General features: G+C 37.7%; 56 protein-coding genes (1 of these 56 running past the window's edge). 11 read left to right on the forward strand and 45 right to left on the reverse strand.

Annotation, left to right across the window (positions count from 1 at the left end; all coding sequences use genetic code 11):
- Positions 1-98: 98 nt before the first annotated feature.
- The gene (locus tag J2S08_RS17730; protein ID WP_307231913.1) at positions 99-485 is read right to left on the reverse strand and encodes a hotdog fold thioesterase; all 387 of its coding nucleotides are present in this window, start codon (positions 483-485) and stop codon (positions 99-101) included.
- 145 nt (positions 486-630) lie between these two features.
- On the opposite strand from J2S08_RS17730, the gene J2S08_RS17735 reads away from it, so the two are divergent.
- Positions 631-990, forward strand: coding sequence for a hypothetical protein (locus J2S08_RS17735; protein WP_307231915.1), 360 nt, complete (start codon positions 631-633; stop codon positions 988-990).
- 160 nt (positions 991-1150) lie between these two features.
- Here the strand turns inward: J2S08_RS17735 and J2S08_RS17740 are convergent, their stop codons facing one another.
- The 7 genes from J2S08_RS17740 to J2S08_RS17775 all read right to left on the reverse strand — a co-directional run bounded on the left by J2S08_RS17740 (position 1151) and on the right by J2S08_RS17775 (position 7188).
- Positions 1151-1366, reverse strand: coding sequence for a hypothetical protein (locus tag J2S08_RS17740; RefSeq protein WP_307231917.1), 216 nt, complete (start codon positions 1364-1366; stop codon positions 1151-1153).
- A 541-nt stretch (positions 1367-1907) separates the two neighbouring features.
- Positions 1908-2036: a hypothetical protein gene (locus J2S08_RS17745; protein WP_307231919.1), complete on the reverse strand. Its 129-nt coding sequence runs from the start codon at positions 2034-2036 to the stop codon at positions 1908-1910.
- Between the two features lie 200 nt (positions 2037-2236).
- Positions 2237-3748 carry a leucyl aminopeptidase gene (locus J2S08_RS17750; protein ID WP_307231921.1) on the reverse strand — a complete coding sequence of 504 codons (1512 nt, stop codon included), beginning with the start codon at positions 3746-3748 and terminating at the stop codon, positions 2237-2239.
- A gap of 385 nt (positions 3749-4133) precedes the next feature.
- The gene (locus J2S08_RS17760) at positions 4134-4844 is read right to left on the reverse strand and encodes a 3D domain-containing protein (RefSeq protein ID WP_307231923.1); all 711 of its coding nucleotides are present in this window, start codon (positions 4842-4844) and stop codon (positions 4134-4136) included.
- Between the two features lie 104 nt (positions 4845-4948).
- Positions 4949-5272 carry a YuiB family protein gene (locus tag J2S08_RS17765; RefSeq protein WP_307231925.1) on the reverse strand — a complete coding sequence of 108 codons (324 nt, stop codon included), beginning with the start codon at positions 5270-5272 and terminating at the stop codon, positions 4949-4951.
- Between the two features lie 83 nt (positions 5273-5355).
- Positions 5356-5841: an NUDIX domain-containing protein gene (locus J2S08_RS17770; RefSeq protein WP_307231928.1), complete on the reverse strand. Its 486-nt coding sequence runs from the start codon at positions 5839-5841 to the stop codon at positions 5356-5358.
- A gap of 129 nt (positions 5842-5970) precedes the next feature.
- A complete protein-coding gene (locus J2S08_RS17775; protein WP_307231930.1) occupies positions 5971-7188 on the reverse strand; it encodes an NAD(P)/FAD-dependent oxidoreductase in 1218 nt (405 codons plus the stop codon).
- 387 nt (positions 7189-7575) lie between these two features.
- Between J2S08_RS17775 and J2S08_RS17780 the strand changes: the two genes are divergently transcribed.
- On the forward strand, positions 7576-8571 hold the full coding sequence (locus tag J2S08_RS17780) for an NAD(P)/FAD-dependent oxidoreductase (RefSeq protein ID WP_307231932.1): 996 nt from the start codon (positions 7576-7578) through the stop codon (positions 8569-8571).
- A gap of 176 nt (positions 8572-8747) precedes the next feature.
- Here J2S08_RS17780 and J2S08_RS17785 read toward each other — a convergent pair whose 3' ends face one another.
- The 3 genes from J2S08_RS17785 to J2S08_RS17795 all read right to left on the reverse strand — a co-directional run bounded on the left by J2S08_RS17785 (position 8748) and on the right by J2S08_RS17795 (position 11818).
- Positions 8748-9110 carry a HesB/IscA family protein gene (locus J2S08_RS17785; protein WP_307231934.1) on the reverse strand — a complete coding sequence of 121 codons (363 nt, stop codon included), beginning with the start codon at positions 9108-9110 and terminating at the stop codon, positions 8748-8750.
- A gap of 271 nt (positions 9111-9381) precedes the next feature.
- Entirely contained in the window at positions 9382-9618 is a 237-nt protein-coding gene (locus J2S08_RS17790; protein WP_307231936.1) for a YuzB family protein, read from the reverse strand.
- 448 nt (positions 9619-10066) lie between these two features.
- Positions 10067-11818, reverse strand: coding sequence for an N-acetylmuramoyl-L-alanine amidase (locus J2S08_RS17795; protein WP_307231938.1), 1752 nt, complete (start codon positions 11816-11818; stop codon positions 10067-10069).
- A 1027-nt stretch (positions 11819-12845) separates the two neighbouring features.
- On the opposite strand from J2S08_RS17795, the gene J2S08_RS17800 reads away from it, so the two are divergent.
- Positions 12846-13913: an NAD(P)/FAD-dependent oxidoreductase gene (locus tag J2S08_RS17800; RefSeq protein WP_307231940.1), complete on the forward strand. Its 1068-nt coding sequence runs from the start codon at positions 12846-12848 to the stop codon at positions 13911-13913.
- Between the two features lie 43 nt (positions 13914-13956).
- Here J2S08_RS17800 and J2S08_RS17805 read toward each other — a convergent pair whose 3' ends face one another.
- Positions 13957-14286 (reverse strand): YuzD family protein, encoded by a 330-nt coding sequence (locus tag J2S08_RS17805; RefSeq protein WP_307231942.1) that lies wholly within the window; start codon positions 14284-14286, stop codon positions 13957-13959.
- A gap of 379 nt (positions 14287-14665) precedes the next feature.
- Between J2S08_RS17805 and J2S08_RS17810 the strand changes: the two genes are divergently transcribed.
- The gene (locus J2S08_RS17810) at positions 14666-14923 is read left to right on the forward strand and encodes a NifU family protein (protein ID WP_307231944.1); all 258 of its coding nucleotides are present in this window, start codon (positions 14666-14668) and stop codon (positions 14921-14923) included.
- 62 nt (positions 14924-14985) lie between these two features.
- Here J2S08_RS17810 and yutH read toward each other — a convergent pair whose 3' ends face one another.
- Positions 14986-15990, reverse strand: a complete 1005-nt coding sequence (gene yutH / locus J2S08_RS17815) for a spore coat putative kinase YutH (protein WP_307231946.1) — start codon at positions 15988-15990, stop codon at positions 14986-14988.
- A gap of 177 nt (positions 15991-16167) precedes the next feature.
- Between yutH and J2S08_RS17820 the strand changes: the two genes are divergently transcribed.
- The gene (locus tag J2S08_RS17820; protein ID WP_370875712.1) at positions 16168-16647 is read left to right on the forward strand and encodes a phosphatidylglycerophosphatase A family protein; all 480 of its coding nucleotides are present in this window, start codon (positions 16168-16170) and stop codon (positions 16645-16647) included.
- 107 nt (positions 16648-16754) lie between these two features.
- Here J2S08_RS17820 and J2S08_RS17825 read toward each other — a convergent pair whose 3' ends face one another.
- Together J2S08_RS17825 and J2S08_RS17830 are read right to left on the reverse strand one after the other, a co-directional pair.
- Entirely contained in the window at positions 16755-17531 is a 777-nt protein-coding gene (locus J2S08_RS17825) for a TIGR01457 family HAD-type hydrolase (protein WP_307231950.1), read from the reverse strand.
- Positions 17528-17983, reverse strand: a complete 456-nt coding sequence (locus tag J2S08_RS17830) for a DUF86 domain-containing protein (protein ID WP_307231952.1) — start codon at positions 17981-17983, stop codon at positions 17528-17530. The genes J2S08_RS17825 and J2S08_RS17830 overlap by 4 nt, the downstream gene beginning before the upstream one ends.
- A 182-nt stretch (positions 17984-18165) precedes the next feature.
- On the opposite strand from J2S08_RS17830, the gene J2S08_RS17835 reads away from it, so the two are divergent.
- Complete coding sequence (locus tag J2S08_RS17835) at positions 18166-18477, forward strand: cytosolic protein (protein WP_307231955.1); 312 nt, start codon at positions 18166-18168, stop codon at positions 18475-18477.
- A gap of 130 nt (positions 18478-18607) precedes the next feature.
- On the opposite strand, the gene J2S08_RS17840 is transcribed toward J2S08_RS17835, so the two are convergent.
- On the reverse strand, positions 18608-18892 hold the full coding sequence (locus tag J2S08_RS17840; RefSeq protein WP_307231957.1) for a YutD family protein: 285 nt from the start codon (positions 18890-18892) through the stop codon (positions 18608-18610).
- Positions 18893-19002: 110 nt separating this feature from the next.
- Between J2S08_RS17840 and J2S08_RS17845 the strand changes: the two genes are divergently transcribed.
- Entirely contained in the window at positions 19003-19683 is a 681-nt protein-coding gene (locus J2S08_RS17845; protein WP_307231959.1) for a YhcN/YlaJ family sporulation lipoprotein, read from the forward strand.
- Between the two features lie 166 nt (positions 19684-19849).
- Here J2S08_RS17845 and lipA read toward each other — a convergent pair whose 3' ends face one another.
- Positions 19850-20767, reverse strand: a complete 918-nt coding sequence (lipA, locus tag J2S08_RS17850; RefSeq protein ID WP_307231961.1) for a lipoyl synthase — start codon at positions 20765-20767, stop codon at positions 19850-19852.
- 424 nt (positions 20768-21191) lie between these two features.
- Between lipA and J2S08_RS17855 the strand changes: the two genes are divergently transcribed.
- Positions 21192-22172: a M23 family metallopeptidase gene (locus J2S08_RS17855; protein ID WP_307231963.1), complete on the forward strand. Its 981-nt coding sequence runs from the start codon at positions 21192-21194 to the stop codon at positions 22170-22172.
- A gap of 59 nt (positions 22173-22231) precedes the next feature.
- Here J2S08_RS17855 and J2S08_RS17860 read toward each other — a convergent pair whose 3' ends face one another.
- The 15 genes from J2S08_RS17860 to J2S08_RS17930 form a co-directional block, all read right to left on the reverse strand.
- The gene (locus tag J2S08_RS17860) at positions 22232-22336 is read right to left on the reverse strand and encodes a methionine/alanine import family NSS transporter small subunit (protein ID WP_307231965.1); all 105 of its coding nucleotides are present in this window, start codon (positions 22334-22336) and stop codon (positions 22232-22234) included.
- Positions 22336-23853 carry a sodium-dependent transporter gene (locus tag J2S08_RS17865; protein WP_307231967.1) on the reverse strand — a complete coding sequence of 506 codons (1518 nt, stop codon included), beginning with the start codon at positions 23851-23853 and terminating at the stop codon, positions 22336-22338. Before J2S08_RS17865 ends, J2S08_RS17860 begins: the two co-directional genes overlap by 1 nt.
- Before the next feature lie 238 nt (positions 23854-24091).
- Complete coding sequence (yunB, locus tag J2S08_RS17870) at positions 24092-24862, reverse strand: sporulation protein YunB (protein WP_307231969.1); 771 nt, start codon at positions 24860-24862, stop codon at positions 24092-24094.
- 485 nt (positions 24863-25347) lie between these two features.
- Entirely contained in the window at positions 25348-25653 is a 306-nt protein-coding gene (locus tag J2S08_RS17875) for a YunC family protein (protein ID WP_307231972.1), read from the reverse strand.
- Positions 25654-25818: 165 nt separating this feature from the next.
- A complete protein-coding gene (locus J2S08_RS17880; protein ID WP_307231974.1) occupies positions 25819-27189 on the reverse strand; it encodes a bifunctional metallophosphatase/5'-nucleotidase in 1371 nt (456 codons plus the stop codon).
- A gap of 25 nt (positions 27190-27214) precedes the next feature.
- Positions 27215-28039, reverse strand: a complete 825-nt coding sequence (locus J2S08_RS17885) for a sulfite exporter TauE/SafE family protein (protein ID WP_307231976.1) — start codon at positions 28037-28039, stop codon at positions 27215-27217.
- 31 nt (positions 28040-28070) lie between these two features.
- Positions 28071-28916, reverse strand: a complete 846-nt coding sequence (locus tag J2S08_RS17890) for a DUF72 domain-containing protein (protein ID WP_307231977.1) — start codon at positions 28914-28916, stop codon at positions 28071-28073.
- Positions 28917-29136: 220 nt separating this feature from the next.
- Positions 29137-31089, reverse strand: a complete 1953-nt coding sequence (locus tag J2S08_RS17895) for a DNRLRE domain-containing protein (protein ID WP_307231979.1) — start codon at positions 31087-31089, stop codon at positions 29137-29139.
- An 18-nt stretch (positions 31090-31107) separates the two neighbouring features.
- Positions 31108-32427 (reverse strand): hypothetical protein, encoded by a 1320-nt coding sequence (locus J2S08_RS17900; RefSeq protein ID WP_307231981.1) that lies wholly within the window; start codon positions 32425-32427, stop codon positions 31108-31110.
- The gene (locus J2S08_RS17905) at positions 32427-34091 is read right to left on the reverse strand and encodes a hypothetical protein (RefSeq protein ID WP_307231983.1); all 1665 of its coding nucleotides are present in this window, start codon (positions 34089-34091) and stop codon (positions 32427-32429) included. The genes J2S08_RS17900 and J2S08_RS17905 overlap by 1 nt, the downstream gene beginning before the upstream one ends.
- A gap of 12 nt (positions 34092-34103) precedes the next feature.
- Positions 34104-36611 carry an SPRY domain-containing protein gene (locus J2S08_RS17910; protein WP_307231985.1) on the reverse strand — a complete coding sequence of 836 codons (2508 nt, stop codon included), beginning with the start codon at positions 36609-36611 and terminating at the stop codon, positions 34104-34106.
- Between the two features lie 5 nt (positions 36612-36616).
- A complete protein-coding gene (locus J2S08_RS17915; RefSeq protein WP_307231987.1) occupies positions 36617-37315 on the reverse strand; it encodes a hypothetical protein in 699 nt (232 codons plus the stop codon).
- A 12-nt stretch (positions 37316-37327) separates the two neighbouring features.
- The gene (locus J2S08_RS17920) at positions 37328-37942 is read right to left on the reverse strand and encodes a hypothetical protein (protein WP_307231989.1); all 615 of its coding nucleotides are present in this window, start codon (positions 37940-37942) and stop codon (positions 37328-37330) included.
- Between the two features lie 44 nt (positions 37943-37986).
- Positions 37987-38523, reverse strand: coding sequence for a hypothetical protein (locus J2S08_RS17925; RefSeq protein ID WP_307231991.1), 537 nt, complete (start codon positions 38521-38523; stop codon positions 37987-37989).
- Between the two features lie 145 nt (positions 38524-38668).
- Complete coding sequence (locus J2S08_RS17930; RefSeq protein ID WP_307231993.1) at positions 38669-39079, reverse strand: hypothetical protein; 411 nt, start codon at positions 39077-39079, stop codon at positions 38669-38671.
- A gap of 1398 nt (positions 39080-40477) precedes the next feature.
- On the opposite strand from J2S08_RS17930, the gene J2S08_RS17935 reads away from it, so the two are divergent.
- Positions 40478-41080: a protein kinase gene (locus J2S08_RS17935; RefSeq protein ID WP_307231995.1), complete on the forward strand. Its 603-nt coding sequence runs from the start codon at positions 40478-40480 to the stop codon at positions 41078-41080.
- Positions 41081-41447: 367 nt separating this feature from the next.
- On the opposite strand, the gene J2S08_RS17940 is transcribed toward J2S08_RS17935, so the two are convergent.
- Positions 41448-41780 carry an NUDIX hydrolase gene (locus J2S08_RS17940; RefSeq protein WP_307231997.1) on the reverse strand — a complete coding sequence of 111 codons (333 nt, stop codon included), beginning with the start codon at positions 41778-41780 and terminating at the stop codon, positions 41448-41450.
- Positions 41781-42334: 554 nt separating this feature from the next.
- On the opposite strand from J2S08_RS17940, the gene ahpC reads away from it, so the two are divergent.
- Positions 42335-42898: an alkyl hydroperoxide reductase subunit C gene (ahpC, locus tag J2S08_RS17945; RefSeq protein WP_307231999.1), complete on the forward strand. Its 564-nt coding sequence runs from the start codon at positions 42335-42337 to the stop codon at positions 42896-42898.
- Positions 42899-42910: 12 nt separating this feature from the next.
- Positions 42911-44440: an alkyl hydroperoxide reductase subunit F gene (gene ahpF, locus J2S08_RS17950; RefSeq protein WP_307232001.1), complete on the forward strand. Its 1530-nt coding sequence runs from the start codon at positions 42911-42913 to the stop codon at positions 44438-44440.
- A 443-nt stretch (positions 44441-44883) separates the two neighbouring features.
- Here the strand turns inward: ahpF and ggt are convergent, their stop codons facing one another.
- The 12 genes from ggt to J2S08_RS18010 all read right to left on the reverse strand — a co-directional run.
- On the reverse strand, positions 44884-46569 hold the full coding sequence (ggt, locus tag J2S08_RS17955) for a gamma-glutamyltransferase (RefSeq protein ID WP_370875713.1): 1686 nt from the start codon (positions 46567-46569) through the stop codon (positions 44884-44886).
- A gap of 1237 nt (positions 46570-47806) precedes the next feature.
- The gene (gene sufB / locus J2S08_RS17960) at positions 47807-49204 is read right to left on the reverse strand and encodes a Fe-S cluster assembly protein SufB (RefSeq protein ID WP_307232004.1); all 1398 of its coding nucleotides are present in this window, start codon (positions 49202-49204) and stop codon (positions 47807-47809) included.
- Between the two features lie 204 nt (positions 49205-49408).
- Positions 49409-49852: a Fe-S cluster assembly sulfur transfer protein SufU gene (gene sufU, locus J2S08_RS17965; RefSeq protein ID WP_307232006.1), complete on the reverse strand. Its 444-nt coding sequence runs from the start codon at positions 49850-49852 to the stop codon at positions 49409-49411.
- A complete protein-coding gene (locus J2S08_RS17970) occupies positions 49842-51071 on the reverse strand; it encodes a cysteine desulfurase (RefSeq protein WP_307232009.1) in 1230 nt (409 codons plus the stop codon). Before J2S08_RS17970 ends, sufU begins: the two co-directional genes overlap by 11 nt.
- Positions 51071-52381 (reverse strand): Fe-S cluster assembly protein SufD, encoded by a 1311-nt coding sequence (gene sufD / locus J2S08_RS17975; RefSeq protein ID WP_307232011.1) that lies wholly within the window; start codon positions 52379-52381, stop codon positions 51071-51073. Before sufD ends, J2S08_RS17970 begins: the two co-directional genes overlap by 1 nt.
- A gap of 17 nt (positions 52382-52398) precedes the next feature.
- A complete protein-coding gene (gene sufC / locus J2S08_RS17980; RefSeq protein ID WP_307232013.1) occupies positions 52399-53190 on the reverse strand; it encodes a Fe-S cluster assembly ATPase SufC in 792 nt (263 codons plus the stop codon).
- A gap of 465 nt (positions 53191-53655) precedes the next feature.
- The gene (locus J2S08_RS17985) at positions 53656-54069 is read right to left on the reverse strand and encodes a hypothetical protein (RefSeq protein ID WP_307232014.1); all 414 of its coding nucleotides are present in this window, start codon (positions 54067-54069) and stop codon (positions 53656-53658) included.
- 305 nt (positions 54070-54374) lie between these two features.
- Positions 54375-55358: a helix-turn-helix transcriptional regulator gene (locus J2S08_RS17990; protein ID WP_307232016.1), complete on the reverse strand. Its 984-nt coding sequence runs from the start codon at positions 55356-55358 to the stop codon at positions 54375-54377.
- Between the two features lie 162 nt (positions 55359-55520).
- Positions 55521-55667 (reverse strand): hypothetical protein, encoded by a 147-nt coding sequence (locus J2S08_RS17995; RefSeq protein WP_307232018.1) that lies wholly within the window; start codon positions 55665-55667, stop codon positions 55521-55523.
- A 219-nt stretch (positions 55668-55886) separates the two neighbouring features.
- On the reverse strand, positions 55887-56753 hold the full coding sequence (locus tag J2S08_RS18000; protein WP_307232020.1) for a MetQ/NlpA family ABC transporter substrate-binding protein: 867 nt from the start codon (positions 56751-56753) through the stop codon (positions 55887-55889).
- A gap of 24 nt (positions 56754-56777) precedes the next feature.
- Positions 56778-57446 carry a methionine ABC transporter permease gene (locus tag J2S08_RS18005; protein WP_307232022.1) on the reverse strand — a complete coding sequence of 223 codons (669 nt, stop codon included), beginning with the start codon at positions 57444-57446 and terminating at the stop codon, positions 56778-56780.
- Positions 57439-57671, reverse strand: the 3' end of a protein-coding gene (locus J2S08_RS18010; protein ID WP_307232024.1) for a methionine ABC transporter ATP-binding protein. It continues 796 nt past the right edge of the window; 233 of the gene's 1029 nt are visible here — the last part of the coding sequence; the start codon falls outside the window, past its right edge; its stop codon occupies positions 57439-57441. Before J2S08_RS18010 ends, J2S08_RS18005 begins: the two co-directional genes overlap by 8 nt.

Genomic DNA, 57671 nt, shown 5'->3' on the forward strand with positions numbered 1-57671 from the left:
TTAATGCAAAAGTTATCAAAGCCGGTGAAATTTTACTCGTCGTAAAATTTCACCGGCTTTTTCATGTCAGAGGTGGGTTTTGTCCCAACCTCTTCAATCTACTTTTTTTTCGGAACGACTGCTACCGTACATCGCGACATGCAAATAAGCTGCCCTTCTTCATCAACGATATCAATCGTCCAAACCATTGTGCTTTTTCCATGATGGACGACCTCAGCCGTTGCCGTAACAACGCCGTCTCGTTTCGAACGGATATGATTTGCATTTATCTCTAAACCGAAGCAAATTTCTTTCTCATTATCGATTAAGGCTGCTGCTCCAATACTAGCAACTGTTTCTGCTAATGCAACAGATGCCCCTCCATGTAAATATCCAAACGGCTGCCGAGTTTTATTATTGACGGGCATTGTTGCAATGACCTTTCCTTCCCCTATCTCTATAAATTCGATTTCAAGTGCTTCCATTAAAGTATTGTGAAATTCCATTTTTCCATCACTCCTTATTATATGATTATTCAAGATGCCGCTTACAAAATCCTTTATTCGGGTGATTATTTAGCTTTTCGATGCATACAGATATATCGTTCCATATTATATAAAATCGAACAACTGAGGGAAGGAGTTAATTTAGATGAACCCATATTTTCATCCCCATTATCCATACAATAATCACTATCATCATCCAAACTTTAGACAATTTCCTCCTGTTGATCCTTCCATGTTTATGCATTCCGCACAGAAATCATTGCCATATATACATGATGCAAACAAAATTATGACACATATTAAGCAATCAGAAGCCTTTTCGAGAAAATTAATGAGTGCAGCTCAAGAATCAAAAACAGCTGAGGTAGAGAAAATGATCAAGGATCTTATTCAAACGAATCCTGACATTACCTTCAACCCATCTAGCCTTACCATTCTATTTACTGAAAAAAACAACAACGCTATTAGCTGCTGTCGAATGGTTTTAAATGTTCGATGGCAGTAAGTACTTGATGGCTCAAAAGGGCGCAATTGCGTTCTTTTGAGCCATTTTTTTAATCAATCTCCTTGTCCAAAATTCCAAAACTTTTCGTTCAGCCTCTCTACATCTTGTATTCCACATACAAAAAAAGCCCTCCGATTTTGTTGGAGAGCTTCTTTCTTTATTACCATCCGTAAGGAGCACCTCCAAATGGGGCGCCTCCATATGGGGAAAATCCATAAGGTGGTACACCACCGTAAGGAACCGGAGGCGGATAAGCGATTACAGGACGCGGCCGCCACAACGCGCTTCCCAAAATGCCGCCAGCAAAACCGGCAAGAAGTGGAACACCAAAGAAAAAAGGATTTCTATAAGGTGCCGTTCGATAATAATAGTTCAAATGGGTTACCTCCTTTTAGTCACATGCCTCTCCTTACTTATTTATGCAAACACGTAGCGAATGGGATGGGCTAATCGGCAGGTTCCATGCGATATTCTCTTCAGTGAACTACTCCCATTTATCGACTTAAGTTTTTATCAAATTTACGGTTCATGTTGAGTGTCATTCGACGGTAATGTAGATACCTTTTACTTTCCCATGAAGAACGATCATCTCCCTGATAATTTCTTTATTTTCAAATTCCCTTTCAGAAGGTGTTCGATTTATCGATTTATCCATTTATCATACGCAGAATGGACAATGCCAGCGATTTTACAAAGAAAAGAAATGAAGTATTTTTCTTCCTCATTTTTGTTCTCTATGACCAGTATACTTCTTTATCCATGATTGGAGTACCAAGAGGCTGGAAATGCCGAGTCTTCTTACGACCTCACTTTAGGAAAACTCCCCTGACAGGTACTCTTTGACGGCAGCTGATTTTAGTTCTTTGGAATAGGACTTTTTTGTTTTCGTGGCCACCAGCCCGCTTGTTCCCTCTCTCTCAAACTTCTCCAGCAAAACATATAGGGTATTTGATATTTGCGTACAATTCGCTATTGGTCAAATCTGCACCTTTATAAGCCGTGATTACTTCATATTTAAATTCTTGGGAATAATACCGATTGGACATAAAAGCTCCCCCTAAGGAAAACAGATTTTTATTTTTTGATCTGTCTACCTTAAGGGGAGCATATCAGAGCCATTTTTCTCCACCTGTTTTAATTTAGGGACTTATTAGAGAACCTATGTAAATGTTTTCACATCGACTTCTATTTAAATGTTCGATCTTGCTGTTCTTAGTTGTTCTCGCTCCAAGTATGAAACATCATTTTATTTTTTGGACGGAATTGGTTCAAATGCGTCTACAAATAAGGCCAGTGTTCTTACCATTACGCCAGTTGCTCCTGCAGAACCTAATGCAGTCTCACCTTTTTGCACAGCAGTCCCAGCAATATCTAAATGAACCCAAGGGGTTTCCTCAGCAAACTCACCAACAAATCCTCCACCCATAATAGCGTGGCCTTCACGCCCTGGAGAATTATTTAAATCAGCAACACGGCTATTGCGAATGCGTTCCTTATCTTTTTCAGTATAAGGCAAACGCCAAATAAACTCATCCGCTTCAAAAGATGCCTCCAATACTTGTTCAAACAGCGCTTCATGATTAGTGAGCGCTCCTGTTTTATCTGAACCCAATGCAACAATGACACCGCCAGTCAGTGTGGCGACATCGATTAAATAATTGGCACCATGCTGTTTAGCATAAGTCATCGCATCCGCTAGTACTAAACGTCCTTCAGCATCCGTATTCAATACTTCGATTGTTTTCCCACTTAGTGACGTAATAACATCATCAGGCTTCAATGCAGCTCCACTAATCATATTATCTGTTGCTGGAATGACAGCAATGACATTTTGTTCTGGCCGTAATTCTCCAATAGCTTCCATCGCTCCTAGAACCGATGCAGCTCCTCCCATGTCGGTTTTCATACCGACAATGCCATCTTTTGGCTTTAAGGAATAACCGCCAGTATCAAAGGTAACCCCCTTGCCAACAAGTCCAATCACATCTTGCCATTCCTGTTTTCCCTGATAAGAGAGTACAATCATTTTAGGAGGCTGCTCCGAGCCCTTATTAACAGCTAGAAACGCGCCCATGCCAAGCTTCTCCATTTCTTCCTTTTCTAAAATTTCTAATTGAAATTTGTACTGATCAGCAAGCTTGCTTGCATAGGCAGCTAAATCAGTTGCGGTCAATAAATTTCCCGGTGTGTTGACGAGTGTTCTTGCACTGTTTGTTGCTTTTCCTAATACAAATCCAGTATGAAGCGCTTCTGTTATTTCTTCTGACATAGCTTCTGTAAACACCGTCATTTTTTCGATGAACTTTTCTGGTTCATTGGACTGTTGTTTATAGCCTGGGAATGTATACGTTGATAATGGCAACGCCTCACTTAAAGCAAATGCTGCATCTACTTTCTGGATCGTCTCAGTTACAAATGTATCAAGTGCAATACCTGCAGAAGGTAGCTTCCACTCCTTTATTTGTTTAAAAGCAAATCCAAATGCTTCTTTAAGCAATGGAAAAGTTAATTGTTTTTCTTTCCCTAAACCAACAAAAAGCAAGCGTCTGACAGGCAATTTACCGAGCGTAGGGACTGATGTAAGCACATTTCTCTTCGCTGATAATTCTCCGTTTTTAACCATTTCTGTTAATGCACCTGACAACATGTCATCTAATACTTCTAATGAACCGCCAAATTTCTTAGGCAAGTCCTTCACACCAATAATGAGACATGCTTGTTCGCTTTCAAAAGGATTCAATTGTAATACTTTAAACATCCTTGTCACCTCCACATGCTATTATAACAAATTGTCTTTTCTCTTTAACGATACGATGACATATCGCAAGAAAGATTTTTAACCGCTGCTGTTATATAATTGGCATCATGTGGTAAAATAGAAAGAAAAAGGTTTATAGAAGAAGCGAAAGGATGGCAAAAAAAGCGGAGCAAGAAAAACGTAAAGAATGAAAAGAACTGCTGGGGCATAAACCAATCGAAGTATTCTTTGGCAGCTTAACCGGAATATTCCTCACTTTCATCCTTTACTACATGTCACATCAATTATTCACAATAAAATAACCTTAACCCACATCCTATACATATAAAAAAAGCGCAGGCCGCAAACATCGCTTACCTTAGCGCTATCGCAATCAATAGATAAATTATTCTTCTCCTGGTATATATTTTTCTCGAAACACTTGCATTGCTTCATTTTCGTTTAATGCAAGAAGCTCTTCTTCTGTGATGTTTCCGTCTCCCATTTCAACAACATAAACATCTAATGTCTTTTTCCCCCATTGCGTATAAACATCATCCACTGTTTCATAATACAGATCTAGTTTATCGCCTTTTATTGCTCCGCCTTTATCAGCAACAACTCCATATCCATATCCGGGGATAAAAAGAATCGTTCCAAGTGGAAAAACATTTAAATCAGCAGCTACTGTCGAATATAAATCTCTTTTTACTTTTATTCCTGAATAAGTAATCCCGTATTCAGGATGACCTGGGGTTTTGCCTGTTGACTCAAATCCAGCTGTATATCCAGTTGCTGTTACTGTCCTTTTTGGATATTGGGACCAGTCAATCGCTTTTTCTAATGAACGCTCCGCTGCTTCCTCCTCTATTTCGGAACTAGCCGTAAGAACTGGTTTATCGAATTTTTCATGTATCTTTTTCATATTTAAACCATTTATTTTTAATTGATGTTGATAAGAAAAATCTTTTTCTACAAATATATTCATGTTCTTCGCACCATATTGGATCCAAGCTGCCAGCATATTAGCCTTCACACCTGAAAGTGATTGGTATGTAGCTGAAATTGCAGCTAGAAACAACCCTATCATCATGCATCTTTTCATTATTTTTTTCATTTGGATTTTCACTCCTCCCAAAATTATTCCTTTCCTATTTCAAAAAGAATTATTCAGAGAAGGTAAAAATCGCAAAAAAAAACCCTTCACGAGGTGAGGGTCAACTAAAACATTTGATATCCTTTTTTCCGTAGTACGATCATCACAAAACCAGCAGTAATTGAACCAGCCAGTCCGCTCAATAATATTAATATATCAGCTGTTGCTAATGATGCGACTTTATTTCCTAATTGATGAAAAGCTGTCGATGAATTTGTAAAATATTCGATAAATCGTACATCGTCAATAATCAAAATTGCAATGATTGGATAAACAATTGCCATTACCCATGTCCATCTTAACAGCATATTGACTAAAAAACCTATGCCAAAAAATAAGACAAAAAACAAGAGCATTGAAATAATAAGCGTAGGCACCGTCATCGGCATATTCTTTTCCCCCTAACATAAAGCTAAATTTACTGAAAATTCCTGATACAGTCAATGGCCACCTAATCGATGAACCACGCCTGTTAATACAATAATATTTTGTAAGAGGTGTAGCCAAATTCATTGCCAGGTTGGATATTTTCAAGCACTGTTTTTACTTGTGTATCTTTTTTCTCTATTAATAGGCGAATAATCATTGATGTTGCATCATCTTTTAAAAGCTTGTCAGGAGCCAGCCACTGAACATCCAACAATTCTTTCTCCTGAATTTTAATGACTTCTGTCAGCGGATCACAAGCAAAAATCAGCATATTGTCGCTTATGTCATTTTCAATAACCCCTGTCCGTATCCCAAGCAAATCCTTTACTTCACAAACAACACCTGTCTCTTCCAAAACTTCCCTTTTAACCGCTTCATCGACTGTTTCTCCCGGATTTACGAAACCAGCAGGCAAGGACCACTTCCCTTTCAGGCCACTGTAACGCTTCTTCACAACAAGCCAATGACCTTCAGCATTTACAATGACAGCTGCTACCCCAAGCCACACCTTTCCGCGTTTTTCGTTCATGTTCCTCTCCCCCTTTATTCATCCATAAGTCCCACTTATTTAAAGAAACTCGCCCCCTAGGGCGAGTTTCATCTGTTCTACTCGTAGGAGAGTAAATGATCATGCCACTTTTTCTTATACGTACCTATACTAAAAAAATTTAAACTTTCCTTTCTTAAATACTAATGAAGGACCTCCAATCATAAATAAGGCACGGTTATCGACTGCTTTTTTCATAAAGGATGCTGTTTTCCCTTTTACTTTCTTGCCAAACACAATACCAATGGCATCGGACTCTCCTAGTGAGCAAACGGAACCTTTATCATCAAATACAAATGTATTCAAATCCGTTGATCCTGCTACAAGATTAGCAATATTTTGTGCGCATACTTCGCCATGCTGCATAGCAATTTGGGCTGTTGGAGGGTAAGGACGGTTCGCCTCCTCATTAATAATCAGGGCACAGTCTCCAATAATAAAGACATTATCATGGCCAGGAGCTCGCAAATCAAGATTTACCTTCACGCGTCCGCGCATATTTTCAAAACCTGACGCTTCAATAATCGAATTGCCGCGAACACCAGCTGCCCAGATGACTGTAGACGCTTTTATCTCTTCTGTTTCATCTTCGCCAACACCAATAATAATGCCATCAGGAGTCGCTTCCTTAATCGCAGTGCCGATTCTAAATTCTACTCCTTTACTTTCTAAAAGTGCAGTTGCATACTGAACGAGTTCAGGATCAAAACCAGGTAAAACCATTGGAGCCGCTTCCACACATACAATTCGCACTTGTTTTTGATCAATGTCATACTCTTTGCAAAGTTTAGGAATACGATTTACTAATTCACCTAGAAATTCAATTCCAGTAAAACCAGCGCCCCCTACGACAATGGTTAAACGCTCTTCACGCTTTTCTGCTTCTGAATGATACAAAGCAAATTGATATTCAATATGCTCACGAATCTTACGAGCAGCGTTCACATTCGTAATAGAGAGTGCATATTCCTTTAATCCTTTAATACCAAAGGTTTCCGGTTCTGCTCCTAATGCAATGACAAGATAATCATAATCTAGCTCGCCATTGTCAAGAATAACCTTATTTTCCTCTGTTTTCACTTCTAAAGCAACTGCCTTAATTAACTCTACTTTATTGCGATCAATGACACTCGAGATGTCATATCGGACACGATCTGGACCAAGTGTTCCTGCTGATGCTTCATGCAGCCAGGTCGTTTCATAATGATAATCATTCTTATTAACAAGAATAATTTCAGCTTGATGGCTGCCTAATTTTTTCTCTAGATGTTTGACTGTCATTAAACCACCGTAACCCGCGCCTAATACTACAATCTTTGGGTTTTTCAATCGTATCACTTCCACCTTTTTAATGTTTTGAACTTGTCATGCACAGTATTTACATAAAAAGTATGTAAATTATTTCACTAACTTAATAAAAAAAATATAAGAAAAATGTCATAAAATATTAACATCGTGCTTATCTTTCATATTATTCTTTTTGCTATCCTTTTTCAAGATATATGTAGTAAAAACGAAACTTAAGAACATTCAGAAATAAGGAGAAAGTCATAAGCAAAAAGAGCGAATCTCACCTTTCTACCATCCAATACTCATATTCTCTTAAAAGTTTAAACACTACTTTTCGATTACCAACAAGTTGTCATCGTTATCGAAAGAAAAAAATTATGCTATTATGTAGTTGGTGTTTGTTGAAAATAATTGGAGGGATTTCTATTGAAAGAAGATCACAACATTTATGATATAACTATTATTGGGGGAGGTCCAACTGGCTTATTTACAGCATTCTATGGCGGTATGCGAAAAGCAAGTGTAAAAATTATTGAAAGCTTGCCTCAGCTAGGCGGACAGCTATCAGCCCTTTATCCAGAAAAATATATTTATGATGTCGCAGGTTTTCCAAAAGTTAAAGCACAAGATCTAGTCAATCAGCTAAAAGCTCAATTGGATTTATTCCCTACTACTGTTTGCTTAGAACAAGCTGTACAAACGCTCGAAAAACAACCAGACGGCATCTTGAAACTAACGACTGACAAAGAAGTGCATCTTACAAAAACAGTTATCATTACTGCCGGGAACGGTGCATTCCAACCCCGTAAACTTGATATTAAGGATGCAGAACAATTTGAAAATAAAAATTTGCACTATTTCGTGGACGATATGGAGAAATTCAGAGATAAAACAGTAGCTATTTGCGGAGGCGGCGACTCAGCTGTCGACTGGGCTTTAATGCTTGAACCAATTGCTAAAAAAGTATCGATTATTCATCGCCGTGATAAATTCCGCGCCCATGAACATAGCGTCGAAACCCTTGAACAATCCAAAGTAGAGATTAAAACGCCATTTGTTCCTGTTGAGTTAAAAGGGGATGAAGATGGCATCAAACAAATTATTATAGAGCAACCGAAAACAGAAATAAGAGAAACATTGGATGTGGACGATTTTATCGTGAATTACGGATTTATTTCTTCATTAGGTCCTATAAAAAACTGGGGGCTGGAAATTGAGAAGAATTCAATCGTTGTTAATTCAAAAATGGAGACGAACATTCCAGGTGTTTACGCCGCTGGAGACATTTGCACTTATGAAGGCAAAGTAAAGCTTATTGCTACTGGATTTGGGGAAGCGCCAACAGCAGTCAGCAATGCTAAAGCTTATATTGATCCGAAAACACGATTACAGCCAATGCATAGTACATCCATGTTCTCTTAAATCGAAGCTGCTTTCTTCTTCATAACGAAAAAAACACTCCTAACAACTATCACGCATGTTTCTTCTATTTTTGATGAAACCATGTATGATTTTTTTCATTACGAAAATCAAGCATAAAAAAAGATCTTCTTTATCGCATAAAGAAGATCTTTTTTGATATATAGCTGGTAAGCCAATTAACACTTCTCTGGTGTTCCCGCCTTCTTATCAGTACGGAATGAAGACCCACAGCCACAAGAAGCAATCGCATTTGGATTGTCGATTGTAAACCCGCCACCCATCAGTGATTGTTTATAATCTATTTTTGTTCCTTCGAGAATCGGTGCATCTTCCTTTGTTACCAATACGGAAATTCCGTGTTGCTCGAATTGAATGTCATCTTCCGTTTGATCATAATCAAAACCTAATCCATACGATAAGCCACTGCAGCCTCCGCCGTTGACAGAGACACGTAAACTAGCGCCTTCCTCTTCGTTTTGCTTCATCATATCTTTAATTTGGAAAGCCGCAGCTTCAGTAATGATTACAGTATTAGTCATCATCTACACCTCCAAATATCGTTTATTTTGATAAAAGTAAAGCTTTCAGCAGTGGGGATTTCCTTCATTCTTCTTACAGTTGTAAAATAAAAGGAAAAAAAGCTCACTTCTTTAATGCTTAGTATATACCTTCCAACATCATCACACAACTGGTATGTTTTTTATATTTATTCATGTTTACATTGTTACGTTCTTCTCGTTGGCCTTCAGATCATTTATAAAATACAAAAAAAGGATGTCCAAATATAAAAACCTTTGAACCATCCTTTTTTTAAAACATTGGATTTTCTTCCAAATGCTTATATATTAGATCAACAAGCTCTTCAGGAGTTTCTGCTTTTACTAGTTCGCCATTCACTAGCGCATACAGATATTGGCTGCAAGGACCACAATAACCTAAACAACCATATTCAATAATATCAAGGTTAGGATCTTCTTCTAATATTTCTAGTGCTTTATACGAACCGCTCGCTAAGTTGCTGATACAAAATTCAATGATTGCATTCATTTTTCTCACCTCTTGCACTGCAATCCTACCATTGAATAATCTTTCAAGTCAATGTTGGTCTATTGGATGTTTTGGCACTTTTTTTTTGTAAATAGTTTTAGCAGCCAGTGCTCGATTGCTTCGGACATAAAGTGAAGCAAATAGTTAAAAAGACCATTCTAGATTAGAAAGAAAATTTAGGCGTTTCGCTATTTCTCAGAAAACCTCAGGCTGCTGCTTAACGATATTGAAAGGAAATATTTTCATTTCTTTTTGATCATCTGTAACGTATTTGATGATCACATGAATCGTGATCATCAATGAATGAACTTAATAAAGCCTATAAATATTAAACCATGGAAATAGGATCATTTCCCTACTTCCATCCCTTTCTTTTTCCCAACCTCCTAACTGTTTATCCTCTATATATAGAGAAAGCACTCAAGCGGAATGCTTGAGTGCTTCAACATTATATTCCTTTCCAAGCAAAGTAATCAAGAATGCCTTGTGTAATTGCAGCGGCTGCTGCATCACGGTATTCGTCTTGAGCCAGCTTGGCAGCATCTTCTTTGTTGCTAAGAAAGGCGAGTTCTACGAGAACAGCTGGCATCGTTGTATTTTTCGTTACGTATTTAGGTTCAGTTTTAAGACCACGATCCCTAGTATTTAAAGCAGAAACCAAATGCTTTTGAATAAATCCAGCTAATTGTTTGCTATCTTCAGCGCGTGGTGTATTTGACTTGTGATAGAACGTTTCGGTTCCATTTGCACTTGGATTATTATCCATGCTATTTCCATGAATACTGACAAACACATCTGAATTGCTATTTTTTGCGATTTTGGGCCTTTCTGATAGTGGAATAAAAGTATCATCCGAGCGGGTCATGATTACTTCAATACCTTGTTCTTTTAAAAGTTTTTCTACACGCAGCCCTACCGCAAGCGCTACTTCTTTATCGGTTAATCCGTTTCCAGCCCCTCCAGCATCGTGGCCGCCATGTCCAGGATCAATGGTAACGATTCTTTTGCCATTTGCAGGCGGCGTTGGTGCTGGTGTTGGAGGTGTTACAGGCTGCTTTGGCGCTTCTTCTTTTTGCAAGTATTTATTGTTGACATATCCTTTAAGATTGCCAGCTGTAATACTCGACCAATCGCCTTTCGTCTCATGGACAGTTACTTTCGTGTTGTACGACAGTGCACCGATTTTATCATAGTTTACTCCAGGGCCGCTCCGAACGTTTAAAGAATCTACGTTCACATAACGTTCAACAGGCTCTTGCACTACCGGCGGCGTTTCAGGCTCCTTCGGCGGTGTCACTGGCTTTTCAGGTTCTTTCGGTGGTGTCACGGGTTTTTCAGGTTCTTTCGGTGGTGCCACTGGTGTTTCTGGCTCTATTTTCACTTCTTCTTGTTGTAAATAGTTCGTATGTACATAGCCTTTCAAGTTTCCAGCTGATATGTATGCCCAACCATTTGAAATTTCATGCACGGTTACTTTTGTATTGTGCTTTAAAGAACCGATCGCCTGGTGATTTGTACCAGGGCCGCTCCGAACATTTAATGACGTAGCGTTCACATAGCGTTCTCCGATTGAGTCATGTTCAAAAAGGATTCGGAACTCTTCGTTCAGGCTGCGTGCGACTAGCAAAGCAAATTCTGCTCTTGTAATCGCTGTGTTTGGTTTGAATGTTCCATCTGGATAGCCAACAGAAATGCCTGCGGTCGTTAACTTGTTAATCGCTGCATATTGCTTCCCAGAGGGTGAAACATCTTTATAGACTGCATCCCCTTCTTTTGTGAATTGAAATGCCTTCGTAATAAGGACAGACATTTCCCATCTCGTAATGTTGCTTTCAGGACGGAATTTTCCCGCTCCGTCACCAGAGATGATGCCCTTTTCAAATGCCGACTGAATATAGCCGGAAGCAAATGAATCTTTTTTCACATCTGAGAAGCTTGTCTTACGCTTTTCGCCATTTAAGCCAATCGCTTTTCCGATTAATGTTGCTGCTTCCGCACGGGTGACATTGTTGTTTGGTCGAAATGTCTGATCAGGATAGCCCGAGACAACATCACGATCGATTAAGTAGCCAATTTCTTTCTGGTACTTTTCTGGGATGTCTTTCAATGCCGAAGCTGCGTTCGCTTCGGTTTGCAGTGAACCGAACATAACGACAAAAGCCATCATAAATAGGAAAATAGATTTAACATATTTATTCATTATTAGCATTCTCCTTTCTCAAAGCATTTTCATATATTAGGTAATGTTGAAAAGAGAAATATCGTCTAATTATCGTGTTAAGAACAAATAATTTGTTCCAATTTTCGACGGCAAATTCCTCACTCATAACCTAATAGAATAATATTCATAGTTTACCATATTTAGAGTATGATAGATCTTAAATTTATCCATTATTACCATCTTTATTGACACATCAGTAAATGTCGAAAAACGGAAAATCTCCTGATCATGTGTGAAATACTCTAATTTTCAGCAACGCGTTCCTCATTCATCACCCTTCTAACCCATGTCGTTTCAATTCTTTCATTGCAGCCTTTCCATCAAAAATAGATCTCCCGCCGATTGTAGATTTCTTTTGATTCACTCATTGATCGCAGTTTTATCTTCAATTGCTACCACTAATAATCACCCCTTCAGTAGCGTAGCATGATGATGTAATAAAGTTGTAAAAACCACGATAATATATGTGGGGTAGTTAGTTAAATTTTTAACGATACACCTATTTGCTTTTCTTTAATCATAGTAGAGGACGAAATAGTGTATCTCGTTTACTGGATTGACTAAAATGCGATTATTATATTCGTAGTTCACCATATTTAGAGTATTTTTGAATTTGTTTTTTATAAAAAGTACAAATTATGACACTTTTCACCTAATATAAAATACTAAATAAAATAATAAGAAAGATTTGAAAATTAATTAAAAACAATAGGATAAATACGTTTAACAGGTAAGGCTATTGTATATCATGACATATTTCGTTATAATTTTTATTGAATGCTTCGGGAAATCAAGGATAATCCCGATAAAAAAAACAGAATAATAAAAGATTTCCTGCTTTATAAAAAAGCTTGAGATCAATAGTTAATAAGATTTATTGGCTTCCATTGTACCCCACCTGATTAAATAGCTTATAAATAACAGGTGGCTAAGCCCAATATAATAATTTTTAAACATTGATACCATGAAAAAGTTGCTTTACAACAGTTGCAAAAGGAGAAAAATAATGAAAAATCTTGTATTACTTGGCGGTGGATATGGTAATATGCGTATTTTACAGCGCTTACTACCCAATCAATTGCCAGATGATTGGACCATCACACTAATCGATAGAGTTCCTTATCACTGCTTAAAAACGGAATACTATGCTTTAGCGGCTGGCACAATTTCGGATCAACATGTTCGTGTTGCTTTTCCTGAACATCCTCGCTTAAAGGTTCGTTATGGCGAAGTAACAGAAATCAATTTAGAAGAAAAGCTTGTCTATTTAGCAAACGAAGAACCTATTCCATATGATGATCTTGTTATTGGACTAGGATGTGAAGATAAATACCATAATGTCCCTGGAGCAGATACCTATACATATAGCATTCAAACAATCGAAGAAGCACGCAAGACGTATCAAACTTTAAATAACTTGCCTGCAAATTCGATTGTTAGTATCGTTGGCGGTGGACTAAGCGGAGTGGAGCTTGCGAGCGAGCTTCATGATAGCAGACCAGACCTGCAAGTAAAGCTATTCGATCGAGGAAAAATCATTTTATCTTCTTTTCCAGAGCGTTTAAGTGTATATGTTCAAAATTGGTTTGAAACACATGGAGTAGAAATCATTAATCATGCTAATATTACAAAAGTTGAAAAGGGAAAGCTTTACAACAACGATGAACCCATTGCATCAGATGTAGTCGTTTGGACGGCTGGCATCCAGCCAAACGCTGTTGTCCGAGCGATGGATGTTGATAAAGACCAGCATGGCAGAGTCATCTTAACAAAACATCATTATATCCCTTCTTTTGAAAGTGTTTTCGTAGTTGGAGATTGTGCAAGCTTGCCATCAGCACCAAGTGCACAACTTGCCGAAGGACAGGCAGAGCAAATCGTAAAAGTATTATTGAAAAAATGGAATAACGAAGAATTGCCGAAAGATCTTCCAAACATTAAGCTAAAAGGCGTTCTTGGTTCCCTCGGGAAAAAACATGGCTTTGGTTTATTAGGAGAAACAGCGATTACAGGTCGTGTTCCCCGTCTCATTAAATCAGGGGTGCTCTGGATGTATCGCCATCATAATGGGTAGTAAAACCACTTCCGTCAGTATCATAGACCTGACGGAAGATTTTTTATGCTGAAGGAATATATCCCCGGCTCTCCATCTCTGCATAAATCGTTTTTAGGCGCGGGTTGCCTTCTCCAACGACTTTTCCTTCTATTACTACTACTGGATAAAACATGTCTTCCTCTACAACGCGTTGTGCAAATGTTCGTTTTTCATCATCAGCAGGCGGGTTAAAAATATCGATATATTCCACTTTAAAAGGCTGATTTGGAAACTTTCTTGCAATTGCAGCCTCAAGCCATTCATATGTATCCATTGATGATGGCAGATTGACGCAACTAGCACATATTTGTTCAGCCCCATAAACTAAGATTTCAATTTGATTTGTTGTCATTGTTTTCTCCTCCTAACTGTATACTTCTTGAGCCGTCATCATTCATAACTGTTCAAACTTTCTATACCCTTATACTTATCTGGCAAATCATGTTCCCCTACTTCAATAATGATAGGAGTAGAAGAATTTAAGTAAAATGTTCAATTGTTTGATTGTATTAAGGCAAGGAAAACTTCTTAAATGAGCAATCCACAGAGAAAAAAACAGAACCCTTTTTCAAGGACATTGCGATCAAAATTTTTGTTTTTACTTTTAATCAAGTGGCAATAAGAAGTTGTACTTTATGTTAATTGTACACAAAATGGAGAAATAGCCAACATAAAAAGTTAAAAATATCACAACAATAGATTTTTTTGCAATATGTTATTATAATAAGGTTATGGAAAGGAGTCGATCAATGATGTCTGATCAAACAATGAATGAACAAGTACAAGTGGTATTAGATAAATTACGTCCATTTTTGCTTCGTGACGGCGGCGATTGTGAATTAGTAGATGTTGACGATGGTGTTGTTAAGCTGCGTCTTCTTGGTGCATGTGGTACTTGCCCAAGCTCTACTATTACATTAAAAGCTGGAATTGAACGGGCACTTTTGGAAGAAGTTCCTGGCGTTGTCGAGGTAGAACAAGTATTTTAATGATACATCCATACATCAAGCAGTTTCCATCTTGGAAGCTGCTTTTTTTTCGCAAGTGCCTGTTATGACCAGCTTGCGTTTAACCAATGAATTTCAGGAATTTTCACAACCCCTGTAAAAGTCTTAAACTGATTCAAAAATCGTTCATATTCCTGCGAATACTTTATATAAAAATGAAGTCTTTCTTCTAAATGTTTTTGTTTTTCTTCTTGATTCGTTCGAAAATATTCTTCTATACATTCATAATAATGGAATGGAAAAAGCAGCCGTGCGTAAATAAGCCGCCAGGAAAATGGCGATAATGGAGAGAGCTTTTGGTAGTTATTTAAGAAGGTGTGTATTTCCGGCTCAAACGTTTGGCTACGACGCAAATAAACATCTCTAATCCATTCAGCAATATCACGGCCACAATGATCGTACACCCAATCAAAAGGATTTCTCATCTGAGAGGGCGTACTCCATGATTCGTGTGTAAAACGCTCATGGCAAATAGTACCTCCATCTGCAAATGTTGGTTCTTCATCCAATTCTGTGTCCACTAAATATTGAATCGCATTTTCACTTAATCCCATATAGTAGGGAAATGATTCAGCGAATAACATGGTAAAAGGATGTTCTGGCTGTGATTGGATAATGGAACGCCACATTGATTCCATTTGCTCAAGCCTCTTTTCCCAAAGCATTTTCCACTGGCCCATTCGATTTCTTTCCGTTATTTTTGCATTAAGCGATCTTCCTCTTAGATGAAATTTTGCCAGCTGCCTTCCAATTTTCCGTTTCGCTTTCGCCCTATTTTGTTCATTTTTTAAGACGACAAAATCAATGTCATCCTGAGTTACTAAAAAAGTGTTATTTTTTGAAGGATAAAACGTGGCTACATAGCGATCACCTTCTTTTTTCAAATGCTCAGACATTTGGTATAACTCTACAAGCATTTCTTGCGGCATATGCGTAACCTGTATTAGTGTATAGAGAGTATCATTTTCCCAGTATCTAATCGCTGTTCCTTCTTGGAAAGCACTATCTGGTTCTATGTCAAAAAATGTTTTTAATATCTTTTTTTCCATGAAAACTCCTCCTTTTGTCTGATTATTGATATGATATAAGTTAGGGAGAATAAATATTCTTATAACAATTTCAATTTAATGTTGAAATTCTTATCAAACGGAAGCATTCATTTTTAATACTTTATTTAAATAAAATTTCTATAGAAAAGGTGAGTCACCATGTTAAATGAGGAGAAAATGAGTCTATCTGAACAAACTGCACGCCAATGGCTAAAAGAACGAGGTGTTCAAATAGAAGATATCGCTGAACTTGTCTTATTTCTACAAAAAAAATATCTTCCTGACCTCCAGATAGAAGAATGCATAGAAAATGTGGATAAAGTAATTACCAAACGTGAAGTCCAAAATGCTATTCTAACGGGCATCCAACTAGATCGACTGGCAGAAAAAGGACAGCTTGAAGAGCCATTGCAATCAATTATTCAATATGATGAAAGCTTATACGGAGTGGATGAAATTTTAGCCCTTTCAATTGTTAATGTTTATGGCTCGATCGGCCTTACTAATTATGGCTATATTGACAAAGTAAAACCTGGTATTTTATCAAAACTAAACGATCATTCCAATGGCTCATGCCATACTTTTTTAGATGATATTGTCGGAGCAATCGCAGCAGCAGCCTCTAGCAGACTGGCACACGGCGGAGAATTAGATTAAAGTGAATATCCTAAAAACACCTTCTCAAATTGTTATTGAGAAGGTGTTTTTTAGTGGTTGATACGAAATAGCTTATGTGAAGTATGCGGCCTATTAGCCAAATGAATCTAGTTATGAACCAATGGCCAAAGATCAGAAAGTGAATCTAGAGAATATGTGGGCTGGATTTTCTTTTCCATCAGTACAGTTTTTGAAGTAACACCTGTATGTACAAGCAATGTATCTATCCCAGCTTGAATACCTGCCTTGATGTCAGTATCATAGTTATCCCCAATCATCAGGGTTTTTTCTTTCGGAACTCCTAGCTTTTTTAAAGCTTGTTCCATCAGGATTGGTTCTGGTTTCCCAATAAATGTTGGGATCGTTTGTGTTGAAGCGGAGATTGCCGCTATGATGGAGCCATTACCAGGTATCATCCCTCTTTCTGTAGGGATTGCAAGATCGCCATTTGTAGCAATTAAATCAGCTCCAGCACGAACGCATAAGCAAGCAGTTGTCAACTTTTCATATGTTAGTTCCTTATCGATACCGACGACAACAAAATCTGGACTTTCTTCAACGAAAACAAAACCTTTTGTTTGCAGTGCTTTAAAAAGACCTCCTTCTCCTATTGCAAAGACAGAAGCTTTCGTTTTTCTTTCTGATAAATAATTGGCTGTTGCAAGTGATGAGGTGAATACTTGATCCTCTGTAGCAGGAATATCAAACGTTTGGAGCTTTGTGGCTACTTGCTCCGGTGTTTGAGAGGAATTATTCGTTACAAATAAATAAGGAATGTTTTCTTGTTGCAATCGTTGAACGAACGTGCATGCAGCTGCTATTTTTTCTGTCCCGCGATACATTGTTCCATCTAAATCGATTAAGTATCCATCATATACTTTCACTGTTTATTGCTACCTTCGCTTTTAAAGGCAGATACTGGCCCTAATTCATTTGTTAAATAATATCTTATTTTTGACGAGTAAGCTGCTAAATGAGAAAATTGGGCATGAAAAACCGCAATGATTGCTTCGTGATTCACATTAATATATTGCTGCACCAACATTTTCCGCTGTTTGATCACCTGTTTTAAACCGTTTGCAATCTCTGCCGTGATGACTTTTTCATCTTCAAGAATATCGATAATATCATCAAAGCTTCCAGGATCTCTCATAATAAAGCCATCAATCATCGCATTGCCGACATCTAAAATCGCTTCAATGATAGTCATTGAAATACGTTCCAATGCTGCTTTTTCTAATGGGGATTCCCAACTGCCGGTTTGTTTAAATAAAGTTAACTGTTTCTCCATATGCTGCAATGTAAGCTCTATTTTCTGACGATCGATAAAATACACTTTTTTGACATCCTTCCATCATTTCTTCTTTCTTCTTTATTTTAGCACATCATTGTCCTGCTCTCTATGACAACAGTTAATGTCTTGCAAAAATTGGAGGACATGAAAATAATTCGGTTTCAAAAAATAGCTAACAATAAGATCGGTCGAATGAAAAATAAAACGGCCATGAGGTGAAGAAAATGAAAAAAACAGAATGGGAAAAAAAAGAAGAATATGAGGATTTTTCAAACGTAGAAACACAAAGGCGCTTTTTATTTCCAGAAGGATTGCCAGAAGGTGCTTATGGTTCTCCACGTGGGAAACATACACCAGTAGAAAATAAATCATCACCTTTCAAAATTGGACAACGGAAGCAAAGTGCATATGACTACCAATTTAATTCAGTTCAGCAAAATGTACCGCGCATCTATCCAGGAGCAGATCAACCGGATCATCATGATGAAGATCAAAAAGCATCAAAAAAGGAACGGCCATATGGAGAGGAAATGTAATTTTAACTCCTGCTAATTACTTAACGCTTCAAATTTCTTCCATCAGTGAAGAACATAAGCTTTCACTGATGGAAGCATCCTTTCCCGCGTCCGATTGTTAATCTATATAAGAATGGTATTTTCGGAAAGTTTAAACAGAAGGTCGATGAACTTTTTTGACGACAAAATAAGCACATCCAAAATTACAATATTCATACAAATATTCACTTAATGTACTTATTTTCGTATCAAAACCAGCTTTTTGGTTTTGATCATCAAAGAAACCTTTTAATCTTAATTTTCCATACCCCCAATCCCCCACAATATAATCATATTTCGTTAAAATATCACTGTAGCGATTTTGAAATTCTTCCTCATTAAATCCATCCTTATGTTCTGTAACCAATTCATAATAATTGTTTTGAATGCGAATCAAGTGAATCACCTTCCTTTTTCTTACTCCTTCTTAAATTATAACGAATTCTCCATCAATTACTAAGCAAAAAAAGCAAAAAGATACACACGCTAAAAAAGGAGGTGGATCTTTTGAAAAAACAATACTTGTTCGCAGCAATGCTTTTTGCAGCAGGTGCATTGTCTGCATGTACGAACAATAAAACTGTTACCGACCGGAAAACAGGAACTTATCAAAAAAATGGACAGACCATTTATGTACAAGATCAAGCAGAGCTTTATAATCAGGGCGGCAACAACGATCGTTTTGGCTATGTACGTCAAGTAAAAAGTCCTGTTAATCAGGATCGTATGAATGAAGGGAAAAAATTCCCTAAAATAAATCGCGAACAGATTGCCAACACAATTAGCAATATTCATGTAACCTTGCCAAATGTGAACGATAGTGCAGTCCTTGTCACTGATAAAGAAGTGTTAGTTGCTTATCAAACAGACAAACTAGATGAAACCTCTCGTTTTGAAACAGCAGATCAAGTGAAGAAATCTGTTCTTTCAGTTATTCCCCGCTGGTACCATGTATATGTAACAGACGATCCTCATTTGAGACGAGAGATAGAAAATATCTCCAGGATGGATCCAATGGGAAATGATGTTGATGGAACTGTCCGGTATACGATAGACTTAATGCTGGAGCGCTCATCTCAGGGAAGAAAAATAAACGCAGGGGAGAATGAAAATGGAGAAACAATCAAACCTGACGATGACTATATATACAGAGATGATTATCAAAAACAAAAAAAGAAGCAGCGCTAGCAATAGAAAGATATCATAACATATGTTCAAGACCGTACCACTCAGTAAAAAACAGTGAGACCGCGTTAATACGTAAAAAACCCTTTGTTTGCGGAATCTGAATGCAACAAAATACTGATCAGAAGTGATACGGTCTTTGTCTTGATTAAAATACAGATAAGAACATTTAAGCTTGTCGGCTCTCCTTCTCACCCATTTCCTGTTTCGCCTTTGATGCTGCATTGACCTGCTCATCAGCATGGTAAGAGGAACGAACCAATGGACCTGCTTCACAATGGCTGAAACCTTTTGTCATCGCTATCTCTTTTAATTCTTTAAACTCATCTGGATGATAATATTTCTTTACGATTAAATGTTTCTTTGTCGGCTGTAAATATTGGCCTATCGTCATAATATCCACCTGATTTTGACGAAGATCATCCATCGTTTCAATAATCTCTTCCTTTGTTTCTCCTAGTCCAATCATGATACTAGATTTTGTCGGAATGTCTGGTTGCATCTCTTTTGCTCTACGTAAAAATTCTAATGACCGATCATATTTTGCTCGAGCACGAACCCTAGGAGTCAAACGACGAATTGTTTCAATATTATGATTTAAAATGTCTGGACGTGCATCCATTAACGTTTTTAAATTTTCGTAAATGCCCCCCATATCAGAAGGCAGTACTTCAATTGTCGTAAATGGATTTTTCCTGCGAATAGCACGCACCGTTTCTGCAAATACTTCAGCACCGCCATCTTTTAAATCATCCCGAGCAACCGCGGTTACAACAACATGCTTCAAATTCATTAACGCAACTGAGTCTGCTACTCGCTCAGGTTCTTTCCAATCTAATTCTGATGGTAGGCCAGTCTTAATCGCACAAAAACGACAAGCTCGTGTACATACATCACCAAGAATCATAAATGTAGCCGTTCGGCGTACAGCCCAACACTCATGAATATTAGGACAGCGTGCTTCTTCACAGACGGTATGGAGATTCTTTTCCCGCATCATCTTTTTCAAACCAGTGTAATTTTCGTTTGTGTTTAGTTTAATTTTTAACCAGTCAGGTTTTCTTAAATACTCATCCCTTTTATCCACTGTTCTAACCCCCGTACACGTTTTATCGCAATAATCCTGCATCTCTCATGATATCTATAAACAAAACATCAAAATTCGATCAAGAGAGCGGGCTTTATATGGGCATGAAGGAAAACCCCCAAGTTCACTTTCATTTCACCCATGTTTCCTTCTTTTTATTAACATTGTTCATCTGAAACTCTATCATACAGAAAAAGGTATGACAAGCACTCTGTTTTCATTCACAATGGCTTCTCATTCCTATTCAAAGCCGATGCCATTTTTTACATTAATGAAAAAAAAATTCAATCATAAAATAAGGGAAACTGTAAGCACCTTGTTTTAAGTAATCATTCGTTATTCAGCCGTCATTGCTGCACTCAACGCACGAACGTTCACAAACAAGATCCTTACTAACTATTGGATGAAAAAGGAGGCAATTTTTTTGCGGAAATACGTTTGTTTACTTATTTTTATCCTTTTTGGAAATGCGACGCTGGCAGTTGCCAAAGAACCTTCACAAGCAGATATCTATCAGCAGCGTATGAACCTTTATCGACAAGTCGAAGCAATGACTTTTGTCCCTTGGTACTATTTAGCAGCAATAGATCAATATGAGAGAAATATTCGTCTCGTTCGAAACGATTTGCCAAAGCCTGAAGGATTAACAGGAATTTATTTCTCACCTGAACAGTGGTCAGGATTTTTAAATAAAAACAAAGACAAACATCATCCATTTTTCATTAGTCTTTTTAATGGAATGGGACGTGATGGGAATAGTGATGGAAAAGCAAAAAGAACGGATGATTTAGATATTTTATACACTTTTGCTCATTATCTTCTTCATTACGGGATTGACGAAGAGCATATTAGAATCGCTTTATGGGATTATTACCAAAAAGATAAAACAGTTGGTATCATTTTAAATATCGCGAAGCTATATCGCCATTTTGGAACATTAGATTTGGGAAAAAAGGTTTTTCCTCTGCCAATTAACCATCATTATAGCTACAAAAGCACATGGGGTGTTGCACGAGGCTGGGGCGGGAGAAGAATTCACGAAGGCACAGATATTTTTGCCAATTATGGGGTGCCTGTACAATCTACAGCCTATGGCGTTATCGAAATGAAAGGCTGGAATAAATATGGAGGCTGGAGAATTGGCATTCGAGATGTTCATAATACGTATCATTATTTTGCACATTTAAATGGATTTGCGAAAGATTTGCAAATCGGACAAATTGTTGAACCAGGGACTGTTCTCGGATACGTCGGCAGCACTGGTTACGGTCCAAAAGGGACTTCTCGAAAGTTCCCGCCACACTTGCATTTCGGAATGTATAAATACAACGGAAGAACAGAATGGTCATTTGACCCATATCCTCATTTGAGAATTGCTGAAAGAAATGATCGTTCTTCTAAATGATCTGTCTTGTAATGAACTATCAGTAGGAAGCAAACGCCTCCTACTGATAGGATTATATATTATGATCGTTTTGACTTTCTTACTGCATGAAAGATACTGGCCATTAAACCTCCCCAAATAACAACCATCCCAATGATCATCATAACAATGGCGCTAATAGACATTATTTGGCAACCTCCTTCTTTTCAGCAGCAGATGAAATGGCAAGCTGATCTTGCGACCACTTTTTCATAGAGAATAATGCTGCTGCTAAAATGACGGCTATGACAACCGACCAGCCGTATTGAAAAATAAATTCACGAGGATATCCTTCATAATCACTGAGCAAATTTTGCCGTAAATTATCGTACATCATATACCCTAAAACTAGTGGGGTAATCACGGATAGACAAATGATCCACCAAGACCCAATTCTTATATCTGAAACACTATTAGCATGTAGTTGAATCGGCTTTAATTGTTTTACAAACCATGCAATAAAGACAACTTCGAATAACCCGGCTAATGCTACACCAAAATTGTTAATGAAGTAATCAATAGTATCAAGGAAGAATAGACCACCTTGTGTCGCATATAATAATGAAATTACCGCCGCTAAGCCGCCTCCAACTAAAACCGCAGTAGTTCGATTTACATGAAACTTCTCTTGAACTGCAGCGACAAATGTTTCAATAATAGAAAGTAAGGATGATAGCCCGGCTAATAATAATGATAAGAAAAATAATATTCCAAAGGCTGATTGAAATGCTGGCATTTCATTAATGATGGACGGAAAAACAGAAAATGCTAAACCAACACCGCTGCTCACTACTTCATCAATTCCTACTCCTTGTTGTGACGCCATAAATCCTAATGCTGCAAAAACCCCTATTCCGGAAAGCAATTCGAATGAAGAATTAGCAAAACCTGTAATAAACGCATTATTTGTAATATCTGATTTTTTTGGCAAATAACTAGAATAAGTAAGCATGATTCCAAAACCAATGGATAAGCTAAAGAAAATTTGTCCATAAGCGGCAACCCATACTTTTCCATCAAATATTCGATTCCAATCTGGTTTAAAAAATTGATTGATTCCTTCTATTGCTCCATCTAATGTAAGGGCACGTATCACAATCAGAAGAAACAAAAATACAAGCAAAGGGATAAATATTCGATTTGCTAATTCGATCCCCTTTTTAATCCCAGCAGATTGAATGCTTAAAACAATGACCCAAACGATAATTAATGGAATTAAAGCATTCGGAACAAGACTGCCAGCCGTACCAGGCTCGCCAAGTTTTAAATACTCATTAAAAAAGAAGCTTCCTGGATCACTGCCCCAAGCAACTTTAAAGGAAAAGACCGTATATGACATTGCCCAGGCAATAATAATTGAATAATAAGTAGCAATAACAAATGTAATTCCGACTTGCCACCACCCGATCCATTCACTTCCTTTACTAATTCGTGCGAAAGTAAGAGGAGAAGATCCCCGGTATTTATGACCCATTGTAAATTCCATAATTAATAATGGAATTCCTGCCGTTAAGAGTGCAAATAAATACGGAAGGAAAAATGCTCCTCCTCCATTATCATAAGCTACAGCGGGAAATCTCCAAATATTTCCGAGACCGATTGCCGAACCTACTGCTGCAAAAATAAAACCAGCTCGCGACCCCCATTGTGGTCTATTATCCATCTTTTTTCCTCCCTTTCATGACTGTGTCTATTGCCTTATGTGTTCTTTATTTTCTGACTATTAAAATAATCAAGAATATTATAATCCTTTTTCGGCAAGGTGTCAAAATAGATTTTAATATTTTATCAATAAAAAAACAAGCCATTTCGGCAAGCTTATGCTCGACGATATAGCTTATATCAAAAAATTATCTTCAAGATAAACCAAATAATGGACATATTGTTTGATTCAAATAAATTCATTCTCCTCCAGGCTGTGGCAATTGAATAGATGGTGGTGCGTTTGAGCCATTATTATAGTATTGTGGAACTTCTCCTGGAATATATCCTGCCCCAATCGGAATAGATTGCTCTACTGTAGTAACTGATGTTGTAAAGGGGATGATAATTTGGACTTGGACCGTAATATGAATAAACACCTCGACAAAAACATTATTGATGCCGTATTGCTTCACCTTTGTTTTTACATCAGGTACAACATCTCCAATTGCATGAAACCGAACAGGGATCCTTGGCCCTAAATTTCCTAATAACGCATTGTTTGTCGCTTGCCCTAACGGTACAGAAAAAACAATTCCTTTCGCTTTTTCGGTCTCCTCATATTCTAATTCCATATCAATTGGCAGTTCAAGCGCTTCTAAATTTCCACGTTCTGCCTGTTGCAAATTCATTTGTACAAGACTCGTTGTCTCGGCCAGCATTTTATTAATCTTTTTTGTATTTAAAGTAGTTATTTGAAGGTGTGAACTATCACTGCTATCTCTTTCAAATATATCGTCAAAATCAATATCTTTTGTCACTTTATTATTAATTGCATTACTAATGACTAACGGGGCAATCTTCCGTGTTTGGGATTCTGCATAACTAACAAGAGTTGGTTTTATTCCAGCATTCACAATCCACAGTCCAGTTATCGTAGAAAAAACGAAGAAGACAAAGGTCAACAATAATACATAACGAATTGGCAGCGGACCACGGAGAGGTTTGTGACCACGAAATCTTTTCTTCATCTGCTCATCCCCCTTCCTATTCACTATATGCATGAGGTGAAAGAATAACCCCTTACGCTTCTTGATAGTGGAATAAGCCAAAAAAGAGAAACTTCATGAATCAGTGGGTTATAAAGAGAAACTTCCATCAGTGAGGGTTTTCTCTCATCCCCCATACAAAGGATCTCAAGCTAAAAGCACGACGTCCTCGAAAAAGGAAACCCGCTTTTTCTTCATGCGATGTATCACTGCCGAAGCTTTCCTTATCCTGTAGGCCCGAACCAATCGGACATTTGACCATGGGGGTCTTACTGTCAGTTAGATGAAAAAGCGTAACTTCCTTGAAAAAAAATTCAGCAGCTAAATAGAAATTGGGTAAACGATAGAAGTAAGAAATCATGTAGAAATGAAAAAAACCGCCCGTTAGCAAAAATTGCAATACCATTAACGAGCGGGTTCATCTATTATCTTTCTATTGATGGACGGAGATGCAATTTAACGTTCCTTCACTCCTTCATTTTTAACAAAGCCTCAAGGCCAATCATTCCTGCTTTAATACCAAGATTTTCTGCTTCTGCTGTAACTGATTCCAACGGAGCCGCAAGCAGTTCCTCTATCGTCTTCACGCCAACCGCTCGCCCAGCTATAATCTTTCTGCCTTTTAACTGCTTGTTTAAGAGTGCTACATCCAAAGCACCGCACATTATATAGCCGATATTATTTGTTATCGCTAACAAATTCGTTTTTGGCAGCGCCACTGAGACACCTAGAAATGTTTGATCTTCAACTTGGACTGGAATTAAAGAAATCAAACCTTCCCCTCCTTTCTTTCCTATACTTATGAAAAAAAGAAGCGGGAATTCCTTCTAGATTATCTTTTTAATGAATGACACTATTCTCTGAATTTAATAGCACAACAAATGCCTTTCGCTTAGTTAGAGAAAACATCAACATTATAAGATTTCGATTCTTCTTTTTTAAGAAGGTTCATACATATTCTTTAATTTCCATGCCATTAAATCGCGTAAAAATTCCGGGAGAAAATAACGTGTGTTTTCCGCATGATGTAGAATAGGAAAAAACATTCCAAATGAAAACATATCTGTCGTAGCCAATGTATAGCTTCTTTTCTCTTCTATTGGTACACCATTAATAAAAATTATCGCACCGCTTTCCTTTATTTCTATGCGGTCATAAACAAAACAGCCCATGACTTTTCCTCGAAATCCATAGCCTTTTAAACGGATGTACGGCCATTTTGAATCCATTGTTTCAATGAGCACCTCTTTTAGCTCTGCGCCGGTCAGCTCCATTACACAAGGATTGATTGGATGGGGAAGCATTTGGTGCAGATCATAGGCAGTCACTTCTCCTGTTTTTAAGCTAGTAAGCAGCAGACCTGCATGAATAAAAGCACAATCCGCTTGCGTCCACTCACGAATTGCTTCACATAATAGCTGTGTTAAAAGCGAAGGATGATACCAATCTGCTTGTAAAGGAAAGGGAATCTGGGCGATCACTGGCTGCAAAAGACTTTTTCCATGCTCGTATAGAGCAGCAGCCTCCTCTGTTTCGTTCATATATGCTGGAAGATCGCTTGTTTTAATGAGCGTCGCTTCCTTCTTACTTTTTCCTTCAGCAATTGTTACTTTAATATAGCCAATATAGTCTCCGAACTGCCCTGCTCCCGCCAGCAGCGTTTTGTTCACTAATTGTCCATTTGGCAAGACATGATGGGTATGGCCGCCAATGATCAAATCAATTTCTGGAAATGTTGCAGCAATCTTCTTGTCATTATCAATTCCTAAATGAGACAATAAAATCATACAATCAACTTGTCTGTTTTTAAGGATATTTAGCTGTCTTTCTATCTCATCTAATGGTTTTGTCATTTGCCATCCTAATTGCTCATATATCTCTTTGTAATATGCAGTAATACCGATCAAGCCAATCTGATTGCCATTCATTGTTTCATATATGTAGTGAGGAAGCATCCATGCACGCCTTTCGCCATTTCCATCATATAAATTAGCTACGATAACATCAAAGGAAGCGCCCCTATACAATTGATCAAGCTGTTCATGTGGAAACGTAATTCCTTCATTATTGCCGATCGTAACTGCGGTATAACCAGCTTCATTCAACAAAGCAACATTGCCTTTTCCAAGTGTTCCCTCTGTTAATGGATGCCAGCGATCCATGAAGTCTCCAATATCAAACAAGAAAACGGTTTCCTTTAGTGCTTGATGATGACGTTTCTTTGTTTCTAAAAAACAACGAATGCGCGGCCAATGATGGAAATAGCTATGGATATCATTCGTATGGTAAATATGTATTGTTTCCTTCATGTCAACACCTCGACTAAGAGAGATTTTAACCTATCAAACCTTGATAAACCATGCGGCCGCCAATGATCATTAAAATAATCCTTAACAAGAACACTAGTACATTTGATTCCAGCTTTGTATTCATATAAGCTCCTAATTTTGCACCGAACCAAGCACCAGGAAAAAGCGCAAGCGTATACAGCCAATGTACGTTGCCTAATGTAATGTGGGCTCCAGAACTTACCACTGCTGAAAGCAGCACCATAAACATCGAGGTAGCAGTCGCAACATGAGGAGGAAACAAGAAAAGCAATATCATCACTGGTACAAGAAGAGAACCGCCTCCAACCCCAAAAAGTCCAGATAGAAAACCTACAAACATACTGATCATAATTGCAGCTCTCGGCCGATATCCATATTCAAATGTCATGTTATTTTTATCAGTAAATGTGCGCAGCATTGCTTTTTCTCGATTCAACGTCAACGGCTTCAGTTTCGTACGAATAAAGAGAAGAGATGCAATGAAAATAATAAAAACCCCAAAATATAAATAGAATGCATCTACATCTAAGAATCGATTCACCCACGCACCAATGATGCTGCCAGGACCGCTTCCCACAAAAAAAATAAAACCGCTTTTATAATCAACTGTTCGATGCTTCATAAAAGCAAGCGTGGAGGATAATCCTGTAAAAATCATCACTACTAACGATGTTCCTACAGCAGTCTGAGGACTAATCTCTTGCAGAATAATGCCTTCAGACCCAAAGTATAGCAAAGCAGGTACGATAATGACACCGCCGCCAAGGCCAACCATTGCGCCAATCGTGCCTGCAACTAAGCCAATTAATAATAACAACATCCATTCCATTTTAACTCACTCCAGTAATCTTCACAGCTGACTAAAATAAGCCTAATTGGCGAGGAGCCAATCCTTTATAAGTAATCCCGAGCAAGTCAATCATTTGTTTTGCATTATCAGCAGCATCACCGCCTGAGTTATTGTTAAAGATCACATATAGAGACTTCGTATGATTTTTTAACTTATGTAGATTCTTTGCCCAAGCTACTAGTTCTTGTTCATTGTAGCGATAAAAGTAGCGCACCTCCCGCCATTTTCCATCATTCGTATTTTGCCAACCATGAATATTACGGCCATGAAAACGAACGAGTGTTGCAGCTTCATTCGTTGTTTCTAAAACGGTTGGAATCGATCCTAAACCAGCCTGTGGTTCATCACAAATGCTATGAATCCAGTTTTCCGCCTTCATAAACGCCAATGTTTTTTCCCGATATTGGGGATAAAACCATGATTGATGACGAAATTCAAGAGCTGTAGGAAAGTCTTTCATCTTTTCACGACAATAGCGAAGATATTGCACATGAGACTTCTGGCAATCAAACCATGGTGGAAATTGAAATAAGACCATTGCCAACTTTCCGCTATCTTTAAAAAGCTTGATGGAATCAATAAATGCAGAAAACATTTCTTCCTTTGAAGCATACGGGATCTCTCCACGCAAATGTCCTGTCATGCCTTGATAGGCTTTAACGATAAAACGAAAAGAATCAGGTGTTTCAGATAGCCATTTCTCAATATTCCGTGCTGGCTGAACAGCATAAAAGTAAGCATCCACTTCTACAATTGGAAAGTGAGCAGCATATGTCATCAATTTATTTTTTCTGGCAGCATCATGATCATACAATGTATCATGATCCCCCCATCCAGTTAAACCAATATAAATCAATACGATCACCTTCTATCTTTGTCTTTCATATGCCGCTTTAGGAAAAAAGTGTCTTTCTCATCTTCTTCATTCTATCATATCATCTAAAAAAATTAGGCGGTTGTAGCTGCAAATCCTATAAAAGTTGTGTAACCTTTATAACAAGAAAAAACAAGTCAGGGCTATAAACAAACTTCACAATCTTGATAAATCAATCAATTAGCCTACCTGCACAGGTAGGCTACATAATAAAAGCATATGCAAAGTCGTATGATATCCATTCTTCTCCTACTTCTATTGAGGACTTTAACAGTCTTGGGTTCCCAACTTCTATCTTGACATCCAAATCATGAATCATCACGGAAACAACCTCAATACGAGCACCCATTTTACTCTTATCTGTTGATTGGATCGTTAAGTTAACAGGTAAGAAAGGCGAGATCACTTTTAAATGCGCATTTATTTCCTTCGTATACTTTAATTCGAGCTTCGTGTATAATTCCTCAAGCCCGTCCTTTAATACCTCTAGCCGTGCATTCAGATTTTTGTCTTCTTCTTTACTAGTATGAAGCTGGGTATGAATTGTATCCTTTAAAGCCGTTGTAATTACTATCTTTAGAAAATCCCTAGAAACTGTGGCACCTGCTTTAAGCATCCTTTTGCCAAGTCTCTGAATCTCTATTTCTGCAGGGAATTTACTGGCATAAGGTACCCGTACCCTGCCTACAATTGCTTCTCTCGTGAGACTTAAAGCAGATGCTATTTTTTTTGTCCCTTCTCGTTCCACTAGAACCTTCGAACGTATCGTTTCTACTTCTGGAACAATCAAATGAGTGAATATCTTCTCTCTCGTTACTACGGTACGGCTTTTTAATTCTTGGACAGAACTTTCTTGAATTGCCATTAATGTGTCTAAATGTTCATGACCTTTTACTAGTAATCTAGTTGTAAGTGCCTCCCTAGAGACTTTTAAATTAGTAGGAAACAAGTTAGGATTGATCATACTGATGGAGGTTGGTAAAATGTCTTGCCCTTGCTGGGATAAGATTCTAATTCGGGCTCTGCGTGTTTTTACCTCATCTTTGGCTACTCTTGCTTTTACAGATATTTCTGATTCATCAATACTCATACTTAAATCTCTATCATAATACACGATATCTAACTGAGGACGTAATTTTTTATCCTCATACTCCCTTGCAAACATCGTCAAAAAATTTTCTTCCTGTTTTAAGGCGCTTATCGTCAGTCCATTGTTTTTTATTCTGTTTTCTCGTTCAACCCACCGCTTAACTATTTCTAAAACATCAACTTCAATACAGGCATCGTTTTCATTGATGTTATGTTTTATGGAAAGATTCCCTACTGATGGTTTATTTACCCATGCTACTGTCGCTTCTTCCCAATTTGTTAAGTTATCTTGAATATGGATAGAAAACGAATTCGGAGTATATGTTGGATACAGCTTCATTGTTGCTTTTTCTATGATTGCCCCGTCTGGAACATCGATAAAATCAAACTGAATGATGGACCTGTATTCTGCTAGCTCCCCTGAAGAATAAGGTGTTCTCTCGTAACCTAGCTGCATCGAGCTTGAATCACCATAATTTATTCTAGGAACATCACTTCTAACAAAAGAGTCTTTCACAGGATACAGTGTTTTTGCTACTCTTGGTATCTCCTTTATAGCTACTGTACCTGTCATTCTGTTTGTCGGTGTGATACTAATTTTAGCAGGCAATCTATCCTTAATAGCTACAACAATCTTAGCCCTGGCCTCTTCTTTACCTATCCCGAAAACTTCAGCTTCCCCTTCCAAACAGTTAGAAAGCTCCATTTCTATTCGCGAAGGTAAGTTTTCCTTTCCACTTACGACTAACCTAACATGGGTTCTTTCCTCAACTTTAGGGTATATGGTGGCTTCACCATTCATGTGGTTATTAGGGTCAATCTCAGCCACTGTCTTTAAATTTGAGATACTTTCTACAGTAATAAAGGTACTCATTTTTCCCTCATGTTTGGGATAAGTGCCAAAGGTGGCCCCTATTTTAGTGGTCCTATTATCAGGCTTATCTATGTTTAATTCTGTTTTAGTTGTTGGCCCCACAGCCCCAAACCACAGTTCTGTCTGTGATTTAGTTTCTGGTCCTACGGCTCCAAACCATACGATTAAGCCTTCCTGTTTATCTCCACTCAATTTGCCGCCTCCGTTCCACTATGCTCCTTCTACTGTAGCAGTAATCACAAACTTCCCTGTCTCTGTCTGTAATATACCTGATTTCCCTCTTACGTAAAACTTAACTCTTTCCCTATACCAAAGTGTTTCCTCAAATACTAGTGGATTTTCTGGAACAAAAGGATCATTCGTTTTACTAATCTCCAAAACGGGTTCCTGAGTAGGCGAATCATCCGCATAGTCCCACTGTATAGTCAAGTTAGTGATATGTTGCTGATACAGATTTTCCGCCTCAAACACTGCTGTCTTACCATACGAACCTTGGATAGAGTACCCTAAATCTAAGGAGGATACCGGTTTGGATGCTTCATTCAGTATGTTTATTTTATTTAATGCTATCTCTATTTTCTGGACTGTGACTGTACCGTTACCGCCACGGCCTCCATAATATCCTGGACTTGGGGAGGTTACATCATATTTTCCATTAGTAATGATGTCACCACGATGAAAAATATTGATAGAGCCTCCTCCAGAACTTCCTCCTTTTGCCTGATTTATAAAAGGGCTGTCACTTCCCCTAGACTCAATTCTCGAATTATAGTCGATATTTACACTGCCATCACAATAAATAATTAATAGTCCCCCAGTTCCGTTTGGAGGGTTGCCGGCACCTTGGCCCCCTCCATCACCTGATCCACCAGAACCTCCGTTGCCATTACCATCTTTTCCGGTTCTATTGAAATTTCCATATGCTCCCCCTCCTCCAGATCCCCCACTGTATGATGTACCTTGCGCGCCGGATCCGCTTCGGTTTGCGCCAGAGATGGGCGAACTCTTAACTACTCCCCCTCCACCTCCACCTCCAAGTTGTCTCCCTCCCCCGCTTTTTCCACTTCCTCCGTTGATAGATTCTTTGATATTAGATCTTGTCGCTGTATACGCCCCTCCTGCAGCCCCTTTAGCAGGTACAAACTCAAAAGAACCGTTCTCGTTTTTCCATAGATAAACATTCTGCCCAGGAGCATTTGCTCCTCTTGCTGTCATAGTGATGAGACCTTTGTTATGAAGATCACCCATTACATAAATAAGCATGCCCCTTTTACGTTCCCGGGATGTTATCGTTATCCCTTGCCCAATGGTTAGATTCTTATGATATTTTAATATTAGCATCCTACTGTCGGGGGTATTATCCCCTAAAGTAGGGTTGCTCTCATATACCACTTCGTCATAGAAGTTATAAAATTCGACTTCAAGATTAACAGCTTCTCCCCTAGCTACTGTTTGAAATGTATGGGTACCGTCTGGAATCGGTTGTCTAATATAGTCATAGAGTGTTTCATGACCAGTATAAAAAGCCATTATACGCCCTCCGCATCTACAATAATGTTAAATTCTCCCCCAGATCTTGCTTTATGAGTTGATGAAACCCTAACAAAAAAATCTATGTACTCATCGCTATTTAATGTAACGTCAAAAAAATTCAACTCTTTATTAGCAGTAAATGGGGTTTTTGTTTTGGAAAAAAGGATGCTACTATCCGCTATATTTTGAGAAGAATATAGCCTTATGTTTGTTACAGGGAATTCATAAGTATTTGTCAGTCTTATTTTTTCTATCAATGTGGAAGAACCAGCAATCATTTTAGGCCTCATTTGTAAATACATCAGTACCTGTCCTAGATCAGTTGAATAGTACTCCCCATTTTCATCGGAGAACATAAGGCCAACATATTTGCCTTCAAATGTGACGTGACTTTCTCCTACTTCTCCATGATAATCTTTTGAAATTACAGAAATTTCATTACTGCTTCCTATATTTATATCGCGACTTGTAATCGTTTTATCATAATAAATAGGTGGCTCCATATACTCAGAGAATCCACCTGATAGTGGAAAAATATTTTTCTTGTTTAGCATTATTTTATACTTAACTAAATCTTGATCCTGATCTTCTATTGTTACCTTTACATTGAACCCTTTCACATCTATTGAGACATCAGGAGGATGACTGTTAATAAACAGTTCTATACTCTCTGTATAGATATTTCCACCTATTTCCAAGTTGACCTGTAAATCAGCTCTGTTTGTTTGAAACAAATCAGACGAAAAAACAAGTACATCTACTTGTTGGTTAGAATCCACCTCTTGACTCCATCCCTGGATAACGTTATCTAGCAATTCTATCGTATACCTAAACGGTAAATGCTCCTTTGCTTTTATAAATAAAGGCATCGTCCGATATGATAAATATACAATGTTTATTTCCTGCCCTAATTCCTTATAAGCGTCTAATGGAATATGTTTAAGAGAGTTCATTCCTGTTTGCTCAATATTTTCGATTTCCCCTGCTTCTTCCCATTTATCTGTGTATGTTAAGGCTACACCATCACTTTCAATCAAATACTTTACACCACTAACAAAATTAAGCGAAAGGTTATCAATAAATCCTCCATCAAGCCCTCTACTTACTGATCCATCTTTAGAATAGGTGAATTTTAACTCGTAGTTCCCCTTATCCAATTCTCGGGTGAACGTTGACCAGGACACCGTCCCTGAAATAGAAAAAATACTTTGCCCATTTAAAAATCCTCTAAAGTGATCCCATCCTTTTTCACTACTGACAGTGTAATCGAATGAAAGTCGCATCTTACTTTTTAGTGAGAGTTTAATCGTTTCTGTTATTGTTTGTCTATGAGTAATTCTTTTTGTTCTAGCAGAGTATGCCCCTGTTTTTGAAAGTTCTCTCGTCCGAACCATATTTTTTAATCCAAATGGATTATCCCCTGTTTCAAAGTCATCTCGGACACCAACATCAATGTACTCCAAAAAACTGTACCTATTTTGATCTATCGTTGCCTTTTGAAGTGTTTTTCCACCCATTTCTTTTACAGGATTGGACGTTATTTCAATCAGTTTTGAAACAGTTTTAGGTCTATTTATTTTAATAGGTATTTGTATAGGGCTTTCTCTCCTAACTTCAATAGAATGAGAGGGAAATTCAACAATTTTTTCTCTATCATACATCATCATCACCCCTTATGACGCCCGTCTCGCTGTCGCTCTTACCTTAAACTTTCCTGTACCAACGGAACCTTCTAATGTATGTAGTTGCAAATAAAATGTAACTGCATCCTCTGAAGCAATTTCTTCACTATAAGCAAGCACATCATCACCTTTATATGGATCATTGGATTTGCTTATAGAAATGTCTGTACCATTTGTCGGTTCGTAATAGTCAATCAATAGTTTTAAATCCTTAATCGGATAATTGTGTGTATTTATTAACTTAATAGTAAATATGTCTGAATCTTCACCCGCATATACACCACTAATCATTAGCTTCTTCAGTATTTCTCCTAAATCGTTTGAATAAAATTCCCCACGCTCATCAGAAAACATCAGCCCGTGATACTTTCCTTCAAATGTTAAAACCCTACTATCTTTTCCTCCGTAATGATCGACTACCCGTACTTCAATTTCATTTTGCTGCCCGATGAGAAGGTTACTACTGTTTAGGTACTTTGTTAACCTAGTAGCCCCTACCACACTTCCACTTGATAGCAATTCTTTTTTATTTAGCTTTATCTCATAATAAAAAGGATCACCGTCTGCATCTACAATATCTATTTTTAATGTATACTCATTTAAACCCATTTCTATTGTGGGAGTTTGGTTGGCTATTTTTGCTTTGACAACAAGTGTATTTCTTATTTTCTCGTTTACCCAAAACTCGATTGTTACTTCTTTTTCTTCTATACTTTTAAATAAATGAGGGGGAATCTTAACAATAAGCGCTTGTTCACCTTCATATTCTTCTGATATATAAAACACTTTCTGATCTATTCGTGCTGTAAGCATCCACTTAAAATCGTCCATCGTTGGTTTTATGATCAAATTCATACCTACCCGACCATCCCTAGATATAAGGTAGGAGTCCCTATCTGAAATAATTGCTGCCACTAATAAATTTTCAATTAGGAGAACTGGTCGAAATCCAGACGAATCGCCAGTTCTAGATGTCTCTGAGAAAACTGCCCTATCTCCATAGTATGCTCCTACTCCTTCACCTGCACCTCCCCTACGTACTCTTCTCAATGCATTCGTTTGAGTAGTAGATGTCCAAGAAGGGGAGTTGTTATTCCAATTCCATACATTATTATCCCCTGGTGTTACCCTACCCTCTAGGTCAGACTTAACAATATATTTATCCCACTCATTGTCTTTGTCTGACGTATTTATTCCACCAGTCAATAATCTAAATGACGTGTCTCCATTTTCCATTAGCTCGTAATAAGCTTCATTACAAGGTATGTATCCCTCTTCTAAAGTATCCATATATACAAAAGGCTTTTCTCCGAAATTAAAACGAAATTCCATACTATTACTTGTCCAGGTAGAAAAGAATGGGTAAAGAGGCTCTGTTTTTATCTTGTTACCTATATCAATACTCTTTTTTAATTGACCATTTACATCAATACGCATTTTACCATTTCTTGTATCTACTGAAATTCCTACGATGTTTCCCTTTTTTAAATGACTATATTGGCCATCATAAAAATATTGATACGCACTCAGATAAGCAGACGAAGGTTGACTATTCATTACGCGGTCTACATTAAAATTAGACGTTGTTAGTCCAAAGGAAACGGCACTTGTATTTCCAGCTAAATACTCTATTTCAAAATATAATTTCCCGGTATTATAGTAGATAGGGTTGGCTGTTAAACCTCCTACACTACTATTAGATGTTTTAATTCTTGTACTATTTTCGCTTATTGAAATACCTTTACCAGACATTTTTCCTGTCGAAAATGAATAGGTTAATCTTATATTTTTATCTAAAACGCCACTTCCTGATGCAATCCCTGCACTATTCAACACATCCCAACTAATACTATGTTGAATATTCCTATCAGCAATTAACTTCCACCTGCCAAGTTGATCTCTATCTACACAAATAAAATAAAAATCACCATTTGGGATTGCTGAACTTTCAGATGGGATGAAATCACTTGTTTCTTTACCTAAATTACTAAATACTCCAACTTGACCACTAACTGTTTGATAATGGCAACGAATACGTTTTCCGATTGCCAAGTCTTTTGGATCTGTAACTTCGTCAGGATGAAGAAAACGACCATTTGTTTTAATATCAATAGCATCAATTGCAAACCAGCCCTTAGACTCTATCGGCTCTAATTCTACGAGGTATGTCTCATTGATATCTAACCCTGTTTTTTCATATTTAAAAGTGTTTGGATTACCGTTAATACTGTTATTGTCAATTAGCTCCCACAAGCCTCTATTAAAACGAATATTGATATTAGTTCGATTAGCATGAGGGAAAGTCATCAATCGTACAGTATCTGTTCCTGCAACTTGAAAAATAAATTTAGCTTCTGTTGGATTCGATGTCCCATAGTCGTAACCACTATTACTTTTCCAACCTGAACCTCCTCCTACTGTCTTTATGTTAGAAACATTAGGTTCAGTGCGCTTCCATCCACTTTCAGGTACTGCTAAAACTTGTCCTAATCTTGCCATATGATTCACCTCATTACTCTATATTCAAAGACAGGACGAAAACCAATATTTTTATCCACGCTAGATGATTGTCCATGGGAAAGAGTATCTAATTGTCTCCATCCTCTTCTAACACGCCTACTATTGACTCCAACTACATTGTTCCCTCCACTATCAATGTAAATTAACCCATTAACAGGGGTTTCTTGACACCACGACAAAGCACCACTCCAGTGGAATACATCATCTAACGCTTTCCCTTCTCGAATGAATTCTTCAGGAAATTGAACGATATATTTATCCCATTCATTATTAGGAGACCAAGCCCCAAATCCTTTGTCCGTTAAACTTAAATGCCCATTCTCATTTGCATAGGCGCAGCCCCCAGTTAATGAGCGGATAATACCTTCAACCTTATCAAAAGTTTGTAGTTTACCTTGTATAACTAATCCTGCGTTTAAAACATCCCAATTAATTCCGACCTGTACCACCCTATCTGCTACTAATAGCCCACCATGCTTACTTTTATCAACCATCACAAAGTAAAAAGATCCATCAGGTGCAGCATTTCCCTCTATTGATATCTCGGGTGCATGACTTCTACCTAATTCATTAAACGTTCCCACTCTATTATTTGCTGCTATGTATTTGCAAACTATGTAATCCCCAATCTCCATATCTCCAATTCTTCCGCATATCCTACCTGTTGTTGCCGGTTCTGGCATTCAATTCTCCCCCTAAATAACAACCCATTCTATTTCCCCTCCATAATCTTGATCCAAAGGAGCAGGTATTTTTTCTATTTCTTGGCCATTTCTTATAATGATTAAATTCCCTTCCATCTCTCTATCTGTTTTTATCCTGAATTTCATTTTTACAGGAGATTGAAAAGGAATTGTGCATTCAGCATAAAATTTAAACCTTATGTCATCTAATAAAATACTTTCTTCATACCCGAAATGAAATGACTTTACCTCATCTATCTTTTCCCAAGCAACAAATTCTAAAGCTCTTGGCGAGTCAGGTAAAACTGCAACACCTGTTTTATAGTAGTGGACATTTGTATAAAATCTTGGGTGACCTATTAAATAATATTCTTTATCTTTTTCTTTGTACTTTACTTGTATATTTCTACCTGCCAAATGAAAGTAGCCTCCAAAAGTCTCAATATACATTGGAACATCCATACCTACTAAGCCAAACCTTATTAGCTTTTCTTTCTCAACTGTATAAAATGATTGAGGTTTTTGCGTTGTTAAATCAAACTCCGTCTGATACTTGCCATCAACATATTCCGCCAAATACATAAGTTCCTGTTTTACGGGAGATTTAATTGATCTATTAAATAGCATGTTTGTCACCTTCTTTTGAAAATAGCCCGCCAATCGGCAGGCTGTTAAGTAAATGTGTATGTTAATTGCACGACATATTCAAACACTCCGGCAGGTGCTGTTGCTTCCGGTAAAGCTGTCAAGGTAACCTCTATTAGATTTCCTAATGAGTTTTCTTTTGTTCCATCATTTTTAACCCCTAGAGCACTAACTTCTCCAGCAGGGGACGTATGCGGTGGAACATTTGGTGTGAACTCCCCATTTTCATTAATGGTTTTGCCTACAGATTTAATGGCCTTTGATGCGTTTCGTCCTACAGGTGTAGCGACTACCTCACCTATGGAGTCATTTTTAACTCTTGTCCATCTCCCCGCTACTGGAGGAGATGTATCTTTTGCATCCATGTCCCTTGTTGTCAATTCTGCCGCAACAATATTAGATACGTCCTCTGAACCCCCTCGATTATTCCAAATAAGGACACCAAATTGTGGTGATTCTTCGCCTGCTTTTACTGTACCGCCTTGTCCTACGTCCCACAACGTAACTTGTTGCGTATTTGATCGATTCCACCAGCTTATTACTGGATAAGTAGAAACTGCCATCTTGTCACCTTCACTTTATCTATATTTATTTTTAATTGATTCAATAATCCCATATAGCAAGAAGTACGTAAGAAATGTTAAAGAAAAGAAAATGCCATACTCTACTAAAGTACTTAAAATCGTCATTTCATTAAGTACGCCCCTCTTAAACGAAATCTAATACGATGCTTAGCTCTATCGTTATTCCTTTCAATCCACCTTCAGTAAAAAACACTCTAAAGATATCACCTTTATTTACTTCCTCTGTTACAGGTACTTGGCCAAATTTTGCTCCTTCAGGTAAGATTACATGAGAAATGAGTTGCCAATCTGAGCGCCCTTGTCTATAAGATTCCTCATTAATCTTTTGTACTTGCAAAGAAAATTCTCTCTCTAATTTATCTTGGGAAGTAAACGTTAAATTAGATGTAACCCCCCTGTAAGGAAACCTTATTTCAGGTAAAGATCTTCCAGCCTGTATTCTTTCTGGAAAAGTGAATACAATAACTTTCGTAGCTAATGTCTCTAAGTTCTGTTGATTTCTTCTAGAAAGGTTGTAATTAAGAGAGTTAAACAACCTATTTCTCCCTCCCTTGACTCCCATTGTTATTATAGGTTTTCTAAAGAGCAAGCTAACAAAAAAGCGTAACTACTACTACTTTTGATTTAACAGCTGCTTTGTTATGGGATTATAGAAACTTCCCTACTAGCCGTTATTCCCTTTACTCTCATCTGTAAAAAACTCTCTAAAGATATCACCTTATTTAATTTCTCTGTTATAATTCATGGTTAAACTAAGCGTCTTCAGATAGCGTTACCAGCTGAACTACCCTGTCTGTCTAATAAATCTTGGGATGTAAATGTTAAATTAGTTACCTCGCATGGAAGAGACCTTATTCAGGCAAATATCTCAGCTTGTACTCTCCCTTGAAAATTGATTATGATAACTTTCGTAGCTAATATTTCTAAGTTCTGTTGATTTCTTCTAGGATTGCACCCTATTTCTCTTCCACCCTCGACTTATTATAGGTTCTCTAAAGAGCAAACTAACAAAAAATTGTAACCACTACTTAGTGGTTACTCAGTTTGTAGAGAAAGTAGGTGTTTATTCTCTACAAGCTGACCCAAGGCCTAGCCTAAGGTTTCTTTTCTAATAATAAAAGAGGCGGCCAAAAGAACGCTCTTAGCATCCTTTCGGCTCACCTCCTCATCGCCTTTATCCAATACTGCCTTCCATTTCGAATTTGTTTATTTTCACTAAACAAATATCAATGATTTTTGGACATTTACCATCAAAACATAATAAATCCAGCAGACTTGGAATTAATAAAAGCGAGTCCTCAAATCTTAGAAAATATATTTTGCGTTAAAAAAGGAGCAGTGAGAGACCGACAAAGCGATCTAATACATAGTAATAGCTGCAATAATCCCAAAATGCAGCTACGGGGTGTAGTCACTTAACACTAATGTTCTTCGCATCGGTAATTCGAGTGGTTACGCATTATTGTATAATCATAAAATGACTAGTTAATTAATAAATCCATCGTTTCATAACCGGTTCTCAATAACAATAGCTTCGTCTAGCCTATGAGATTTCCTAGATTGCAAACGAATCGTTTCCGTTACAGTCTCGAACATTGAATTGACATCTAATACATAAATAACTGGAAACAACGAAGTAAGTCGAGGTATAATGTTGATATTTTCAAGGTTTTTGGAAGTTTAATTTATCATATCAAATCATAATAAAATTCAATCAAAGTGGCATAAAAGGCAGCACGAATTTAAATTTTTTTCCATGTCCTGTAACGATTACTGTTAATCCACAATAGGCAACTATAATCTCTTTAGGATTATTCAAATTTTATAACAGTATCCTAATGATGGGTTTTAACTACTCTATTTGATTACGATATTTGCTTGGTATTGTTAGTCTAACAATACAATGATAATTATTTTTGTGAAGGAGAAAGAAATGAAAAAAGATGTGAATTTTATAATAAATCATCTAGATGATTTATTATGCGAAGAAAGTTTCATTGGCATCGGTTCTACCCGCAAAGTGTATCGATACAAAGAATTTGTTATAAAAAAACACTTACACGAACTAGGTTATAAACAAAGTTTGAATGAACAAAAAATTTATCAAACATTAGAAGCTCAAAATTTGTCCAAACATATTGCTCCCGTTCTATACATGGATCAACATATGATAATTCAACCTTATTATAAGCCTTTAGATTTGATAAATAATGACACTTACGATTTAGACTTTGAAAAAGATGATCGGATAACAAATGATTTAAAGAAAGCTTTATCATTAATAGATAAAGAATTAGATGGGTTTGATTTTTTTGATAGCAGCAATTATGGAAGCAATGAAAATGGTGAACTTGTACTAATTGATTATGGAATGACAAAAAAACTATATGAAAATATGTGGGTTCCGCTAGCTGAAGAAGGAATATTACCTCAAATATTCATTGAAAAATGCCAATCTTGTGGTTTAGAAAAAGAACTTAGGATTTACGGAGAACATGACACAGATCGTCGTTGTTTAGCATGTGGTAAAGAATAACAATCTGTGCAAAACAATTCTTAATTATTTTGTATTTTAATGCTCTCCTTTTGAGCGATTGTTGTTTGTTTTTTAGTTACTCTTTTTTGTTGTTTAATATTACTCGTATTAAAGACTAACAGACTAAAGATTCATTTATCCATTTTTAAATCTTTTCGTCTTTTTAATTTATTGTTTTATATATCATTTACATATATATCTAATTCAGGATACACATAAATTGACTGATAAAAGAGCATCTATTGAAAAAAGATAATAAGATATTTTGATAAAGAACTGTTTGACTTCAAAAAATGAGGTTAAACAGTTCGATTTGTTCTTCATCATTTTTCAGTATGCTTAGTTTTGCTCTCAAACTGCTCTTCCTTTATTTAATGAAGGATTCCACTTTTTTTGCAACTTCTTTTGGAATCACATCAATAGAAGACAACTCTCCTATTTCTATCCATATCGGTAAATACGTCTCTCTGTTTCTATATAAATTAGTAAACTCTTCTCCTTGTCCAGTACCAAAAACCCCACTTACAATATCTGCTAAGAAATAATATTGGGTACCGTTAAATGCTACTTCTGCAATACACTCTTTAATATTAACTTCAACCCCTAACTCTTCTAACGCTTCTCTTTTAGCTCCTTCTTCTGGAGTTTCTCCATTTTCTAATCCGCCACCTGGAAAAACATAATAAAGTGAAACTTCCATCAGTGGGAGTTTTTCCCATCCCCCACTGATGGTTAGTTGAACCAATCGGACATTTACTGGCAGTTATCCCCCACCTAGACTTATTCGTTCCTCTTACTCTCGAGGTGGGGGTCTTACTGCCAGTTAGATGTGGGATAAACAGATCCTTCTTTAATTCTTTTAATTAATCCTACTTTATTATTTTCAATAATCACTACAGAACCTCTATCCCGCATCATTCATTTCCCCTTTATTTTGCACATTTGATCATTTCCATTTAATACTACTTAAGCTTTATAAACAAGGTCTGCGTCTTTATTCAACCAAACGCTTTATCAAACAATTGCAAGTTAATGATAATCACTTATTGATCTAAATCATATCTAAACCTAAGCCAATATGTGCTTCTATTTAAGTAAGCAATGTGATAATCAATGGTTTACCTTTTCATTAAAAATAGTTATTCCTTGACAAGAAATCATTATTAATTAATAATAGATACGTAATTAGAATTATTATAGATAGAGTTTTAACTTTCAGCTAAAACTTTAAATCATTTAGGAGGAAGGTTAATTATGTCTTTAATCGGAACTGAAGTACAACCATTTAACGCAAAAGCTTACAAGAACGGCGAATTTATTGATGTGTCTGAGGAAACCTTCAAAGGCCAGTGGAGCGTGCTCTGCTTTTACCCAGCAGACTTTACCTTCGTGTGCCCAACAGAGCTTGAAGATCTACAAAATGAATATGAAAATCTAAAAGCACTTGGTGTTGAAGTTTATTCCTGCTCTACTGATACACACTTCACACATAAAGGCTGGCACGATAGCTCCGAAACAATTGGTAAAATTGAATATGCAATGATTGGTGACCCTTCACAAACGCTATCTCGTCATTTTGAAGTTTTAAACGAAGAAGAAGGTCTTGCTGATCGTGGTACATTCATCATTGATCCAGATGGTGTTATCCAAACTGTAGAAATAAATGCAGACGGAATTGGCCGCGATGCAAGTACGCTTATTAACAAAATCAAAGCAGCACAATATGTTCGCAATAACCCTGGTGAAGTATGCCCTGCAAAATGGAAAGAAGGCGCTGAAACACTTAAACCAAGTCTTGATTTAGTAGGAAAAATCTAAGGAGTGTAATAAATGGTACTTGACGCAGATATTAAGTCACAATTAAAGCAATATCTTCAACTACTGGAAAACGATATAGTGCTTAAGGTAAGTATTAGTTCAGATGATACATCTAAGGACATGCTAGCTCTAGTTGATGAGCTAGCCTCTATGTCTACTAAAATTTCTGTTGAGCATACACAATTACCAAAAACACCAAGCTTTAGTGTGAACAGCGTCGGTGAGGATACTGGAATTACATTTGCTGGTGTTCCACTAGGACATGAATTTACTTCATTAGTGTTAGCTCTACTTCAAGTTAGCGGCAGACCTCCAAAATTGGATCAGAAGTTAATCGATCAAATTAAACATATAAGTGGTGAATACCATTTTGAAACGTACGTCAGTTTAAGTTGTAATAACTGTCCCGATGTTGTTCAAGCATTAAACATGATGAGCGTGCTTAATCCCAACATTACGCATACAATGATTGATGGTGCTGCCTTTAAGGAAGAAGTAGAAAGCAAGAATATCATGGCTGTGCCAGCCGTTTACTTAAATGGAGAATTTTTCAACGGCGGTCGCATAACGCTTGAAGAACTTCTTGAAAAAATGGGACATGGTGTAGATGCATCTGAGCTTTCAGAAAAAGAGCCATTTGACGTACTTGTTATTGGAGGCGGTCCAGCAGGTGCAAGTGCTGCAATCTATGCTGCACGTAAAGGTATTCGAACCGGAATTGTTGCTGAACGTTTTGGCGGTCAAGTTCTAGATACGATGAGTATTGAAAACTTTATTAGTGTAAAACGTACAGAAGGACCTAAGCTTGTGGCAAATCTTGAAGCGCATGTGAAAGATTACGATATTGATGTCATGAGTTCACAACGTGCTAAACGTATCGAGAAGAAGGACCTTTTTGAACTTGAACTGGAAAATGGTGCAATACTAGAAAGTAAAAGTATCATCATTTCCACAGGCGCACGTTGGAGAAATATCGGTGTTCCTGGTGAACAAGAGTTCAAAAACAATGGTGTAGCATACTGTCCTCACTGTGACGGCCCATTATTTGAAGGAAAAGATGTAGCTGTCATTGGGGGCGGTAACTCTGGAATTGAAGCTGCAATTGATCTTGCAGGAATTGTAAAACATGTCACTGTACTTGAGTTCGCTCCAGAGCTAAAAGCGGATGAAGTTCTACAAGAGCGTTTATACAGTCTACCGAATGTCACCGTATTAAAGAATGTTCAAACACAAGAAATCACTGGAACTGACAGTGTAAATGGCATTACTTACATGGAACGAGATACAGAAGAAGTGAAACATATTGAACTTCAAGGTGTGTTCGTTCAAATCGGACTTGTACCAAATACTGAATGGCTAGAAGGAACGATTGAACGTAATCGCATAGGTGAAATCATCGTTGATAAACAAGGATCGACGAATGTTCCAGGATTATTTGCTGCAGGAGATTGTACAGATAGCGCATATAATCAAATCATTATTTCGATGGGATCCGGAGCTACAGCAGCTTTAGGTGCATTCGATTACCTTATCCGTCATTAATGAAACGAATAAAAAGCCGTTATATCAACTAATTGGTGATGTAGCGGCTTTTCTCTTAGAGTTTATGAAGAGTCGAATGATCGGAATTAAAATCATTATCTATAGCAATATTACTAATTTATCTTCATCCAAGTTACACTATAAATGCTCCCTGATAAATAGTCGCTCTTGTGGAGCTATCTTCAATAAAATATAAAGAGTAATAATCCCTAATCCTGAACAGAAGGCAATCCCTACTAAAATAAAAGTCAAATAATCCAATAGTAAAGGATTAATTAGGTGTGAAATATCCTAGACTCCTTTTCTATGACATATCATTCTTTCGTCTGAGGTTAGCTGCTCAACTCTAATGGACAGCCTCCTACCCGATCGAAACCTGCTTTATTAACAAGGAGAAAAAACCTCCCTCATTATAAGGGAGGAAAACAGTGAAGATTGTTTGATCAATACCCTACAGCAGCACCATCTCCACGCGGGTCAGCACCGCCATATCTCACATTTGTTGTTGAATCAATCAGAATTGCACCAGCATGTCCCATCGTGTCAGTAAAATCCTCTAGCACTTTTACCGGATGACCGCGCTTGATCAGTTCCTGAACGACATCATCTGGTACACGGCCTTCGATCTTGAGATCATTAGAGGAGGCTCCCCATCTTCTGCCATGCAACCACCGCGGTGCTTCAATGGCATCCTGTACACTAAATCCATAATCTACGATTCTCGTTATTATTGCTGCCTGTGTTTGGGGTTGCCCTTCTCCTCCCATCGTGCCATACACGAGGAAAGGCTTGTCATCTTTAAACATCATGGCCGGATTTAAAGTGCTAAATGTACGTTTCTTTGGTTCCAAACGGTTAATATGATTCTCGTCGAGTGAGAAGAAGCTGCCTCTATTCTGAAGCAAGACACCTGTATCTTTCGCTACAATCCCAGATCCATACTCATGGTAGATGCTTTGAATAATCGAAACGGCATTTCCATCCTTATCGACTACACCAAGCCATACCGTGTCGCCCTTAGGATCGAGCAAATTCACGTCGGTTGCCGCTTTATTCATATCGATACGGTCGGCCATTTTTTTGCCATGTTCTTTGGACAGCATGTAATCGAGAGGAATATCTACAAATTCTGGATCGGTTACATATTTATCACGATCAGCGAAGGCTTGCTTTGTTGCCTCTACTAGTACATGGTAATAATCCGCTGATCCTTCTTCTATTTTTTTCATGTCAAAATTATTTAAAATATTCAGAATAGACAAAGAAGCTACACCTTGTGTATTTGGGGGAAAATTGTAAGCCTGATATCCTCGATATTCAACCATGATCGGATCAACCCAGTTGGCTCTGTGATCTTCAAAATCCTTCAAAGTGAGCAGACCGCCATTGTCCTGGAGATCCGCTATAATCTTCTCCGCGATCTCTCCCTTATAGAAACCATCTGCTCCTTGGTTGGCAATTACTTTTAAAGTATTGGCAAGTGCCTCTTGTTTAAAGATTTCTCCCTCTTTATAGGACTCTCCATTTGATTTTAAAAAGGTGTCAGCAAAGCCTTGAAAACGCTGGAGATTTCTAAAATCTTGATCGTTTGGATCAAGATTTACTTCCGCCCAATACGCTTGACTTGGCGTTACAGGAAATCCTTTTTCTGCGTACATGATGGAATCTTCTAGTAATCGATCCCATTTTGCACTATTCTTCATGGTTTTCTTAGCGTACTGATAAGCTTCTTCCCAACCAGAGATTGCTCCTGGAACGGTATTGGTTGAGAGGTAACCACGCGAAGGAATCGTCTCAAATCCTTGCTTCTTATAAAAGTCGATCGTTGCCTTTTCACCCGAGCGACCACTTGCATTCAATGCTTTTAACTCTCCGGTCTCTGCATTGTAGATCAACCAAAAGTTATCACCACCGATGCCATTCATATGTGGGTAAACCACTGCTAATGTTGCAGAAGCAGCGACTGCTGCATCTACAGCATTCCCACCCTCTTGCAGTACTTGAAGCGCAGATTGTGAAGCCAGATAGTGAGGGGTTGTAACCATGCCATTAGGTGACATCGTTGTCGGTCGATACCCAGCACTTACAGACGATATGGAGAATAAAGTCATAAAAACAACCAACAGCATCCAAACCAGTTTCTTCATTCTGTTTCTCAACACCATTACCTCCATCTCAAATATAGTAATTAGTACCTGTTAAAATCATGAGTGAGTGAAGTTTGCTGTACCAGACAAGAAATCTCTTACTTAACTAATGAAGGTGATCACTTTCTGGGAGATATTCATAGAAGTAAGAATCATAGTTTGAAAGCGAAACCTTAGACCCGTGTCTTTACGCCCGCGTCTTTTCGTATGTGTTTGCCGTTATCGTTTCTTGACAAAAAATATAACTATTTACACTTCATAGTAAAATGATGATGTCGTTTATATTACCAATACCTCCTTTTCAATGTTGTTGTTTAAATCCCGTAGTTATATTACTCCTAGTATCCTAGTAAATTTCACCAACTTTCCAATATATTCAATGAGTATATCGGCAATCTATCATCACTTTTTAATCTTTTTAATTTTTTTCTAACTTTAGACTTAGATTTACTTCTATAAATAAGTAAAAAGGTATGCATATTCCCATGAATCCAAATGACTTCACACCCTTATGTGAATCATTTTGATCCTTGAGATCGTGTATAAGAAAATGGAATCGATAAGGCACTGTGAAGAACTTCTATAATTGGCTAAGAGGAGAAGATATAAAGTGAAACTTCCATCAGTGGGGGTTTTCTCTCATCCCCCATACAAAGGATCCCAAGCTAAAAGCGCGACGTCCTGTCGCAACGCTTGAGTGACCAACATCCTGTTGGCCCGAACCAATCGGACATTTGACTTTCAGTTATCCCCCACCTAGCGCTTCTGATTCCTCTTACTCTTGAGGTGGGGGTCTTACTGCCAGTTAGATGTGGGATAAATGAAACATGTGGTGACATTTGATGTTAGTATGGGGAAAAGTACAATGGTTATTTACGATCGTAATTATAAAGGAGAAATACCCCAAAATATTGTCTGAATGCAGGAGTGGAATATAAAGGAACACACGCTATTTCGACACACACATGCCGTTTTATCACTTGAAGTAGGTACAGACTTTTTTGTAAGCATTAGACTCGGACATGGATCAATCAAAACAACCACAGACACTTATTTAGATATCACACCAATTATGAATTACATAAATTAGCAAAAATCACAACCTGCTTAAACAGCGAAAATGAGGGGAAAATTAAGGAGAAAGGTGACTTTTAAGGCATAAATGTATTTTCGCAAAAAACAACCCCGTCACAAACGTTGATGTGACGGGGTTGTTGTATTATCCAATAGAACCTTCCATCTCAAACTTAATTAAACGGTTCATTTCAACAGCATATTCCATTGGCAATTCTTTTGTAAACGGCTCAATAAAGCCCATGACGATCATTTCTGTTGCTTCCTGCTCGGAAACACCGCGGCTCATTAAGTAGAACAATTGCTCTTCTGATACTTTAGAAACTTTCGCTTCGTGTTCCAAAGAAATGTTGTTATTTAGTATTTCATTGTATGGAATTGTATCAGATGTCGATTCATTGTCCATAATCAACGTGTCACATTCTATATTAGAGCGAGCGCCATCTGCATTGCGGCCAAAGTGGACAATGCCGCGATAAGTTACTTTACCGCCATGTTTAGATATCGATTTTGATACGATCGTTGAAGAAGTGTTTGGTGCAAGATGAAGCATTTTTGCACCAGCATCTTGGTGCTGGCCTTTTCCTGCAATCGCAATCGATAGCGTCAATCCTCGGGCACCTTCGCCTTTTAATAAGACAGCTGGATATTTCATTGTTAGTTTTGAACCAATATTGCCGTCAATCCATTCCATTGTTGCATTTGCTTCACATGTTGCACGCTTTGTCACAAGATTGTAGACGTTGTTCGCCCAATTTTGAATCGTTGTATAGCGGCAATAAGCATCCTTCTTAATAATGATTTCAACAACTGCACTATGAAGTGAATTCGTTGTATATACAGGTGCAGTACAGCCTTCAACATAATGGACATGTGCGCCTTCATCGACAATGATTAATGTTCGTTCAAATTGACCCATATTTTCCGAGTTGATACGGAAATACGCTTGTAGGGGCGTTTCGACTTTCACACCAGGCGGTACATAAATGAAAGAACCACCAGACCAAACTGCAGAATTAAGGGCTGCAAATTTGTTGTCTGTTGGTGGGATCACTTTCGCCCAATGCTCACGGAAAATATCTTCGTTTTCTTTTAAAGCTGAATCCGTGTCTTTAAAAACAATCCCCAATTCTTCGAGGTCTTCTTTCATATTATGATAGACAACCTCTGATTCATATTGAGCTGAAACACCTGCCAAGTATTTTTGTTCTGCTTCAGGAATGCCTAGCTTATCAAAGGTGCGTTTAATTTCTTCAGGCACCTCATCCCATGATCTCTCGGATTTTTCTGATGGCTTCACATAATATCTAATTTCATCAAAATTTAAACCATTGAGATCACCGCCCCACTGCGGCATTGGCATTTTATAAAAATGCTCTAATGATTTGAGGCGAAAATCAAGCATCCATTGCGGCTCTTCTTTCATCCGCGAAATCTCTTCGACGATTTCCCGGGTCAATCCTCGTTCTGAACGGAAAACAGAGACGTCTTTATCTTTAAAGCCATACTTGTAATCTCCAATTTCTGGCATCTTTTTTGCCATGATCATCATTCCTCCATTCGTTTTCTTTATATATTCGTACACGTTTCATGTCATTTATCAGTCGTTTTCTACGGTTTAAGGATACCGTAAAAACATTCACTCAGGCGCAAGTTTGAAAAATAAGCCATCATGAATGACGATTTCGCTGGAACGCAACAATCATAGCATGAATATAACCATCTATTTGAAGAAGATAAGCAACTGCTACTGCTGCTCTTCTTTTAGCCCTTTTTCCATCGCTTTCCAAGCCAACGTAGCGCATTTTATTCGAGCTGGAAATTTTGAAACACCTTGCAATGCTTCAATATCTCCTAAATCGTCGGCTATATCTTCTCCATAATCTTTTCCCTGCATCATATTGGAAAAAAGCTGAGAAAGCTGTAAAGCAGTTTTTACATTTTTTCCGATAATGAGCTGCGTCATCATGGAAGCAGATGCCATTGAAATCGAGCATCCTTCTCCATCAAATTTCGCATCCGTTATTTTTCCGTCATCTACTTTCAATGTCAAATGAATACGGTCTCCACATGTCGGATTGTTCATATCAATAGTTAAGCTTCCATCTTGCAACTGTCCTTTATTTCGTGGGTTCTTGTAATGATCCATAATCACCTGACGATATAGAGTATCTAAATTACTAAATGACATCACTAAAATACTCCTTTGTTTTGACTAGGCTGGCTGCTAATCGATCAATATCGGTTTCCGTATTATATAAATAGAAGCTAGCTCGTGCTGTAGAAGAGACGTTGAGCCATTTCATTAATGGCTGAGCACAATGATGGCCTGCTCTTACTGCTATTCCTTCCGCGTCAAGGACTGTCGCTGCATCATGTGGATGAACATCATCTAAATTAAATGTAATAAGTCCAGCACGGTTTAGCGGATCCTTTGGCCCATAAATAGTAAGGCCATCAATTGCCGACATTTTCTCTAAAGCATATGCAACTAATTGATGCTCATGTTCTAAAATACGATCCATCCCGACTTCTTCAAGAAAATCGATTGCAGCGCCGAGGCCAATGGCTCCAGCAATAATAGGCGTGCCTCCTTCAAATTTCCAAGGAAGCTCTTTCCATGTTGATTCGTACAAGCCTACAAAGTCAATCATTTCTCCGCCGAATTCGACTGGTTCCATCTCCTCTAATAAGTGCTTTTTCCCATAAAGTACGCCGATTCCGGTCGGTCCACACATCTTATGAGCTGAAAATGTAAAGAAATCACAATCTAATTCCTGCACATCAATTTTCATATGGGGTGTACTTTGCGCACCATCTACAACAAGAACAGCACCATGATCATGAGCAATTTTTGCAATTTCCTTAATAGGATTTACAACTCCAAGCACATTCGATACATGGGTAATCGCGACAATTTTTGTTTTAGAGGTAATATGGTTTTTAATTTCATCCAATGCAAGTGTACCATCCTCTTGCATTGGCAAATATTTAAGCTTGGCACCAGTTGCCTTTGCCAATTGTTGCCAAGGAATAATGTTGCTATGATGTTCCATGGGCGTAATGACTATTTCATCATCTTGTTGAACATTCGCGCGGCCATAGCTATAAGCGATTGTATTAAGTGCAGTTGTCGTTCCTCGTGTAAAAATCACTTCTTCCGTAGAAGACGCTTTGATAAACGCACGAACCTTTTCACGTGCTCCCTCATACTGGTCTGTCGCTTTTGTTCCTAATGTATGCACGCCGCGATGGACATTTGAATTGTATTGACGATAGTATGTTTCCATCGCTTCTATGACTGAAACTGGTTTTTGTGAGGTTGCAGCACTATCTAAATATACCAATGGATGACCGTTCACTTCTTGATTCAGAATTGGAAACAATTTTTTTATTTCTGTTGCATCCATTATTTTACTTTCCTTTCAATGACTTCTTGCAGCTGTCTTTTTACTCCTTCGATCGGCAGCTGGTTGACAACAGGTGCTAAAAAGCCATGGATAATTAATCGCTCTGCTTCTTCTTTCGTTATCCCCCTGCTCATTAGATAATAAAGTTGAAGCGGGTCTACACGTCCTACTGAAGCTGCATGCCCTGCTGTTACATCATCTTCATCAATTAGCAAAATAGGGTTGGCATCGCCGCGAGCTTTTTCACTTAGCATCAGTACACGCGATTCTTGTTCGGCATTAGCCTTTGTTGCTCCGTGTTCAATTTTGCCGATCCCATTAAAGATGGATGTAGCGGCATCTTTCATGACGCCATGCTTCAAAATATATCCTTCGCTATTTTTGCCATAATGCCTAATCGTCGTTGTAAAGTTTTGCACTTGTCTTCCTCTGCCGACTACGACTACTTTCGTATCGCCGTAAGAACCATCACCGATTAAGTTTGTCGTATTCTCCGCTACGGTATTGCCATCATTCATTGCGCCCAAAGCTAAATGAATACGGGCATCGCGGCCTGCAACGCCACGGCGATTTACGTATGTTGTCATGCCTTCTGCCAATTGATCTACAGCGCCATATGAAATATTGGCATTATCATGCGCGATTATTTCCGTCACAATATTCGCAATCCCAGCAGCGCCTTCTTTAACTGATAGATAGTTTTCTACGTACGTAAGAGAACTGTTCTCGTCTGCGACGATTAAAACGTGATTGAATAGCGGGGCATCTTCGTGATCTTGTATAAAAATGGTTTGAATTGGCTCTTTGATGTCAAGATTTTTTGGAACATATAAAAATGCGCCGCCATTTACTAAAGCAGCATGTAAAGCTGTCAGCTTGTGTTCGTCCACCTTGACGGCATCTTTCATAAAATATTTTTGTACGAGATCCGCATGTTCTTTCATTGCCGTAAAAATATCTGTAAAGATGACGCCTTTCTTTTTCAAATCATCGGAAAGCTGTAAAAAAGCTGCCGTATGCTGATGCTGAACATAAAGGTTCGACTGTTTATTATCGACTTCAACTAGTCCTTTCACTGCTTCTGGCAATTCTTCTAGTGATTGATAAACTTTCTTTTCCACAGCATGATTGGAAAACTGAGTAAAGTTCCACTTAGCTATTTTTGTTTTGTCCGGGGATGGCAAAGGCAGACGTTCAGCCATCTCCAAAGCTTCCGTTCGTAATGTAGCCATCCACTCTGGTTCATGATTGGCGTTAGAAAAAGAGCGAATGTATTCTTGATCAATCGTTATTTTTGTCTCTAATGTCATCTTGATCCCTCCAACACTTATGCTTCTTGTCCAACTGTTTCATCTTCTATCCCTAACTCGTTCTTAATCCAGTCATATCCTTCTGCTTCTAAGCGTTGGGCTAGTTCAGGACCACCTGATTTTACGATGCGTCCTTGCATCATTACATGGACATAGTCTGGGGTAATATAATTTAACAAACGTTGATAGTGGGTAATAATTAAGCACCCAAAATCACTGCTGCGCATTTCATTAATGCCTTTTGAAACGACTTTAAGTGCGTCAATATCAAGACCAGAGTCAATTTCATCAAGAATCGCAATCCGCGGCTGAAGCATCATTAACTGTAAAATTTCATTGCGCTTTTTCTCCCCGCCAGAAAAGCCTTCATTCAAGTAGCGCTGTGCCATATCCGGATCCATTTCAAGCAATTCCATTTTCTTATCCATTTCCCGAATAAATTTCATTAAGGATATTTCGTTTCCTTCTTCACGCTTGCTATTAATAGCGGAACGCATAAATTCAGCATTCGTCACACCGCTGATTTCACTAGGATATTGCATCGCTAAAAACAGTCCTGCACGAGCGCGCTCGTCTACTTCCATTTCCAATACGTTCTCGCCATCAAAAGTGATGCTGCCTTGTGTTACCTCATATTTAGGATGTCCCATGACTGCAGAGGATAACGTTGACTTTCCTGTACCATTCGGCCCCATAACCGCATGGATTTCTCCACCTTTTATTTCTATATTAACTCCCTTTAATATCTCTTTTCCTTCAATTTCTACATGTAAATCTTTAATCGTTAATGTTGATGTTGAAGCTGCCATTTTACTACCTCCGTTATATATATTTAAAGGCGGGTCCAAAAAATCATTTTCATTACAAGCATCCTTGAAATGTTGTATGAAACTGTTCTAATATGTTGTCAAGATAGATGTTTTTGAACAGCCTCTTTAAAGTACGTGTTCGAAAAGAGGATAAAAAAGAACCGAGAAGAGAAGCTGCAATAGCCGCTTAGACCGAGATATGCAAGAAGCGGAGCAGCGATGAAATGCTGCCTTTATTGTCTCCAGGATTATTTAAACCCTCTTTAAACACATTCTCATTTTATTCTCATTGTAATCTTATAACATCTAAAGAGGATAATCAACCAATGTAAACTGGGTTTTCACTATGACGACATTAGAAACATTTCCCTCTCTAGAAACTGATCTATTAACATACTTTATTTTGACCTATATTTTACACCTTTTATTATCAATATACTTTATCCGCAAAATCAATTACTTTGATTATTTTCTCAATTGATGATGCACCCATATGAGCGCTTCCTCCTCGGTGTTAAACATATCACCTGGACACCCGTAAATAACAGTAGTTAACTTAGAAGCAGTAGGCTGAGATTTTTGAAACTCCTCCTCATTAAGAACCACCATAGCAAATCCGACATAATATTTACTTATTAAATGTTTATTTGACTTTAGCCATTTCGCGATTGCTAATCGAACTTCTTTTTCTTTTTGTTTATCAGCTTTTTCTATCTCTCTAACCATTATGAGTTCAAATGGCTGCTTTTCCTTTAAAATTTCTTCAAGACTATTAATGAAAGAGAAGCCATCTGTATTTTCCAATTTAAATATCGATGCATTTTCCTCATATTTGCTACACTTTTTCTCACCCTTATCTATAAGCTTTTGTTCTATCATTATTTTGCAATTCAAATCAAAGAAGTTGCATTCGCATCCCCCCATACCCATCTGTTGAAAGATCGATTTTCTGTTTGAAAGACTTCCTTTCATTAATAATAATTATCATTCTCAATAGCTGCTACCTGTAAAAGAACTTCTTTTACCTGTAGAAGGAGGGGGACGGTTTTTAATTGAACATTTCCAACTGCAAAAAAGAGCGGCAAAATGTTTGTAGAAATGGAACGATGCTATTAAACCTATACAATATCGATTTCCACGGCTGTACAAAATCATTTCCAAAATCTATTATCAGAGGGCTGCTATTATTTCATGCTCTTTAAATATTCACTTGGGTTGTATCCAAAATACTTGCGAAAAGCAGCAGTAAAATTACTTACATTACTGTAGCCAAGAGCCATAGCGGTCTCAGTAACATTAAGTCCTTGTATTTTCATTAGCCAAGCTGCTTTTTCCATCCGTTGGCTCCTAATTAAGCCAAAGACAGTTGTACCATATAATTGCCGAAAACCAGTCTTTAACTTATTTTCATTTAATCCAACTTTATTTGCTAACGATTTAATAGAATAAGGCTTATCTAAATGATCGAGAACAACTTCTCTCGCCCATTTTAGTTTTTTGATGTCTTCAGGATGCATGAAGGCCTCAGGAAACTGGGATATAGGATCGTTCTCAAGAAAAAATAAATTAATCAATTCCATCGCCTTTGCTTCCAAATATATTTTCTTCATCGCGGCTTTATATGGACAATGAAGGATTTCATACACACAATGTTTGATTTGAGGGGACAGCGGGTAAGATTTTACATGTCCTTTTTGCTGTTGCAATACTTTCTCTATTTCTTTTTGATCTTCCTCACTTTCAAAATAACGGAGAAGGTTTACAGGTGACATGCGAATCTCCACTATATGGCTGCGAATGTGAGCTCGTTTTTCCAAATGTACTTTTGTATCCTGAAAATAGCCAACATTACAGATAGGCTTAAAAATGTTTAGCTGCTTATCATTATATTTACATATAGTCTCTCCGCTCAAACAATAATTTAATTCGAAAATTTCACAGTCTTCATGAATATAAAGCGTCATATTACGAGATAGTTCAACATCAGATATGATAATTTCCATTCCTTCTCTAATTTTCGTTCGATGGATTGTCCCTTTCCCCATTTCTTTTGGAAGAAGGATAGTCTGTTCAGCATTTATTGGCTCTTCATGAAATTCATGATTTAAATACCGTTCCATCTCTGTAAAGTAATCATGCATATTATCAATTGACAACTCTTTTATCATCCATCTCTTCCTTTCTTCATAGGGTTTCAAACAAACTGTACGAGTGAGAGCAGCGTTTATTGAATTTTCGACTGTCTCCAATATTAATGAATTGTCATACCTATTCTCTATATTAACCTTAAAAAAAGCCAGTGATCAAATGATCTCTGGCTTCCCCTTTGTTTATATATGATTGAATAATTGACGTTGATGGTGAGATACAACACTTCTGCTTTTAACATATTCTTGTTCTCGTGCGCGTTCAACAGCCATCCGCACAAGGTGCTGCCGTTTATACAATTCATAGCCAATTCCATGTGCATGGTGCATTGCTTTTTCCATATCATCTGTATAGATTAACTTTAGAGAATAAATGTTGCATCCATCCTTTCATGTTGCATACGTTGTTCATCATATCAATCATGAAACAACAATTCAAAAAGGATCATTCATGATGCACACGACTCAGCTTTCCTCACGGATTATCTCCTCTATTCGAAACGCTCATTCTTACAATTAATCAATTTTTCAGCCATATGCTCCCATTGTTTATTCTTCCGTTACTGGGACGATTGCGCCATTCCATTCATCTAAAATAAATTGTTGAATTTCTTCTGATTGGAGAACTTCAACAAGCGCCTTAATCTTTTCTTCGTTTTCGTCACCCTTACGGACAGCAATGACATTCATATATGGAGAATCTTTCTTTTCAATCGCAATGGCATCCTTAAGCGGATTTAGTCCAATATCAATAGCGAAGTTCGAATTAATTAATACAGCGTCGCCTTCATCATTCTCATACACCTTTGGCAAATAAGCAGGCTCGAAGTCATGATTGAAAACAAGTTTTTTTGGATTTTTAACAATGTCATCAAGTGTCGCTTCGACTTTATTGATTCCTTCCTTCAGTTCAATAAGGCCTTCTTCCTCTAGCATAGACAAAATTCTGCCATGATCTGCTACAGAGCTGCTCATTAAGATGGTTGCACCTTCTGGCAAGTCATCAAGGGATTGATGTTTTTTAGAGTAGACGCCAATCGGTTCAATATGGATGCCTCCCGCGTTGACAAAATCAAATCCGTGCTCTTTTATTTGTCCCTCTAAATAAGGTATATGCTGAAAATAATTTGCGTCGATTTCGCCTTCATCTAAGGCTGTATTTGGAAGCACATAGTCTTGAAATGTTTCTATTTTCAAATCATAGCCTTTTTCTTTTAAAAGCGGCACTGCTTGTTCCAAAATAACAGCGTGCGGTATATTGGACGCTCCTACAATGAGTTCTTTACTCTCTGCTGTTTTACCGCTATCTTTTGTTCCTTCATTTTTGTCATTTTCTTTCGTCTTGTCTCCAGTACCACAAGCAGCTAATACGAAGATAATACTGATGGTTAATAATAAATGCAGCCACTTTTTCATTTTATTTCCTCCTCTTCATCTTTGTTAACGTTTATCTATTTTAGCGGTGATCAAATCACCAATCCATTGGATAATAAATACGATGAGTAGAATGATGATCGTTGTAACTAAAGTTACATCATCGCGATTGCGCTGAAAGCCTTCTAAATATGCCAAATTACCGAGGCCTCCTGCCCCAACTACCCCTGCCATCGCTGTAAATCCAACGAGGGTAATAGCAGTAACAGTAATGCCGGAAATGAGTGCTGGCATCGATTCAGGCAACAGCACTTTCCAAATAATTGTCGTCGTTTTAGCTCCCATCGCTCTTGCTGCTTCTATAACTCCTTTATCAATTTCACGCAAAGCAATTTCTACCATGCGAGCATAAAACGGTGCTGCTCCGATAATCAGTGCTGGCAATGCAGCTTTTACTCCAATCATCGTTCCCATTACATATTTCGTGAAAGGGATGAGCAAGACAATTAATATAATGAAAGGAATAGAGCGAAAAATATTCACAATTTGGGCTGTCAGCCAATAAATATAGCGATTGCTCCACAGGTTTCCTTTCGCCGTTAAAAATAATAATAATCCTAGTATAATCCCAAGTATGAAGGTAATAAGAACAGAAACACCTGTCATATATAATGTTTGTATTGTGGCCTCCCACACTTTTTCCCAATTAACATGGGGAAAGAACTTCTCAATCATGAGCTGTTACAACCTCCACACCAATTTGACGTGTTTGCAAATATTGGAGCGCCGCTTCCATTTCATCTTCAGTACCTTCAATATGAAGAAATAATGTGCCATAAGCCCCTTCTTGTGTTTGATTGATGCTCCCATGCAAAATATTAATCGTTAACGAATGACTGCGGATGAAATCTGTCATAAGCGGCTGGGCGGTCATATCTCCAATAAATGTTAATTTGACTA

Origin of the sequence: Bacillus chungangensis, from assembly GCF_030812995.1 — a bacterium.
In the GTDB taxonomy this organism is placed as follows: domain Bacteria; phylum Bacillota; class Bacilli; order Bacillales; family Bacillaceae_C; genus Bacillus_CF; species Bacillus_CF chungangensis.

Excerpts from the sequence above, each read along its gene's own strand:
- J2S08_RS17730 (WP_307231913.1), bottom strand. The coding sequence starts at position 485 with ATGGAATTTCACAATACTTTAATGGAAGCACTTGAAATCGAATTTATA.
- J2S08_RS17735 (WP_307231915.1), top strand. The coding sequence starts at position 631 with ATGAACCCATATTTTCATCCCCATTATCCATACAATAATCACTATCAT.
- J2S08_RS17745 (WP_307231919.1), bottom strand. The coding sequence starts at position 2,036 with ATGTCCAATCGGTATTATTCCCAAGAATTTAAATATGAAGTAATCACG.
- J2S08_RS17750 (WP_307231921.1), bottom strand. The coding sequence starts at position 3,748 with ATGTTTAAAGTATTACAATTGAATCCTTTTGAAAGCGAACAAGCATGT.
- J2S08_RS17760 (WP_307231923.1), bottom strand. The coding sequence starts at position 4,844 with ATGAAAAAAATAATGAAAAGATGCATGATGATAGGGTTGTTTCTAGCT.
- J2S08_RS17765 (WP_307231925.1), bottom strand. The coding sequence starts at position 5,272 with ATGCCGATGACGGTGCCTACGCTTATTATTTCAATGCTCTTGTTTTTT.
- J2S08_RS17770 (WP_307231928.1), bottom strand. The coding sequence starts at position 5,841 with ATGAACGAAAAACGCGGAAAGGTGTGGCTTGGGGTAGCAGCTGTCATT.
- J2S08_RS17785 (WP_307231934.1), bottom strand. The coding sequence starts at position 9,110 with ATGACTAATACTGTAATCATTACTGAAGCTGCGGCTTTCCAAATTAAA.
- J2S08_RS17790 (WP_307231936.1), bottom strand. The coding sequence starts at position 9,618 with ATGAATGCAATCATTGAATTTTGTATCAGCAACTTAGCGAGCGGTTCG.
- J2S08_RS17795 (WP_307231938.1), bottom strand. The coding sequence starts at position 11,818 with ATGAATAAATATGTTAAATCTATTTTCCTATTTATGATGGCTTTTGTC.
- J2S08_RS17800 (WP_307231940.1), top strand. The coding sequence starts at position 12,846 with ATGAAAAATCTTGTATTACTTGGCGGTGGATATGGTAATATGCGTATT.
- J2S08_RS17805 (WP_307231942.1), bottom strand. The coding sequence starts at position 14,286 with ATGACAACAAATCAAATTGAAATCTTAGTTTATGGGGCTGAACAAATA.
- J2S08_RS17810 (WP_307231944.1), top strand. The coding sequence starts at position 14,666 with ATGGAAAGGAGTCGATCAATGATGTCTGATCAAACAATGAATGAACAA.
- yutH (WP_307231946.1), bottom strand. The coding sequence starts at position 15,990 with ATGGAAAAAAAGATATTAAAAACATTTTTTGACATAGAACCAGATAGT.
- J2S08_RS17820 (WP_370875712.1), top strand. The coding sequence starts at position 16,168 with ATGAGTCTATCTGAACAAACTGCACGCCAATGGCTAAAAGAACGAGGT.
- J2S08_RS17835 (WP_307231955.1), top strand. The coding sequence starts at position 18,166 with ATGAAAAAAACAGAATGGGAAAAAAAAGAAGAATATGAGGATTTTTCA.
- J2S08_RS17860 (WP_307231965.1), bottom strand. The coding sequence starts at position 22,336 with ATGTCTATTAGCGCCATTGTTATGATGATCATTGGGATGGTTGTTATT.
- J2S08_RS17865 (WP_307231967.1), bottom strand. The coding sequence starts at position 23,853 with ATGGATAATAGACCACAATGGGGGTCGCGAGCTGGTTTTATTTTTGCA.
- yunB (WP_307231969.1), bottom strand. The coding sequence starts at position 24,862 with ATGAAGAAAAGATTTCGTGGTCACAAACCTCTCCGTGGTCCGCTGCCA.
- J2S08_RS17880 (WP_307231974.1), bottom strand. The coding sequence starts at position 27,189 with ATGAAGGAAACAATACATATTTACCATACGAATGATATCCATAGCTAT.
- J2S08_RS17885 (WP_307231976.1), bottom strand. The coding sequence starts at position 28,039 with ATGGAATGGATGTTGTTATTATTAATTGGCTTAGTTGCAGGCACGATT.
- J2S08_RS17900 (WP_307231981.1), bottom strand. The coding sequence starts at position 32,427 with ATGGCTTTTTATACTGGTCATGAAACACTCTATGACTATATTAGACAA.
- J2S08_RS17905 (WP_307231983.1), bottom strand. The coding sequence starts at position 34,091 with ATGTATGATAGAGAAAAAATTGTTGAATTTCCCTCTCATTCTATTGAA.
- J2S08_RS17910 (WP_307231985.1), bottom strand. The coding sequence starts at position 36,611 with ATGGCAAGATTAGGACAAGTTTTAGCAGTACCTGAAAGTGGATGGAAG.
- J2S08_RS17915 (WP_307231987.1), bottom strand. The coding sequence starts at position 37,315 with ATGCCAGAACCGGCAACAACAGGTAGGATATGCGGAAGAATTGGAGAT.
- J2S08_RS17920 (WP_307231989.1), bottom strand. The coding sequence starts at position 37,942 with ATGCTATTTAATAGATCAATTAAATCTCCCGTAAAACAGGAACTTATG.
- J2S08_RS17925 (WP_307231991.1), bottom strand. The coding sequence starts at position 38,523 with ATGGCAGTTTCTACTTATCCAGTAATAAGCTGGTGGAATCGATCAAAT.
- J2S08_RS17935 (WP_307231995.1), top strand. The coding sequence starts at position 40,478 with ATGAAAAAAGATGTGAATTTTATAATAAATCATCTAGATGATTTATTA.
- J2S08_RS17940 (WP_307231997.1), bottom strand. The coding sequence starts at position 41,780 with ATGGAAGTTTCACTTTATTATGTTTTTCCAGGTGGCGGATTAGAAAAT.
- ahpC (WP_307231999.1), top strand. The coding sequence starts at position 42,335 with ATGTCTTTAATCGGAACTGAAGTACAACCATTTAACGCAAAAGCTTAC.
- ahpF (WP_307232001.1), top strand. The coding sequence starts at position 42,911 with ATGGTACTTGACGCAGATATTAAGTCACAATTAAAGCAATATCTTCAA.
- ggt (WP_370875713.1), bottom strand. The coding sequence starts at position 46,569 with ATGCTGTTGGTTGTTTTTATGACTTTATTCTCCATATCGTCTGTAAGT.
- sufB (WP_307232004.1), bottom strand. The coding sequence starts at position 49,204 with ATGGCAAAAAAGATGCCAGAAATTGGAGATTACAAGTATGGCTTTAAA.
- sufU (WP_307232006.1), bottom strand. The coding sequence starts at position 49,852 with ATGTCATTTAGTAATTTAGATACTCTATATCGTCAGGTGATTATGGAT.
- J2S08_RS17970 (WP_307232009.1), bottom strand. The coding sequence starts at position 51,071 with ATGGATGCAACAGAAATAAAAAAATTGTTTCCAATTCTGAATCAAGAA.
- sufD (WP_307232011.1), bottom strand. The coding sequence starts at position 52,381 with ATGACATTAGAGACAAAAATAACGATTGATCAAGAATACATTCGCTCT.
- sufC (WP_307232013.1), bottom strand. The coding sequence starts at position 53,190 with ATGGCAGCTTCAACATCAACATTAACGATTAAAGATTTACATGTAGAA.
- J2S08_RS17985 (WP_307232014.1), bottom strand. The coding sequence starts at position 54,069 with ATGATAGAACAAAAGCTTATAGATAAGGGTGAGAAAAAGTGTAGCAAA.
- J2S08_RS17990 (WP_307232016.1), bottom strand. The coding sequence starts at position 55,358 with ATGATAAAAGAGTTGTCAATTGATAATATGCATGATTACTTTACAGAG.
- J2S08_RS17995 (WP_307232018.1), bottom strand. The coding sequence starts at position 55,667 with ATGCACCATGCACATGGAATTGGCTATGAATTGTATAAACGGCAGCAC.
- J2S08_RS18000 (WP_307232020.1), bottom strand. The coding sequence starts at position 56,753 with ATGAAAAAGTGGCTGCATTTATTATTAACCATCAGTATTATCTTCGTA.
- J2S08_RS18005 (WP_307232022.1), bottom strand. The coding sequence starts at position 57,446 with ATGATTGAGAAGTTCTTTCCCCATGTTAATTGGGAAAAAGTGTGGGAG.